The organism is Pseudomonas sp. 1912-s, from assembly GCF_029269205.1.
In the GTDB taxonomy this organism is placed as follows: domain Bacteria; phylum Pseudomonadota; class Gammaproteobacteria; order Pseudomonadales; family Pseudomonadaceae; genus Aquipseudomonas.
The window spans coordinates 284216-338750 of sequence record NZ_JARIXR010000003.1 but is presented as its reverse complement, the minus strand read 5'-3'; the positions used below and the strand labels follow the sequence as shown (position 1 = coordinate 338750).

Genomic DNA, 54535 nt, shown 5'->3' with positions numbered 1-54535 from the left:
GTGCGACATCAGCGACCTGCTCGAACATGCCCGCGCCCGCTTCGCCGAGCAGGCGAATGCGCAAAACATCGAATTGCTGGTTGAGGAACAGTCCCCGCTGCCGAGGTTGCATGCCGATCGGGCGCAGTTGGAGCGGGTGCTCGACAACTTGCTGGGCAATGCCCTGCGACACACGGCCGACGGTGGTCAGATCCGCCTGCAGGCGCGTCGCCATGGCGAACGAGTGATTGTCAGCGTCGAAGACAACGGTGAAGGCATTGCCTACGGCCAGCAAGGACGGATCTTCGAACCGTTTGTGCAGGTAGGCCGCAAGAAAGGCGGCGCCGGCCTGGGCCTGGCGCTGTGCAAGGAAATTGTGCAGTTGCACGGTGGGCGCATGGGGGTTTATTCACGGCCCGGGCAGGGGACGCAGTTCTACATGGCGCTGCCTTTGTAGAAGCCCGGCTTGCCGGCAATGGCGATGCTGAGGAGACCATCGCCGGCAACAGTTACTGGTGATTCAACGCCCGCAGGATCGCAGCACTTTCGGCATCCGGCGTCCCGTCAAACAGCGACGCCCGGAAGTGCATCTGGAACGCGGCCATCACATGCCGCGTCGCCACATCCAGCTCGCCGGTCTGCGGCGTCGGATAGCCCAACTTCGCCAACTCTTCCTGGAACCAGGTAATGCTCGGCAAATCGCTGGCGTACTGCACCTGGTAACGGGCAACCGCCTTGGCGTCCGGCCACATGCCCAGCCCTTCATCCGCCAGGCGCTTCCAGGGGAACAGCGGGCCCGGGTCCAGCTTGCGCAGCGGGGCAATGTCGCTGTGGCCGATGATGTTTCGCGGGTCGATGCCGTTGCGCTTGCTGATGTCCTTGAGCAGCACCACCAGCGACTGCACCTGCGCCGCGGTGTACGGGTACCAGACGCGGCCCGTCGGCAAATCGCGGTACCCCGGGTTCACGATCTCGATCCCGATGGAGCTGGAGTTGAGCCACGTGCGGCCCATCCACTCACTTTCTCCGGCATGCCAGGCGCGCTGGCTTTCATCCACCAGCTTGTAGATGGTGCCTGAAGCATCGTCGCCGATCAGGTAATGGCTGCTGACCTGGCCGTGGGTCAACAGCGCGAGGGAACGCTCAAGGGACGCCGAGGTGTAGTGCACGATGACGAACTGCACACGGTTGTCGTGGTTCGACGACGGGTGGCTGGTGTCCAGGCGAGGGCCGCTCGCGCAACCGGCGAGCAGGAGAAGCAGAAAGGCAGAAAACAGAAATTTCATGGCAGCAGACAATACGCTTAAGACGATAATGCAACAGTGTAACGTACCGTTTGCTGCCCAGCGGCCAAATGCGACGTTTTAAACAAAATGGAACATTTTCAGGCCGCCTGCACCTGATTGCGCCCCGCAGCCTTGGCGCGATACAACGCCTCGTCGGCACGCTTGAGGGCCAGGTCACTGCGTTCTCCCGGCTGAAACTGCGCCATGCCCATGGACACGGTAATCGTCACCGGCTCGCCCTTGAAGTGAAACGGGCAGGCTTCGATGGCGGCCCGCAAGGTTTCACCCACGGCCAAGGCATCGGACAACGATGAGTTGGGCATCAGCAGCACAAACTCTTCACCGCCAAAGCGCGCAATGAAGTCGTTGGGGCGCAGGCGTTTTCGAAGCACCGTGGCGATGATTTTCAGCACCTTGTCGCCCGCCAAGTGACCATAACCGTCGTTGATGCGTTTGAAATGGTCGAGGTCCAGCATCGCCAGCGACAGGCTATTGCCACGCTGGTGCCAGGCGTTGACCTCGTGCTCCAGGCGCTCGCTCCAGGCGGCGCGGTTGGGCAAGCCGGTGAGCGGGTCGATCAAGGCTTTCTGGCGCTGAACCTCCAGGTGCTCACGGTAGCCTTGAGCCTCTTGCTCCATATTGGCCACTCGTTCGGCGAGGCCTTTCAGGCGCGCGGCGACTTCCTGTTCGCGCTGGTCACGCTGGTGCTGGTGTTCGTCCATGGTGCCCAGCAAACCCTCGAGATGGCTCTCCAGTACGTGCTTGAGGCTGTCGAGGTCGGCGGCGTCCTGGACGCTGGTTTGCAAACCATCCACCTGTTCACGGATCTGGGTATCCAGTTCTCTGGCGGCCGAGCGACTGTCCGCGTGACCATCACTGGCCACCTGCAAGTGCCCCTGGAATGCTTCGAGGCGCTCGTTAAGCTGCTTGAGGTAGGCCTCAAACTCGTGCTGGCCACTGTCGGTGATTGCCAGCATCAACACCGCCAGGTCATCGAGGATCGGCAGCAGTTCGTACCAGTTCAACCCATGGGCCAGACGTTCACGCATGGCTTCGGCCTGGGGCCGATGGCGCTCTGGCAGCGACAGGTCTTCCAGCAAGCCGATCAGGGTGTCTTCAATGTGTTTGGCCACCGAGCTGTAAGACGGCTCGGGGGTGTCGGGCAAGGCGTAGGCCTGATCCGCTTGCAGCTCGTCGGGGTTCAGCTCTGCGGGCTCGGGCGATTCTTGCGGCTCGTCAGCCATGACCGGTGGCAAGGAGAGACTGCCGATCTCCGTCTGCTCCGGCTCCCGGACCTGCACCTCTGGCGCTTCGACCATGGCGGCGAGCGCGCTCTCAACGGCAGGTTCAACGTCCGTTTCGACCGGTTGTTCGGGCTCCAGCGGTTCGATCATCTCTGGAGGCACTTCGATGACGGGCGCGACGGCCACGACGACCGGAGCCACCGGCGGCGCTTCGCTGACAACCTCGGCAGCTTTTACTTGCGGTACACGCTCAGGCGGTGGTTCAACGGAAGCCGGGGCTTTCGGCTGCGGCGCAAAAGCCCGCAGCGCTTGAGTCAACTCCGCCGATTGCGCTGGCACTTCAACCTCATCCGCAGGCTTAGGCGCAGCAGGCGCGTGAACCACAGGACGGGATGGCGCGGGGGCCTCCACCTCCGGAGCTTCGGCCGCGGCGTCCCTGGCGCCAAACAGACGCTGTAACAGCCCCGGGCTCGAACGGCTGGTTTCGCCCTCTGGCTCCAGGTTACTCAATGCCTGGCCCTGAAGGCCGCTCAACTCACTCAGTAATAGCGGGATCTCCCGCGCCTGACCGACCCGACCGTCCAGCTGTTTGGCAAACGCCTTCAGCGGGCGACTCACCTCACGCGGCAAGGGCAGTTTCTGCAACTGGGTGACCAGGGCCGTCAACGCCGTGCCGATCTGGTCGACCCGGGTTTCACGGCGCTGTTCCGAATCCAGTACGGCCTTTTCCAGGCGCGGCAGCAATGCGGCGAGGGCGGCGTCCATGTCGTCCGTGCGGACAACATCGCGCATTTCCTTCATGCATTGATCAACCGCACGGTCGGTGCCTTCAGCTGCCAGGGTGCTGCGCACCAGCCCGCGGCGCAGCAGGTCGAGGCGGGCGGCCCAGCGGCGTTCGAGCTTTTCTTGTTGCTCGATGCTTTTAAGGTATTTTTCTTTCCAGCGCTGGGCGTCGTCGCTCATGCAAGGGGTCCGCGAGGGCCGGGGCTCAACGCGGGCAATGCATCAGCCGTGAGCGAACCCGGCAGACGAATCTCTACCGCGACCGGCAGGTGATCGGAGATGGGCTGCGCCAGTACCTGCACACTTTCGAGTGTCAGGGTCGGGCTGAGCAGGATGTGATCAAGACAACGTTGCGGGCGCCAGCTGGGAAAGGTGGCTTCGACTTGCGGCGCCAGCAAACCAAGGTCACGCAACGGGGAATTCTGTAGCAGGTCTGTGGCATGGGTGTTCATGTCACCCATCAGCACCTGGTGTTTGTAGTTGCCAATCAGCTCACGGATGTAGGCCAACTGCAGGGTGCGGGTTCGAGCCCCCAGCGCGAGGTGCATCATGACCACCACCAACGCTTCCGGCCCTTCGCCGAACCGCACGAGAATCGCCCCGCGGCCTTTCGGGCCGGGTAACGGGTGATCCTCGATCGCCCACGGCTTGAGACGGCTGAGCACACCATTGCTGTGCTGGCCGAGCTTGCCGAGGTTGCGATTGAGTTGTTGATACCAGTAGGGAAAGGCGCCGAGCTGGGCCAGGTGCTCGACCTGGTTGATGTAGCCGGAGCGCAGGCTGCCACCGTCGGCCTCCTGCAGGGCAACCAGGTCGAAGTCGCCCAGCAGGTCACCGATCTTTTGCAGATTGCCGGCACGCCCGTTGTGGGGGAGCAGGTGCTGCCAGCCACGGGTCAGGTAGTGCCGGTATTTCTCGGTACTGATTCCCACCTGGATGTTGAAACTGAGCAGGCGCAACCGGCTGTCTGCCGGCAGGCCCGTGGATTCCAGGTGGTGTTCGTTGACCTTCGGGTCATGCAGGCCAACGACACGTTCAGTACCCCAGCGACGCATGACGGGCCCCTTACTTGGCTGCGCGCTCTTTGGCGATCAACTGGTCAGCCACGTTCAGCGCTTGCTCTTCGCCACCGGCGCTGCCGATGTCAAAACGGTATTTGCCGTTGACGATCAGGGTCGGTACGCCTTGCACGCCGTACTTCTGGGCGAGTGCCTTGTATTGGGCCATCTTGCCCTTCACGGCGAACGAGTTGAATGTTTCAACAAACTTGGCTTTATCGACGCCCTGAGTGGCGACGAAATCAGCCATGTCCTCAGGCTTGAGCAGGCGCTTGCCTTCTTTCTGGATGGCGTTGAACACGGCGGCGTGAACCTTGTGCTCTACACCCATGGTGTCCAGGGTGATGAAGAGTTGGCCATGGGCATCCCATGGGCCACCGAACAGGGCCGGGATACGCACGAAATTGACATCCGCAGGCAGTTTCTCGATCCACGGATTAATCACCGGCTCAAACGCGTAGCAATGCGGGCAACCGTACCAGAACAGCTCCACCACTTCGATCTTGCCCGGCACGGAAACCGGTACAGGCGTCTCCAACTGAACATAGGTTTTACCGGCTTCAAGCGGCACGTCGGCAGCTTGTGCGGTCATGCCGAAAAGGCTGGCAGTGACGAGAGCGGCGCTGAGGATCAGATTACGCATGCTTTACTCCTGGACAAATAAAGTCGCCTCACGCGACCTTTGTTGTGACAGGTCTACGCGGACATGAGTTCGTTAGTGTAACGGCACCGGCCACAAAAAAGGGCGGCCTAGGCCACCCTTTTTATGCTTGCATCGACGGATTAATCGAGCGTTAACGTAGCCGGGGCGCTTAGTGCAGGCCCTGGATGTATTGGGACACGGCTTCGATGTCCTTGTTGCTGAGTTTCCCGGCGATGCTCTGCATGATTTTGGTATCGCCGTCGTTGGTACGATTACCTTCGCGGAAGTCGGTCAGCTGTTTGCCGATGTACTGGGCATGCTGGCCGCTCAAGTGCGGGAAGCCAGCAGCCGCGAGGCCTGCGCCGTTAGGCGAGTGGCAACCGATGCACGAAGGCATGCCTTTTTCCAGGTTGCCGCCACGGAACAGTTCTTCACCGTGGGCCACCAGTTTCGGATCAGCAGCCCCCACGCTGCCCTTTTGGCTGGCAAAATACGCCGCGATGTCTGCCAGGTCCTGATCGCTGAGGTTGGTCAACAAGCCGGTCATTTCCAGGACCGTACGCTTGCCGTCCTTGATGTCGTGCATCTGCTTGGTCAGGTAACGCTCACCCTGGCCGGCCAGTTTTGGAAAGTTTGGCGCCGGGCTATTACCGTCCGGTCCATGGCAAGCACCACATACGGCGGCTTTCGCCTGGCCGGCAGTGGCGTCGCCTGCGGCATGGGCAACACCGGTGATGCCCAAGGTCAACAGCAGACTCACGATCAGTTTGTTCATCAGCTAATCCAACTACGGCTAAGGGTTAAAGAGTTATGGACCGGGTTTACTCACCATCAACTGAATGACGGCCTGGTAATCCTCGGTACTGCAGTCCATGCACAAACCACGCGGCGGCATCGCCTTGAAACCCTGGGTCACGTGTTGCACCAGCGTGTCCATACCTTGAGCCAATCTTGGCTTCCAGGCTGCCTGGTCACCCCGTTTCGGGGCGTTGGGCAACTGTCCGGCATGGCAGGCCCCGCAAACGCGGTTGTACACAGCCTCCGGATCCTGTGTAGCCTGCGCACTGTAAAGTGGCATCAAGACACCGAAAGCCAGCAGCCACTTGGTCATACATCGACCTTTTCAGGGTTTGAGAGCGTTTTGCGTTCTAATGCGCAATAAAGGTCTATCGCTCCCGTGAACTTCATCCTTCGCTGGGACAAAGCACACACAAAATCTGCGGCATTATATACTGGCGCTACTGAAACGGAAACGACACCGCTTGCCGCACCCATTCCCGGCACCGCCCACATCGGAAAACTCATGCAACTCAAGAATCCCATCCTCGGCCTGTGCCAACAGTCCACCTTCATGCTCAGCGCCGCCAAAGTCGACCAATGCCCCGATGACGAAGGCTTCGAAGTCGCATTCGCCGGCCGTTCCAACGCTGGTAAATCCAGCGCGCTGAACACCCTGACCCACGCCAGCCTGGCTCGCACCTCGAAAACCCCGGGGCGCACACAACTCCTCAACTTCTTCAAGCTAGACGATGATCGGCGTCTGGTCGACCTTCCGGGCTACGGTTACGCAAAAGTACCTATCCCGCTGAAGCTGCACTGGCAGCGTCACCTGGAAGCCTATCTGGGTGGCCGGGAGAGTTTGAAGGGTTTGATTCTGATGATGGACATCCGTCATCCAATGACCGACTTCGACCTGTTGATGCTCGACTGGGCCGTCGCCAGCGGCATGCCGATGCACATCCTGCTGACCAAGGCCGACAAACTCACCTACGGCGCAGCGAAAAACACCCTGCTCAAAGTGCAGGCCGAAATCCGTAAAGGTTGGGGCGATGCGGTGACCATCCAGCTGTTTTCGGCGCCAAAACGCCTGGGTCTGGAAGACGCCTACACTGTTCTGGCAGGCTGGATGGAACTGGCTGACAAGGGTTCGGAGGTCGCCGAGTAAAAACTCGGGGCAAAAAAAACCCCGGACTTCGTATGGGGAGGGGAAGTTCGGGGTCCAAGTTCCGGACCGCTAGGGCGGGGTCCAGATATCTGCCAACACTTAACACAACATAGGAGCATTGAAGGGCTTCACCACCCATTCAGTAACTCTGAGTAGCAATTCACGGGTTAAGTTCCGGCACGCTCCAAAAACTATTGGAAATAACTCGCCGCGCTTTCCGATCTAAAGCGCGGCCGCGGCATGATGCCGCGGCCCAAGCCCTGCGCTTAGTGCGCCTCGTCCCAGTTGTTGCCCACGCCGACGTCCACCACCAGCGGCACATCCAGCTTCGCCGCCTCGCTCATGTGCTCACGAATCTTCGCGCTGACTTCAGCCACCAGGTCCTCACGCACCTCCAGCACCAATTCATCGTGCACCTGAAGGATAACCTTGGCGTCCAGGCCAGAGTCCGTCAGCCAGTTGTCGACCTTCACCATCGCCTTCTTGATGATATCGGCTGCGGTGCCCTGCATCGGCGCGTTGATCGCCGTACGCTCGGCGCCAGCGCGCTCCTGAGGCTTGTTGGAGTTGATATCCGGCAAGTACAGGCGGCGTCCGAAGAGGGTTTCCACGTAACCCTGGTCAGCTGCCTGGGCACGGGTGCGGTCCATGTACTCGCGAACCCCCGGGTAACGGGCGAAGTAGACGTCGATGTAAGCCTTGGCGGTCTTGGTGTCGACGCCGATGTCCTTGCCCAGCTTCTGGGCCCCCATGCCGTAGATCAGGCCAAAGTTGATCGCCTTGGCGCTGCGACGCTGATTGGACGTGACCTCAGCCAGTTCAACCTTGAACACCTCGGCCGCCGTCGCGGTGTGCACGTCGAGGTCGTCGCGGAATGCGTTCAGCAAGCCTTCGTCCTTGGACAAATGCGCCATGATGCGCAGTTCGATCTGCGAATAGTCCGCCGCCAGCAGCTTGTAGCCCTTGGGCGCGACAAATGCCTGGCGAATCCGACGGCCTTCAGCGGTACGCACCGGAATGTTCTGCAGGTTCGGATCGCTGGAAGACAGACGCCCGGTCGCCGCGACGGCCTGGTGATAGGACGTGTGAACGCGCCCGGTACGCGGGTTGATCTGTTCCGGCAGGCGGTCGGTGTACGTACTTTTCAACTTGCTCATGCTGCGGTACTGCATCAGCACTTTCGGCAACGGATAGTCGTCTTCGGCCAACTTGGCCAAGACTTCCTCGGCCGTCGAAGCCTGGCCCTTGCCGGTCTTCTTCAGCACGGGCAGCCCGAGCTTCTCGTAGAGGATCGCCCCCAACTGCTTGGGCGAACCCAGGTTGAACTCCTCGCCTGCGATTTCGTACGCCTGGCGCTCGAGGTCCACCATCTTGTTGCCCAGCTCGATACTCTGGATGCCCAGTAAGGCCGCATCCACCAGGGCACCCTGGCGCTCAATGCGCGCCAGGACCGGCACCAACGGCATTTCGATGTCAGACACTACGCTGGCGAGGCTAGGGATAGCCGCAAGCTGTTTATGCAGTTCCTGATGCAGGCGCAGGGTTACATCGGCATCTTCCGCCGCGTAAGGCCCGGCCTGCTCCAGGGCAATCTGATCAAAGGTCAGCTGCTTGGCGCCCTTGCCGGCAATGTCCTGGAAGCTGACGGTGTCGTAATCCAGGTACTTCTTCGCCAGGCTGTCCATGTCGTGGCGGGTCGCCACGGAGTTCAGCACGTAGGACTCAAGCATGGTGTCGAAGGCGATGCCGCGCACGGTGATGCCATGTGCCGGGTCGCCACCGATGGCGCAGTTGGCCAGGATGTTCATGTCGAACTTGGCGTGCTGGCCGACCTTGAGTTTTTCCGGGTCTTCGAGCAACGGCTTCAGGGCCAGCAGCACGGTGTCCCGATCCAGCTGTTCCGGCGCTCCGATGTAGGAATGGGTCAGCGGAATGTAGGCTGCTTCGTGGGCTTTTACGGCAAAGGACACACCCACCAACTGGGCTTGCTGGGCATCGACACCGGTGGTTTCGGTATCAAAGGCGAACAGCTGGGCGTCGTTGAGCCTCTTCAGCCAGGCATCGAATTGAGCCTGGGTAAGGATGGTTTCGTACACCGGCTCCACAGAAACCGGGGCGACCGTCTCAACAGCCTCCTCAGTGACAGCGGCCGAGGGCGCCGCACTCAACTCGACTCGCTTGGCGTCACGCTGAATCTCGTCAATCCAACTCTTGAACTCCAGCAGCGTGTACAGCTCCAGAAGCTTCTCGCGATCCGGCTCGATCAGGTGCAAATCGTCCAGGCCCACATCCAGCGGCACGTCGATCTTGATCGTCGCCAACTGGTAGGAAAGGAATGCACTTTCCTTGTGCTCTTCGAGCTTGGCGACCAGGGTCTTGGCGCCACGAATCGGCAGGGTCGGCACGATATCGAGCTGCTCGTAGAGCTCCTTCAAACCGCCGTTGACGCCTACCAGCAAGCCGGAAGCCGTTTTTGGACCAATGCCCGGCACCCCCGGGATGTTGTCGGACGAATCGCCCATCAGCGCCAGATAATCGATGATCTGCTCGGGAGCGACACCGAATTTCTCCTTCACGCCCTCAACGTCCATGGCGCTACCGGTCATGGTGTTGACCAAGGTAATGTGCCCGTCCACCAACTGCGCCATGTCCTTGTCACCGGTGGAAATCACCACCGGCCGGTCGGCGGCCGCGCTGCTGCGGGCCAGGGTGCCGATCACGTCGTCCGCTTCAACGCCTTCGACGCACAGCAGCGGGAAACCCAGGGCGATCACGCTTTGGTGCAGCGGCTCGATCTGCACGCGCATGTCATCCGGCATGCTCGCGCGGTTGGCCTTGTATTCGGCGTACAACTCATCGCGAAATGTCCCGCCCTTGGCGTCGAACACCACCGCGAACGGGCTGTTCGGGTACTGCTTGCGCAGGCTTTTGAGCATGTTCAGCACGCCCTTGACCGCGCCGGTGGGCAGGCCTTTGGAGGTGGTGAGCGGGGGCAGCGCGTGAAAGGCGCGGTACAGGTAAGAAGAACCGTCCACCAGGACGAGGGGGGCTTGGCTCATGAGCAGGATCAACCTTTTCGGCGGGTCAGGCGCTAGAATAGCCGGACCAATGACGACAAAGGGACAAGGTTATCATGCGTACAGTAAATCGCCTGTTGTTGACCGGCTTGATTGCACTTACTCCGATGGCAGCCATGGCGGCAGATACTGCCCCTTCGGGCGACCCGGAAGTCACCATTCGCACGGAGGGCGACAAGACCATTCAGGAATACCGCCAAAATGGTTTCCTGTACGCGATCAAGGTGACCCAGAAAGGCTTTCCGCCGTATTTCCTGGTGCGCGCGGACGGAACCGATGCGAACTTCATCCGCTCTGACCAGCCGGATATGCTGATCCCGTCATGGAAGATCTTCGAATGGAAATGATTTCTTAACTTTAATCGGCGCTGCTCCCCGCAGCGCCCGTAACGGCAGTTTTAACCATGTCTGTGTTCACCCCCCTGGCTCGGCCCGAGCTGGAAACCTTTCTTGCCCCTTACGGGCTCGGCCGCCTGCTTGATTTCCAGGGGATTGCCGCTGGTAGTGAAAACACCAATTTTTTCATCAGCCTGGAACAGGGCGAATTCGTCCTGACCCTGGTTGAACGCGGCCCCGTGCAGGAAATGCCGTTCTTCATCGAGCTGCTGGACGTACTCCACGACGCCGACCTGCCGGTGCCTTACGCTCTGCGCACCACCGATGGCGTGGCCTTGCGCGAGTTGGCCGGCAAACCGGCGCTCCTGCAGCCGCGCCTGGCGGGCAAGCACATCAAGGACGCCAACGCCCAGCATTGCGTGCAAGTGGGCGAATTGCTCGGCCACCTGCACCTGGCCACCCAAGGCGAGAAGGTGCTGGAACGCAAGACCGATCGCGGGCTGGACTGGATGCTCAGCGAAGGCGCGCAACTGATTTCGCACCTCGACGCCGAACAACAAGGCCTGCTGCAAGCCGCGCTGGACGAGATCGAGGCGCATAAGGCAGAGATCCTCGCGCTGCCCCGGGCGAATATCCACGCCGACCTGTTTCGCGACAACGCGATGTTCGAAGGCACGCACCTGACCGGGCTGATCGATTTCTACAACGCCTGCTCGGGGCCGATGCTGTACGACGTGGCGATTGCCCTGAATGACTGGTGCTCGGACGCCGACGGCGTGATCGACGGCCAGCGGGCACGGGCATTGTTGGGAGCGTATGCGGGCTTGCGACCGTTTACCGCCAAGGAAGCGGAGCTGTGGCCGGCCATGTTGCGCGTGGCGTGCGTGCGGTTCTGGCTGTCACGCCTGATTGCCGCGGAATCGTTTGCCGGGCAGGACGTGCTGATTCACGACCCGCGAGAGTTTCAAGTGCGCCTGGCGCAACGCCAGCAGGTCAAGACGCCGCTGCCGTTCGCGTTGTAGCACACGGTCAGTGTGGGAGCTGGCTTGCCTGCTCCCACATTTGATCTTCGTTGTGGCTTATAAAGACTCCAGGCACCCTGCCAGGTCATTCCCCAGCTTCTCCAGCACCTGCTCATAACCCTGAGCCGTGGCCGGCGTATAGCCGCCCAACGCATCCAGTTCCGCCAGCTCCACCGGCAGACCGGCTACCAGCGTTTCCGCCAGACGCGGGCGCAGCGGTGGCTCGCTGAACACGCAGGTCTTGCCCACTTCCTGCAAACGCGTGCGCATCGCCGCCACATGCTGGGCGCCCGGCTGTACTTCTGCGGCCACGCTGAATACGCCGGTGTGCTTGAGGCCATAGGCATCTTCGAAGTAATCGAACGCCTCATGGAACACGAAGTACGGCTTGCCGGCGACATCCGCCATGCGCGCCTTCAAACGCGCATCCAGCGCGTCCATGCGGCCATCAAACGCCTTCACGTTGCTTTGATAACGCTCGGCATTCGCCGGGTCGGCAGTGCTGAGGTCTGCCGCCATGCGGTTGGCGATCACCCGGGCGTTGACCGTCGACAACCACAAATGCGCATCCAGGCTGCCAGGGCGATGATCGTGATCGTGTTCGTCAGCCTCTTCGGCGTGGGAGTGGCTATCTTCGGCGAACCGGCGCAGTTTCATCCCCGGAAGGTCCTGCACCGCCACCGTCGGCAAGCTGCGGCCTTTCAACACTCGTGGCAGAAAGCTCTCCATGTCCGGGCCAATCCAATACAGCAGGTCCACCGACTGCACGCGCCGTACGTCGGAAGGCCGCAGAGCATAGTTATGCGGCGACGCGCCCGGCGGCAGCAATACCTCGGGAATCGCCACGCCGTCCTGCACGGCGGCGGCAATCAGCTGTAACGGTTTGATGCTGGTCAGCACCCGAACCTCCGCCTGAGCGGCACCGGCAAGGAACAAACTGGTGACGAATACGACAAAAACGGGAAAAAGTCTGGACACGATGACCACTCAAGGAGGCAGGAACAGGTAACATAATAACGTCTCTCACAAATATCTGTCGCCGCTCATGCCTAAAACACCGCTTGCCAGCCGTCCCCATGACCACTCTCACTGCGTGCACAGCGCACTGTCAGAGGCCGACGCCTTGTGCGCGCGCCAAGGCCTGCGCCTGACCGCCCTGCGTCGCCGGGTGCTGGAGCTGGTGTGGCAAAGCCACAAGCCGCTGGGTGCCTACGACATCCTCGGCGTGCTCAGCGAGCAAGATGGCCGCCGCGCCGCCCCACCCACGGTGTACCGCGCGCTGGACTTCCTGCTGGACAACGGCCTGGTGCACCGCATCTCCTCGCTCAACGCCTTTGTCGGCTGCAACCACCCGGAACACGCGCACCAGGGCCAGTTCCTGATTTGCCGCGAATGCCATGCCGCCATCGAGCTTGAGCAAAAAAGCATCAGCGACAGCATCATCAAGAGCGCCGGCGACGTCGGCTTCAAGGTCGAAGGGCAAACCGTCGAAGTCGTCGGTGTGTGCTCGGGCTGCCAGGGGGCTTGATGAGCACTGCGTTAATCCGCCTGGAGCAGGTCGGGGTCACGTTCGCCGGGCAAAACGTGCTGGACAACATCGCCCTGAGCGTCGAGCCGGGGCAGATCGTCACGCTGATCGGCCCCAACGGCGCCGGCAAGACCACCCTGGTGCGCGCCGTACTCGGCCTGCTCAAGCCCGACAGCGGCAGCGTGTGGCGCAAGCCCAAGCTGCGTGTCGGGTATATGCCGCAAAAGCTGCACGTGGACCCAACGTTGCCCCTGTCGGTGCTGCGCTTCCTGCGCCTGGTGCCCGGTGTAGACCGTGCCCGCGCACAGTCAGCCCTGAAGGAAGTCGGCGCCGAACAGGTGATCGACAGCCCGGTGCAAAGCATCTCCGGCGGCGAAATGCAGCGCGTGCTGCTGGCCCGCGCCTTGTTGCGCGAGCCGGAATTGCTGGTGCTGGATGAACCCGTGCAAGGCGTCGACGTAGCAGGACAAGCCGAGCTGTACAGCCTGATCACCCGCCTGCGGGACCGCCACGGCTGCGGCGTGCTGATGGTCTCCCACGACTTGCACCTGGTGATGAGCACCACCGACCAGGTAGTGTGCCTCAATCGCCACGTGTGCTGCTCCGGCCACCCGGAACAGGTCAGCGGCGACCCGGCTTTCGTCGAGCTGTTCGGCAAGAACGCCCAGAGCCTGGCGATTTATCACCACCATCACGACCACGCCCATGACTTGCATGGCGCCGTCGTGGACGACCCCGCCACACCTCACACCCACGTTCACGGAGATAGCTGCAAGCATGGCTGATTTTCTGCTCTACGCCCTGCTGGCAGGCTTGGCTTTGGCGCTGGTGGCGGGCCCACTGGGCTCGTTCGTGGTCTGGCGGCGCATGGCCTATTTTGGCGACACCTTGTCCCACGCCGCGCTGCTGGGCGTGGCCATGGGCTTTCTGCTGGACGTCAGCCCGACCATCGCCGTAACCGTCGGCTGCCTGCTGCTGGCGGTGCTGCTGGTGACCCTGCAACAGCGCCAGCCGCTGGCCTCCGATACATTGCTCGGCATCCTGGCGCCGAGCACGTTGTCGCTGGGCCTGGTCGTGCTGAGCTTCATGCACGAAGTGCGCATCGACCTGATGGCCTATCTGTTCGGCGACCTGCTGGCGATCAGCCCCACCGACCTGGCCTGGATCCTAGGCGGCAGCGCGGCGGTGCTGGTGTTGCTGGTAACGCTGTGGCGCCCGCTGCTGGCAATCACCGTCCACGAAGAACTGGCCACCGTCGAAGGTTTGCCCGTGGCCGCGTTGCGCATGACCCTGATGTTGCTGATCGCCGTGGTGATTGCTGTCGCGATGAAGATTGTCGGCGTATTGTTGATCACATCGCTGCTGATCATCCCGGCCGCTGCGGCCCAGCGCCACGCCCGATCACCGGAGCAAATGGCGGTCGGCGCCAGCCTGTTGGGGATGCTTGCGGTGTGTGGTGGCCTGGCGCTGTCCTGGTTCAAGGACACCCCGGCCGGGCCGTCGATTGTGGTCACGGCGGCCGCCCTGTTTCTGCTGAGTTTTGTCCTGCCCCGTCGTGGGGTGTAGACTTGCTCGCTTTTTGCGCAATTAGAGAGTCGCAGGAATGAAGTTGTTCAACTCCCGTTATCTGCTCCTTGCCGCATTTTCCTTGCTGCTGGGCGCCTGCCAAAGCACCCCGCCCGCCGCCCCTGAGGCCCCGGACGCGCGCGCTGCGGCGATCGCACAGCTGGAGCAAAACCTCGCCAGCAGTGAACTGGCCACCGCCGAAGACGAACTGGCCGCGTTGCAGGCCCAGTCGCCCAACGACCCCGCGCTGGAGCCTTATCAGCGCCAACTGGCCGAAGCCTACCTGCAGCGCAGCCAGATCGTGCTGCAAAAAGGTGACGTCAACGCTGCCGCCACGGCCCTGAGCCGTGCACGGGCACTGATGCCCAAGGCGCCAGCGCTGACCGGTGGCGTCAACAGTGCAATCGCCCACGCCCGCAAAGCCGAGCTGGATAAAGCCGAGGCCGCCCTGAAGGCCGCCGAAGCCAAGCCTCCCGCCAGGGTCATCGACCCCGCAGCTGAAAGCACAACAGTTGCGCTGAACCTCACCGATATTGAAGCGCTGCGCCACCAACTGGATGAGATCGCCACCGATGTGGTGAATTACCAGTGTGATGTGAGCATCCAGGCGCCGCGCACGGAAGATTACCCATGGCTGGCCACGTTGCTGACCAAACGGGTAAAACGCATCGATTCGGGGTATGACCTGAAGATTCACCGGCAGATTCTGAAGAAGGTCCCGGCGCAGGTTGTGCTGATTCCGCGCAAGGCTGAATAAAGCATCGCCGGCAAGCCAGCTCCCACACTTGAATGTATTCACAATTCAAAATGTGGGAGCTGGCTTGCCGGCGATAGCGGCCTAACAAACAACCAATAGCTTAAGCCGGAACAGCTTTGGCCTTCGGCTCCCGCTCCCAGACCCGATGCTGGGCAATCGCGGCAAAGAACGCCTTCAACGCCTTCGCATCACCGCCCACAATCAACCCCGCATCCGCCTCAAGCTTCAGCACATCCAGCAACTGCTTCGCCTCACCGGCCAAGGCGATCGCCTTCAGGTGCTTGTACGCTTCAAGCAGGTAATGCAACGCCACACCATCACCGCTCAACGCCTGCACCGACTTCGCGCCGCCCGGCACAAACACCGCGTCGAACGCCACCGACGGCAAGCCTTCCATGGACGCATCCACCGGCAGGCTCTTGCCATCCGCCGTGGTCACCGGTGCCGACGTAGGCCCCAGCAGCTTCGCATGTGCTCCCGCAGCCTCAAGGGCCTTTTTCAACGCATCAATCGCAGCACCATCAACACCGTTCGCCGCCAGAATCGCTACTTTCCGAGTCTTGATATCACCCGACAGCAAGTTGGCCTGGCTCAAGGCTGGCGAACGTTCCGGAGACGTCTTGCGCTCCGGCACGGTGCCCTTCTTCGGCGCCGGCAAGCCCAGGTTCTGCGCCACGCGCTTGGCCAGCTCCAGGTCGATGTTGGCGAGGATCTCATTCACCTGGCGAGCGCGGATAAACTCACGCTCCACCTTGCCCAGCTCGAAGCTGTAGGCGGCGATGATGTGCTCCTGCTCGTGCTTGCTCATGCTGCGGAAAAACAGCCGCGCTTGGGAGAAGTGATCGCCGAACGACTCGCTGCGCTCACGGATCTTGTGGGCATCGATACGCTCTGGATAGGTCTCAAAACCACCGTCCTGCGCCGCAGGCGGGGTCTCTTTCGGCCAGCCACCATCAATCGAATTCGGCTCGTATGCCGCGCGGCCCTTGTCGATGGTGGTGCGGTGCATGGCATCCCGCTGGCCGTTGTGGAACGGCGCTACCGGACGGTTGATCGGCAGCTCGTGAAAGTTCGGCCCGCCCAGTCGGCTGATCTGCGTGTCGGTGTAGGAAAACAGCCGACCTTGCAGCAGCGGGTCATTGGAGAAGTCGATGCCCGGTACGATATGCCCTGGGCAGAACGCCACTTGCTCGGTCTCGGCGAAGTAGTTGTCCGGGTTGCGGTTGAGCACCATCTTGCCCAGCGGCGTAATCGGTACCAGCTCTTCGGGGATCAGCTTGGTCGGGTCGAGGATGTCGAAGTCGAACTTGTGCTCGTCTTCCTCGGCAATGATCTGCACACCCAATTCCCATTCCGGGTAATCGCCGCCTTCGATGGATTCCCACAGGTCGCGACGGTGGAAGTCGGTGTCTTTACCTGCAAGCTTCTGCGCCTCGTCCCACACCAGGGAACAGGTGCCGACGGTAGGCCGCCAGTGAAATTTGACGAAGTTGGATTTGCCCTCGGCATTCACCAGGCGGAAGGTATGCACGCCAAAACCCTGCATGGTCCGCAGGCTTTTTGGAATCGCGCGGTCAGACATGGCCCAAATCACCATGTGCGCCGACTCTGGCTGCAGCGAGACAAAATCCCAGAACGTATCGTGAGCCGAGCCGCCGGTAGGAATCTCGTTGTGGGGCTCAGGTTTTACCGCATGCACGAAGTCAGGAAACTTGATCGCGTCCTGAATGAAAAATACCGGCATGTTGTTGCCCACCAGGTCGAAGTTGCCTTCGTCGGTGAAGAACTTCACGGCAAAACCACGCACGTCACGCACGGTATCGCCGGAACCGCGAGGGCCCTGCACCGTGGAGAACCGCGCAAATACCGGGGTTTTATGCTCAGGGTTACGCAGGAAGCCGGCCTTGGTCAGCGCCGAATGGTTTTCATAGGTCTGGAAATAACCATGGGCGCCGGTACCGCGGGCATGGACGATGCGTTCCGGGATGCGCTCATGGTCAAAGTGCGTGATTTTCTCACGCATGATGAAGTCTTCCAGCAGCGAGGGGCCACGGGAGCCGACCTTCAAGCTGTTCTGGTTATCGGAAACCTTCACGCCCTGGTTGGTGCGCAGCGCCTGGCCGGTCGCGTCGGAGCGGAATGTTTCCAGGCTTTGCAGCTTGGCGTTGGTGTTGCCACGGTCCAGCGTGTCGGTACCCGCAAGTTCGCTCTTGGGCGGGGTGACTGGCTTTTTAGTGCTCATCAGACAAAAACTCCTCGTTTGCGTTGGCCAGAGCGATCCCCGGCTCTTCTTGAGCAAAACCCCAGGCACGGCACCCGGGAATTTCGAGTTGCTTAAGTAGTGACTGACACGGTTTTGGACCGTTCCTTTTTTATGACCTTTGATCGCGTTATTGCCAAATCGCTGGTCAGATGAGAAATAAATGCTAAGAAACACTATACGGACAGGCTAAAATGCGCGCCCGGCTAACCGCTGATCCCTTTTTAATGCGCCCCACAAGGTTCGCTACGTGATCGAGTTTCATAACGTCCATAAAACCTACCGGGTCGCCGGTAAGGATATCCCCGCGCTGCATCCCACCAACCTGCGCGTCGAAAATGGCCAGGTGTTTGGTCTGATCGGCCATTCCGGTGCGGGAAAAAGTACCCTGCTGCGTCTGATCAACCGCCTGGAGCAGCCCAGCGGCGGCCAGATCAAGGTCGATGACGAAGAAGTCACCGCCCTGGATGCCAACGGCCTGCGCCGTTTCCGGCAACAGGTCGGGATGATCTTCCAGCACTTCAACCTGCTGGCGTCCAAGACCGTCGCTGACAACGTGGCACTGCCGCTGACCCTCGCCGGCGAACTTTCCCGCAAGGAAATCGACCTGCGGGTGGCCGAACTGCTGGCCCGGGTCGGCCTGTCTGACCACGCCAGGAAATACCCGGCGCAGTTGTCCGGCGGCCAGAAGCAGCGCGTCGGCATCGCCCGCGCCCTGGCTACCAAGCCAAAGATCCTGCTGTGCGACGAAGCCACCAGCGCCCTCGACCCGCAAACCACGGCCTCGGTCCTGCAACTGCTGGCCGAGATCAACCGCGAGTTGAAGCTGACCATCGTGCTGATCACCCATGAAATGGACGTGATCCGCCGAGTCTGCGACCACGTGGCCGTGATGGACGCCGGTGTGATCGTCGAGCAAGGCACCGTCGCCGACGTGTTCCTGCACCCCAAGCACCCGACCACCAAGCGTTTCGTGCAAGAGTCCGAGCAGGTTGACGAAGGCGAGCAGCGCGATGACTTCGCCCACGTCCCGGGCCGCATCGTGCGCCTGACGTTCCAGGGCGAAGCGACCTACGCGCCGCTGCTGGGTACCGTCGCCCGCGACACGGGTGTGGACTACAGCATCCTCGCCGGTCGTATCGACCGCATCAAAGACATTCCCTACGGGCAACTGACCCTGGCCGTCACCGGTGGTGACATGGAGGCCGCGTTCGCCGCCTTCACCGCGGCAGACGTCCATATGGAGGTGCTGCGCTAATGGAAATCCTGTTGAGCTTTTTCTCGAACATCGACTGGTCGGAAATCCTGCTGGCCACCGGCGACACCATGACCATGCTGTTCGGCTCGCTGCTGTTCACCGTGCTGCTGGGCTTGCCGCTGGGCGTGTTGCTGTTCCTGTGCAGCCCGCGCCAGTTGTTTGAACAGAAGAACCTGTACGCCTTGCTGTCGCTGATCGTGAACATCCTGCGTTCGCTGCCATTCATCATTCTGTTGATCGTGATGATTCCGTTCACGGTGCTGATCACCGGCACCTCGCTGGGGGTGGCCGGTGCCATTCCGCCGCTGGTGGTAGGCGCCACGCCGTTCTTTGCGCGCCTGGTGGAAACCGCGTTGCGTGAAGTGGACCGCGGGATTATCGAAGCGACCCAGGCCATGGGCGCCACGACCCGGCAGATCATCACCAACGCCTTGTTGCCCGAAGCCCGCCCCGGCATCTTCGCGGCGATTACGGTGACGGCGATTACACTGGTGTCCTACACGGCCATGGCCGGTGTGGTCGGTGCCGGTGGCCTGGGTGACCTGGCGATCCGTTTCGGTTATCAACGCTTCCAGACCGACGTGATGGTGGTCACCGTGGTGCTGCTGTTGATCCTGGTGCAAATTCTGCAAACCGTCGGCGACAAGCTGGTGGTGCACTTTTCTCGAAAATAACGGCTATTGCCGGCGCGAAGCCGGCCAATACCCGAACAAGGAGCTTGTTGAATGAAAAAACTACTGGTTGCTTTCGCCGCCGTTGCCGCGTTTTCCGCCCACGCCGCCGAAACCCTGACCGTGGCTGCGTCCCCGGTGCCTCACGCTGAAATCCTCGAATTCGTGAAGCCGGCACTGGCCAAAGAAGGCGTGGACCTGCAAGTGAAAGTCTTCACCGACTACGTTCAGCCAAACGTACAGGTGGCCGAAAAGCGCCTGGACGCCAACTTCTTCCAGCACCAGCCGTACCTGGATGAATTCAACAAAGCCAAGGGCACTCACCTGGTGAGCGTTGGCGCTGTGCACCTTGAGCCTCTGGGCGCTTACTCCAGCAAGTACAAAAAGCTGGAAGAGCTGCCAAGCGGCGCCAACGTCGTGATCCCGAACGACGCCACCAACGGTGGCCGTGCGCTGTTGCTGCTGGCCAAGCACAACCTGATCACCCTGAAGGACCCGACCAACATCCTGTCGACCATCAAGGACATCACCGGTAACCCGAAAAACCTGAAATTCCGCGAACTGGAAGCTGCCACCCTGCCGCGCGTGCTGACCCAGGTCGACCTGGCGCTGATCAACACCAACTACGCGCTGGAAGCCAAGCTGGATCCGTCCAAGGACGCCCTGGTGATCGAAGGCAATGACTCGCCTTACGTGAACATCCTGGTGACCCGCGAAGACAACAAGGACTCGGATGCAGTGAAGAAGCTGGTTGCAGCCCTGCACACCCCGGAAGTGAAAGCGTTCATTCTCGAGAAGTACAAAGGCGCGATCCTGCCGGCGTTCTGATCCAGAGCTGAAATCCGATCTCCCAAACACTGGAGATCAAATGTGGGAGCTGGCTTGCCTGCGATGGCATCGCTGCGGTGTATCAGTAACACCGCGCCGCCTGTATCGCAGGCAAGCCAGCTCCCACACTTTTAAGCGCTACACGCCCGGCAACACCTTGGGCATATCGCGCAGCCGGATCCACGGCTCATTGCGCCACCGCAGCACACTCAAACTCACCGTCGACCAGGCCAACCAACTCAGGGCCGGGCTTTCGCTTGCCTGCTGTTTGTCGCGCAGGGCGGGCACCACTTCGTGAGTCAGCCATTGGCGCAGGGCGCGGTTTTCGGGGCAGTAGTGATAGATCAACATCGCGTAAACCCCGGATTCGCTGAGCATCAACGTCGGCGCAGCCCGGCGGTGGGTGGTCGCGGTCAGTGTTTGTTGTTGGTCAGGATCGAGCTTGCGCAGCAAGGCTTCATTGAGATGCAGGCCCATCAGATGGCCAATGTCGCGGGCGCTGAACCAGGCTTGGGCATCGATGAGGATGGCGTGCAGTTGCTGGTGATGGCGGGTGAATACTTCGGGGGTGCAGGGCGGGTCGGGGGTGAGTACTTTCATGATCTGGCTCCTAACGTATTGAGGGGCCGCCAAGCATTACTTCCACGTAATGGGTGGCGGCTGTACGCAGGTGTGGAAGACCGGGACGTTAGGCACCCGGCGCGCTCGAAAGCGCCCCGCGCACAACCACCATAAAACACAGACGATAAAAAGCGCCTGACTCTAGGTGGCGCTTTGTGCGCCTAACGATATAAGGGCTTCCACACCCTGTCACTGAATTTGCAGCGACAGGGCAAAGACTAGTCAGTCGACGCACGCCAAACAAGTTCGCGCCGACCGCTACACGTTGCGGGAAAAGTCCGACGACATAACTTTAATGCCGTGCACATAACCAATGTGGAGCGGGCTTACTGTGGTGAGCGGGCTTGCCCCGCGCTGGGCTGCGAAGCAGCCCCATCGATCTGTGGTGAATCCGACGGGGGACAAGCCCCCTCACCACAGTAAGCCAGCTCCCACAGTTGCGCCATGGTGCCAGCACGACAAGTGACAGGCTTACTTACGCTGCAACAACCCCGGGAACTGCGCCACCAGCTTCTGGTTGTTCAATGGCGCACGAATAAACCCGCGCTGCGTCCCATCCGGTCCGATCAGCGCCAGGTTGCCGCTGTGGTCGACGGTGTAGTTGGGCTTGCTGGTGTCCGCCGGAATAAACGGAATGCTCAGCGCGTTCGAAACCTTCTGCACATCGTCCACATTCGCGCCGGTCAGCCCTTCGAACTGCGGATCGAAGTAGCCCAGGTACTGTTTAAGCTGCGCCGGCGTATCACGATTCGGGTCAACGCTGACCAAAATCACCTGCAACTTATCCACAACGTCTTTAGGCAGTTCGCTCTTGATCTGGCGCAACTGGGCGAGGGTGGTCGGGCAGATGTCCGGGCAGAAGGTGTAGCCGAAGAACAACAGGCTCCATTTGCCCTTCAGCTCATTGACCACCACCGGCTGGCCGTCCTGGTTGGTCATGGTCACGGGCGGCAGCTGGCGGCTTTGCGGCAGCAGGATGATGCCCGCGTCGATCAAGGCCGTCGGGTCGCCCTGGCCTTTGCCGCTCAGTACTTTGTTGACGGTCAGGCCCATGATCAACGCGACGATGGCCACCAGAATGAAGACAGTTTTTTGAGTTCGAGTCATAGGTTCAACAATAGGTAATGGTCTACGAGCAGGGCGATAAACAGCATGAACAGGTACCCAATAGAGTACTTGAAGGTGTTGATCGCCGCGTGCGGCCGACTGCCACGGTACAGCACCCAGGCCCATTGCAGAAAGCGCCCGCCCAGAACCAGCGCACACACCAGGTACAGCACGCCGCTCATGTGGATGACATAGGGCATCAGGCTGACCGCCAGCAGGGCGAAGGTGTAGAGCAGGATATGCACCTTGGTGTAGTGCTCGCCGTGGGTCACGGGCAGCATCGGGATGTCGGCCTTGGCGTATTCCTCCTTGCGGTGAATCGCCAGGGCCCAGAAGTGCGGAGGTGTCCAGGCGAAGATGATCAGCACCAGCAGCAACGGCTCGGCACTGACGTGGCCAGTAACGGCGACCCAACCCAGCAACGGCGGCGCGGCGCCGGCAAGGCCACCGATGACGATGTTCTGCGGCGTGGCACGCTTGAGGAAGCCGGTGTAGATCACGGCGTAGCCCAACAGCGAAGCCAGGGTCAGCCACGCGGCCAGTGGGTTGGTAAACGCCAGCAGCAGAGCCAGCCCGGCCACCGCCAGCACCAGCGCGAAAACAAGCGCCGCCACAGGCGATACGCGCCCTTCCGCCAGCGGGCGTTTATGGGTGCGCGCCATCAGCGCATCGATGCGCCGGTCCACCACATGGTTGACCGCCGCCGCACCACCGGCACACAGGGCAATGCCCAGATTGCCGAAAATCAGCACCGGCCACGGCACCCCGGCGCGGGTGGCGAGGAACATGCCCACCAGCGAGGTGATAAGCATCAGCACCACTACTTTTGGCTTGGTCAGCTCCAGGTAGTCACGCCAGATCGCCTGGCTGTGACGCTCGCCGATCAAGGTCGCCATGGCATCTCTCCTTTTATTGTTATGAGGCCCGACACGTGTTTACGCGGGCTGAAGCGCCAGCCGAACGGCAACTGATGCCGCACCCGGACCAGGCTGGTACGGGCGTGGTAATTGACCAGCACCAGCGTCAGCAGCAACGCCGCACCGCCGGCGTTATGGGCGACCGCCACCGGCAGCGGCAGGTGGAAATACACGTTGCTCAGCCCCAGGCAGATTTGCGCCGCCAGGGCGATCAGCAACAGGCCAGCCAGGCGGGTCATACCGACCACCTTGAGCTGCCAGGCCAGGCCCAGCAGCACGACGGTGACCAGCAGCGCGCCAATCCGGTGGGTCAGGTGAATTGCCGTACGCGCGTCACTGTCCAGTTGGCCGCCGAGGTAATTAGGGCCTATATGCTGGGTCAAGTGGAAACCATTGGCGAAATCTGCCGCCGGCCACCATTGGCCGTGACAGGTCGGCAGGTCGATACAGGCCACCGCCGCGTAGTTGGAGCTGACCCATCCACCCAGGGCAATCTGGCCGATCACCAGCACCAGCCCGGCCGTGGCCCAGTACTGCAAACGCCTGGGCACGATCAGCGCCGGCAACACGCCGGACAGGCGCAGTGTCAGCAAGAACAGCAGGCTCAACGTCGCAAACCCGCCCAATAAATGCCCGGTGACCACCTGCGGCCAGAGCTTCAGCGTCACCGTCCACATCCCGAACGCCGCCTGGGCAAACACCACCGCCAACAGGAACAACGGCAGTTTCAACGGCTGCCCCGGATGATGACGATGGGTCCAGGCGCGGGCCGCCAGCAATACGATCAACAGCCCGAGGGTGCCGGCGAAGTAACGGTGAGTCATCTCGTTCCAGCCCTTGTCCGCCTCTACCGGCGCGTCCGGGTAATGCAGTTCGGCATGGGCCAACTGGGCTTCGCTCTTCGGCACGCTGATAAAGCCGTAGCACCCCGGCCAATCCGGGCAACCGAGGCCCGCGTGGGTCAGGCGGGTATAGGCACCCAGCAGCACTACGATCAGCGCCAGCAAGGTGGCAAACAACGCGAGGCGAAATCCAGGTTTGGCCATGACGGTGTCCTTATCCGATGTTCGACAGTTTCAGCAGCAGGCGCAGGTCGTTGAGCAGGTCCTTGCCCTTGACCCGGGCGTCGTAGCGCAGCACCAGGTTGCCGTGGGGATCGACGATCCACAGCTGGGCATCGCCGCTGCCTTGAGCGGCGGCGTCTTTGTTGAAGGTCGAGAGGTCCAGGGAGTAGCGCTGCAGTTGCGGATATTCGGCCTTGAGCCTGGCGTCGTAGGCGGTGCTCACCGGCTGCGCGCTGGCCAGGGCGTGGCTGGCGCGGGAAGCATCACGGCCCAGGCCGATTTGCAGCTGGCGCGCCAGGTACACCAGTTGCTGGCAGTCAGCTGCGCAGGCAGTGGGCGCGGTGACCAGCAGTTGCCAGCGGTCTTCGTCGGCCTGCACGCCAATGTCGGCACGGGTCTGGCCATTGCCGATCATCTCGCCGTGGTAGCTGCGGTTGTCCGGCACCCAGAACTGCAACTTGTACATGAAGGTGGCGAGCACCATTGGGCCGACCACCATCAGCAGGATCAGGATCAGTTGCCAGCGCCCCTTGCGCCGGTTGGGCGCTGCCGGCGCGTCAGACATGTTGAGTGGATTCATGGCCGCTCCCATGGCGCTTCTCCTTTTTTGTGTTGTGCCATCCGAGGTAGAGGTAAAGACCGAACAGCGCCACCGCCATGGCGAACCACTGCACGGCATAGCCCAGGTGTTTTTCCGGGCCCATGGCGACCACGGGCCAGTTGGTGTCGTAGGTGGCCGGGCCCGCTTCAGCCCGCACTTCATAGGCGAATCCGCTGCGATCCAACTCGGCCCACAACGCTTCGGGATGCAGTGCAGTCAGCAATCGCGGCCACTTTGCGCCCGCCGGATCGGCATGCAGCTGGAAGGTCTCGCCCGGGGCCACATAGACCCAGGCGTCGACATTCAGCGGTTGTTCGGGGGTAGTGAACACGGGCGGCGTGCGCCGGTCCGGCCAGGGCAGCCAGCCGCGGTTGAGCAGCAGCCACTGGCCGCTGGCCTGATCATGGAACGGTTGCAGCAACTCGACACCGACCTTGCCGTCCCGAAAGCGGTTGTCCAGCAATACGCTGTGCTCGGCGTCGAACTGCCCGCGCAAGTGCACGCGGCGGAAGGCCGGGTCTTCGGTGGCCTGCAGTTGCGTACTGCTCATGGGCTCGGCGGCGCGACGCTCGGCGTAGGTTTCCAGCAACGCCTGTTTTTCATGGCCGCGCGACAGCTGCCAAAATCCGAGGGACACCAACAGTGGCAGCAGCACAAGCACCACCAGCGTCGGCGCGATACCGGGGCGAAAGGGTTTCATGGCATTGCCGCAGAGGTCGGTGCTGCGCTGGCTATACTGAATCTCATTGCTCGCCCCCTCCAAAAAAGAGCCCCGGAGCCCACCATGCTCAAAGCAGCCATTGCCCTGATGCTGATTGCTACCGTCGTGAGCCTGTTCAGTGGCTTGTTCTTTCTGGTCAAGGACGAGGGCAACTCCAACCGCCTCGTCACTGCCTTGACCGTGCGTGTGGTGCTGGCCGTGATCACCCTGGGGTTGATCACCTGGGGGTTCTTCAGCGGCCAGCTGGTGTCTCATGCGCCTTGGTGAAACACCTCAAAGCACGTAAACGAAGAAAAACAGCCCGATCCACACCACGTCCACAAAGTGCCAATACCAACTGGCCGCCTCGAACCCGAACTGGTGTTCGTTGTTGAAATGCCCTTTCAGGATGCGCATCAGCATCACAAACAAAATGATGGTGCCGATGGTCACGTGAGCACCGTGGAAGCCGGTGAGCATGAAGAAGGTCGCGCCGTACACACCGGAGCCCAGGGTCAGGCCCAGCTCCTTATAGGCATGGATGTATTCCTCGGCCTGGAAGCCGAGAAACGCCCACCCCAGCAGCACGGTGATCGCCAGCCAGATCTTCAATGCGCCGCGATGGCCTTTGCGCAAGGCATGGTGGGCGATGGTGATGGTCACGCTGGAGCTGACCAGCAAGATCGTATTGACCAGCGGCAAGCCCCACGGGCTGATGGTGCCCTTGGGTGCGGGAAACAGTTTCGGGTCAGGATTGTTCAACAGCGGCCAGGCAAATTCGAAGTTCGGCCACAGCATGTGTGCGATGCCCTTGTGGCCTTCGCCCGCCAGCCACGGCGCTGACATATGCCGCACATAAAACAGCGCACCGAAGAACGCGACGAAAAACATCACTTCGGAAAAGATGAACCAGGTCATGCCCCAGCGAAAGGAGCGGTCCATCTGCGAACTGTACAAACCGGCGCGGCTTTCCTTGATCACGGCGCCGAACCAGCCAAACATCATGTAGGCCAACAGCAGGCCGCCGACGAAAAAGATCAGCGGGCCGTGGGACTCCGGGCGTGCGGCCTTCAGATCGTTGAACCAGGTAGCCAGCCCGAACACCGTAATCAGCATGCCCAACGTGGCAATTATTGGCCATTTGCTTTGCGCTGGTACGTAGTACGTATCATGAGTCGACATGTATTCGTTCTCCTAATCGAGCCCGCAAGCAACGCCTAGCCGCCGGTATGGACAGCCACGGGCGGTTGGCGCGCGGTGATATCGAACAGCGTGTACGCCAGTGTCAAATGCTTCACATCCTTCGGCATGTCGCGGTCGACAATGAAGCGCACCGGCATCTCTATGCGCTGACCTGGCTGTAGCACTTGCTGGGTGAAGCAAAAACACTCGGTCTTGTGGAAGTACATCGCCGCCTCGGCGGGCGAAATGCTCGGCACCGCCTGCGCCGTCATCGGCTTGTCGGTGGGGTTGTAGGCCACGAACAGCATCTCGGTGACCGCGCCAGGATTGACCACCACCTCGTCGGCCTTGGAGTGGAACTCCCAGACCATGTCGATGGCGTTGGTGGACAGGAATTGCACCCGCACCTGGCGCGTCGGGTCTACCACCTGCTCGCCTTCGTACTGTCCGGCGGTCTTGCCGTTGATGCCGAACGCCTTGCACATCACGTCGTAGATCGGCACCAGGGCAAAGCCGAAGGCGAACATCGCCACCACCAGGATCAGCAGCCGCGTGACCAGGCGCTTGATAGGCACGGACTCAAGCATGGCGGCCACCTGCGAACGAATGTTCTGTGAATGGCTTTTCTGTGGGAGCTGGCTTGCCTGCGATGCTGGCAACTCGGTCTTTCAGGTACACCGAGGTGATGCCATCGCAGGCAAACCAGCTCCCACAGGGTAGGGAGGTGTTCATTTGACCTCCGGCGGCGTGGTGAAGGTGTGGTACGGCGCAGGCGAAGGGATGCTCCACTCCAGCCCTTCGGCGCCATCCCACGGCTTGGCCGGCGCAGGCTTGCCGCCACGGATGCACTTGATGACGATGAACAGGAAGAAGATTTGCGTCGCGCCAAAGGTGAAGGCACCGATGGAGGAGACCATGTTGAAATCGGCGAACTGCAAGTTGTAGTCCGGCACCCGACGCGGCATGCCGGCCAGTCCTACAAAGTGCATCGGGAAGAACGCCATGTTCATCCCCACGAACGACAGCCAGAAGTGCAGCTTGCCCAGGGTTTCGTCGTACATGTGGCCGGTCCATTTCGGCAGCCAGTAGTAGGCCGAGGCGAAGATCCCGAAGATCGCGCCGGGCACCAGTACGTAATGGAAGTGCGCCACCACAAAGTAGGTGTCGTGGTACTGGAAATCCGCCGGGGCGATAGCCAGCATCAGGCCGGAGAACCCGCCGATGGTGAACAAAATCACGAAGGCCACGGCGAACAGCATCGGCGTCTCGAAAGTCAGCGAGCCTTGCCACATGGTGCTCACCCAGTTGAACACCTTCACCCCCGTGGGCACCGCAATCAGCAGCGTGGCGTACATGAAGAACAGCTCGCCCACCAGCGGGATACCCACCACGAACATGTGGTGCGCCCACACGATGAATGACAGGAACGCGATGCTCGCCGTGGCGTACACCATCGAGGTGTAGCCGAACAACGGCTTGCGCGAGAAGGTCGGGATGATCGAGCTGACGGCACCGAAGGCCGGCAGGATCATGATGTACACCTCGGGATGCCCGAAGAACCAGAACACATGCTGGAACAACACCGGGTCACCGCCACCGGCAGCACTGAAGAAGCTGGTGCCGAAGTGGATGTCCATCAGCATCATGGTCACGCACCCGGCCAGCACCGGCATCACCGCGATCAGCAGGAAGGCGGTGATCAGCCAGGTCCAGACGAACAGCGGCATTTTCATCAGGGTCATGCCGGGGGCGCGCAGGTTGAGGATGGTGGCGATGACGTTGATCGCGCCCATGATCGAGCTGATGCCCATCAGGTGGATGGCGAAGATGAAGAACGTCACGCTTTCCGGCGCGTAGGTGGTGGAGAGCGGGGCGTAGAAGGTCCAGCCGAAGTTCGGCCCGCCGCCAGGCATGAACAGGGTGGACACCAGCATCAGGAACGCCGCCGGCAACAGCCAGAAGCTGAAGTTGTTCATGCGCGGCAGGGCCATGTCGGGCGCACCGATCATCAACGGGATCATCCAGTTGGCCAGGCCGACAAACGCCGGCATCACCGCACCGAACACCATCACCAGGCCATGCATGGTGGTCATCTGGTTGAAGAACGCCGGCTCCACGATCTGCAGGCCCGGCTGGAACAGCTCCGCACGGATCACCATGGCGAACGACCCGCCGAGCAGGAACATGGCGAAGCTGAACCACAGGTACATGGTCCCGATGTCTTTGTGGTTGGTGGTCAGCACCCAGCGCATCAGGCCCTTGGCGGGGCCGTGAGCGTGGTCACCGGCATGACCGTGGTCATCGATCACAGCGCTCATGGCTTTTCTCCTGCGAACGAGTGGGCGGGACGGTTCAGGGAAGACGCAATGAAGGAAGTCATTTGCTTTCCGCCTGTTTCAAAGCCAGCACGTCTTTAGGGGTGACCATGTCGCCTTTGTTGTTGCCCCAGGCGTTACGTTCGTAGGTCACGACCGCCGCGATATCGACTTCCGACAGTTGCTTGCCGAACGCCGCCATGGCGGTGCCGGGCTTGCCGAAGTACACGCGGTGCAGGTGGTCTTCCTTGGGTCCCGTGGCAATCGGCGAGCCTTTGAGCGCCGGGAACATCGGCGGCAGGCCCTGGCCTTCCGCCTGGTGACAGGCGACGCAGGTGGTGTGATAAACCTTGTCGCCACGGGCCACCAGTTCATCCAGGGTCCATTCCTTGGAGGTCAGCTCCTTGAGCTTGGCCGCCTCTTCCTTGCGCTCGCCGAGCCAGGTGTCGTAGTCGGCCTTGGACTTGACCTCCACCACGATCGGCATGAACCCGTGGTCCTTGCCGCACAATTCGGCGCACTGGCCGCGGTAGATGCCGGGCTTTTCAACCCGGGTCCAGGCCTCGTTGACGAAGCCGGGAATCGCATCACGCTTGACCGCAAACGCCGGCACCCACCACGAGTGGATCACGTCGGCGGCCGTCACCAGGAAGCGCACCTTGGCGCCCACCGGCAACACCAACGGCTGGTCGACTTCCAACAGGTAATGCTCGCCTTTGACGGCCTGGTTATGGATCTGCTCGGCGGGCGTGGCCAGGTTGCTGAAGAATTCGACGTCCTGACCCAGGTATTTGTAGTGCCACTTCCACTGGTAGCCGGTGACCTGGATGTCGATGTCCGACTCAGTGCTGTCGTAGATGTTGATCAACGTCTTGGTGGCCGGAATGGCCATCGCCACCAGGATCAGCAAAGGCACCACGGTCCAGAGAATCTCCACCGTCGTACTCTCGTGGAACTTGGCCGCCACTTGGCCCGTGGAGCGCCGATGGATGATCATCGACCAGAACATCGCGCCAAACACGACGATGCCAATCGCCACACAAATCCAGAAAATGGTCATGTGCAGGTCAAACACGGCGTGACTGACTTCAGTGGCCCCTGGCGCCATATTCGTTGTCCAGGCGGCTTGCGCCTGGCCGAATACTGACCACAACAGTAGGCCCATCCAAACATGTGGATGTCGCGTCATTGCGGGTTCCCCTTATCATTCTTGTTATCCCGCCGGTTTGCACCTGCGGCCAAGGGAGCGGCTTCCATACTGCTTACAACCGCCAAGCCTTGCCTGCTCATGCAGTCGGGCGTCATCAGCTAATTGCGTACAAAACCGAGTATAGACAGCGACCGCCACCCCGCAATGTGATCGGGCAAATGAACGAAAATGGACGAACCGACCACACAACAGGACCGATGGCGCGCGTTATCCGACGAACGATGGCGATTTGATATAACAGCAGTGCATAACCATGAAATAATTATGACAAATGCGTCTTAGGCTCTCGTATAAACGAGCTACCTTATGCTCTCCCTATTTCCTACGCCTGCATCACTGGAGCTTTCATGAACACCGCCGCATTGCGCGAGCAGATTTCCCGTGCCCATCAACACGAAACCAGCACTGGCCAGCTTGCTCAGCAGCTGGAAGTCCAGTTACCGCACCTGCACCCGGCTATCTCCCTGCCGGATGTCGACGCCAAAGGCGTGATGACGCGTTTTGTCAGCGCCTACATCGACCAGGTCCCGGATCTGCTGGACGCGGCCAACGATGTCGCCCGCGAAGCCGGTATTGAGAGCCAGATCAAACCGGTGCTGAAAATCGCCGAGCATTTCTTCCTGCAGCCTCCGGCGATCCTGGCCGGGCATGAAGGCCTGGACGGCTTGCTGGACGAGGCCTACCTGGCGCATCGCCTGGTGGAAGAGGTCAACGATCTGTATATCAAGCACTTCGGCCAGCCGTTGATTCCGCTGGATACCACCGTGGCGAACGTGATTGCTCACCAATTGATCGGCGAGACCTTTGCCAATCAGCTGGATGAAGCGGTGCACCACGCCGTGGACGAGATGCTCAACGAAGAGAGTTTTGCGCTGGAGTCGGTTGAAGCGTACCGCGACAAGCTCAAGAGCCCGGACACGGAAGCCGCCTGGAAGCGCTGGCCGTGCCTGTCGCGGCAGTTGGGCGTGGGGCTTGAGCTGGATCAGCCGGCGTAAATCTCCTGACTGACATAGATCCAATGTGGGAGCGGGCAAGCCCGCTCCCACATTTTGATCCGGCTTTGTCAGCCAATGGACGGAGCCGAGCCTATTCCGGTCGTCGTCCTGACTCTGCCTTCCAACCTGCGTTTCAACCCCCGCGCCTCGATCACCAACGTCGAGCCCTTGGCCGCATTGGCGCGCCCCCATTCCTCCAGCAGCTCAAGGCAGGAATGGTCGATATAACTCAGGTTACTGAGGGGCACATGCACCGTGGTGCCGGCGGGCACCGTCGACAGCACCTGGGTCAATGCCGGCACCTTGAGAAAGGTCGCAGCGCCCGTCAAGCGCAACTCCATCTCGCCCTCCAGCGGCAGGTCGATCAGGCTTATTTTCAGGCGCGAAGCCTTGAACGCCAGCTTGACCAGCGTCAGCCCGAAGCCCACCAGCACGCCCGTCAGCAAGTCGGTAAAGATGATCGCCAGGGCCGTCGCGGCATAGGTAAACATCGGCATCCGGCCGTAACGCGCCAGGCCACGAAACGCCTTCATATCCACCAACTTGATCCCGGTGTACACCAGCACACCCGCCAGGCTCGCCACCGGAATGCTTTGCAGCACACTGGACAGCAACAGCACGAACGCCAGCAGCCATAAGCCGTGGAACATCGCCGACAACCGCGTGGTAGCGCCGGCCTGGACGTTGGCCGAACTGCGCACGATCACGCCGGTCATCGGCAGGGCGCCCACCAGGCCACACAGCATGTTGCCCACGCCTTGTGCCGACAATTCCTTGTCGAAGTCAGAACGTTGCCCGGCGTGCATACGGTCGACAGCCGCCGCCGACAGCAATGTTTCGGCGCTGGCGATAAACGCCACGGCGAACGCAGCGATCAACAGGTTGGGGTCCGCCAGGTTCAGCAAGTCGCTGGGGCGCAGCCAGTCGATGGCGTCCGCCAGGTTTTCCGGCACCTCCACACGCTTGACCTGCAGCGCCAGCACCAGGCTGGTAACCGTTGCCAAGCCCACGCCGAGCAGGGCGCCCGGCACGAAGCGCAGCGTTTGCGGGCGAAACTTATCCCACAGCCACATCACCAGAATCGTCGACAGCCCGAGCAAACCGGCCTGCCAACCCAGGCCCCCGCCGAGGGTCGGAATCGCCTGGACCAACGCCGCCGGAAAGCCGGCGAGGTTATCCAGCCCGGAAGGTTTGGGTGCACCGTCGAGCATCACGTGGACTTGCGACAGGACAATCAGCACCCCGATACCCGCCAGCATCCCGTACACCACCGCAGGCGCAGTGACGCGAAACCAGCAACCCAGACGCAAGCGCCCGGCCACCAGTTGCAGGAAGCCCGCCAGCAACAGAATGGGCCCGAGCATGGCCATGCCATGCTGGCGCACCAACTCGAACACCAACACCGCCAAACCCGCCGCAGGCCCGCTGACTTGCAGCGGCGACCCCGCCAACCAACCCACGACAAGACCACCGATGATCCCGGTGATCAGGCCTTTGGCTGGCGGCATCCCTGATGCGATCGCGATCCCCATGCACAGCGGCAGGGCAACCAGAAACACAACCACGGAGGCCAGCAGCTCCCGTGGCAGCACAGCTTTTAATTGAGCAGCACGCATGATGACTCTCCCGAGGCATTCGCCGGGCGTGGCAAGGCCTGGCTGCTCGAATGGCAGCCATCGCTTTACCCGACAGGGATTGTTTTAGAAGCGCGCTTTAGGCGTCGCGGATGGAATCGGTTGGGTACCGTTCAGGGGCAGGAACGCTGCCTGATCCGCATCGTAGGCCCTGATTTCGCTGGTCTCGATGTCGTAGACCCAGCCATGGATAAACAGATGCCCGTTGGCCATGCGCGAAGCCACCGACGGGTGAGTGCGCAGGTGCTGCAACTGGGCAATCACGTTTTCCTCGGTGAGTACGTGCATGCTTTCGTGTTCGTTGGCGCAGTCACAGTTGTCCTGGACCATGGTCTTGGCGACCTCGGCGTGGCGCAGCCAGGCCTTTACCGTGGGCATTTTTTCCAGGCTTTGGGGGTTGAGCACTGCGCGCATGGCGCCGCAGTCGGAGTGGCCGCAAATGATGATGTGCTGCACGCCTAGGGCCAGTACTGCGTACTCGATGGCCGTGGAAACGCCGCCGTTCATCTGCCCATAAGGCGGCACGACGTTGCCGACGTTACGGGTCACGAACAAATCCCCCGGGGAGCTGTGGGTGATCAGTTCGGGAACGATGCGCGAGTCGGCGCAAGTAATGAACATCGCCCGTGGGCTCTGGGCCGTGGCGAGTTTTTTGAAGAGTTCTTCCTGCTGCGGAAAGATCTCGTTATGGAAATGCAAAAAGCCTTCAACGATGTGCTGCAGCGCTGCATCGGCGGATTCCGCCTCGTGAGGGGCTGAAGCCGACGCAGCCAACGGCTGTTTATCCTTGTCACTCATGATTCATCCTCTTGGTTGGAGCAGGGGAGTTTTCCAGTGCGGTTGGCGCCCAAACCGGAGCACCGACTCATTAGTCACTCGATGAACAAGGTACCCGCCGAAACTTAACTGAAACTGAATGAACCGCTCTAGATCGGGGCTTTCAGTGATATCAAAACGCAACTATTCCGACAGGAAAAGTACGCTTGCCCAGCAGTTTACAATAATGCCATCTGCCTGCCCGGCGGACAAAACGCCGTGCAATCCAGATTAAACCCTTCCCGGCGGTTGAGCCCCAATCGTTTGATCGCCTTGGCGAACCGTTGCGCCAACAGATCGGCAAACGGCCCTTCGCCGCGCATGCGTACACCGAAGCGGCTGTCGTAGACCTCACCGCCGCGCACCTGCCGCACCAGGCTCATCACATGGGCTGCCCGCTGCGGATAATGGGCCGCCAGCCATTCCTCGAACAGCGGCGCCACTTCCAGGGGCAGGCGCAGCATCATGTACGCCGCGCTTTGTGCACCAGCGGCATGGGCTTCGGCCAGCAGGCTTTCCAGCTCGCTGTCGTTGATCATCGGGATCATCGGCGAACACAACACGCCGACCGGGATTCCCGCCTCGCGCATCACCCGAATCGCCCGCAGCCGGGCCTTGGGCGCAGCCGTGCGCGGCTCCAGGATACGCTTGAGCTCATCGTCCAGGCTGGTGAGGCTGATCATCACCGCCACCAGCCGTTGCTGCGCCAGCTCGGTCAGCAGGTCGAGGTCCCGCAGGATCAGCGAGCCCTTGGTAATGATCGTCACCGGATGGCGATAGCGCAGCAGCACTTCCAGGGTCTGCCGGGTGATCTTGTACTCGCGCTCGATAGGCTGGTACGGGTCGGTATTGGAGCCCAGGTTGATCGGCGCGCAGCTGTAGCCCGGCTTCGACAGTTGCTGCTCCAGCACGTCGGCGGCGTTGGTCTTGGCGATCAGCTTGGTTTCGAAGTCCAGCCCCGGCGACAGGTCCCAATACGCGTGACTGGGCCGCGCATAGCAGTAGATACAACCATGCTCGCAGCCGCGATACGGGTTGATCGCCCGATCAAACGGGATATCCGGCGAGCTGTTGCGGGTGATGATGGTTTTCGCGGTTTCGATACGGACTTCGGTGCCCTGGGTCTGTGGCACTTCCTGATACCAGCCGTCGTCTTCCGCCACGCTGACAGTGGGCGCGAAACGATTGTGCAGGTTGGTGGCCGTGCCGCGCCCGCGAGGCGGCAGAGGAGTGGACATGAAAGCGCCTCTATACTGTTTTTTTATACAGTATAGAGGCGCAGCGTTTCTGACCAGTGCCGTTGGGCGGTCGATGCCCAATCAGTGCTTGGAGGTCACCTGACCAAGGTCATCGCCCGAGGTCGTCTGCATGTCATTCTTGCGCAGGTTCGCCACGTCGCTGGCTTTCACCGGCGCGCCTTTATTACCCCAACTGCCCCGAACAAAACTGACGACATCCGCCACCTCCTGGTCCGACAACCGCCAGGCAAACGCCGGCATGGTGAAGGTCGAAGGCGCCGTATGGGTAGCCGGCAAGGTGCCGCCGTTCAACACAATGTTGATCAATGAAGTCGCATCCGCCGTCTGCAACACCGGGTTGCCCGCCAGCGCCGGGAATACCCGGGTGTAGCCATGGCCGTCAGTGCGGTGACAGGCTGCACAGTTGTCGATGTATACCGAAGCCCCCGGCTTGCTGTCATCGCCCTTCCACAGCGCGTCGGCGACTTGTTTGTCGTACTGATGCGGCTGGTCCTTCGGATCCACCGCCGGCAGGCTCTTGAGGTAACGGGCGATAGCCGTCAGGTCCTCTTCCGACATGTACTGCATGCTGTGTACTACAACGTCGCTCATGCCACCAAACACCGCACTGCGATCACTGCGCCCGGTCTTGAGGAATTGCACCAGTTGCTCCTCGCTCCAGCTACCCAGGCCGTCCTTGTGGTCGCCCCGCAGGCTCTTGGCAATCCAGCCTTCCAGCGGCGCACTGCCGGACAGGAAAGCGCTGCCATCCGACGCACTCAGGGACTTTTCCTGCATGGTCAGGGCCCGGGGTGTGTGGCAAGCGCCGCAGTGGCCGAGGCCTTCCACCAGATACGCGCCACGGCTGATCACCGGGTCGGCGCCCGCCTGGGCCTTGTAGTCCTCGACCTTGGGCGCAAACATCCAGCGCCATCCGGCCAACGGCCAGCGCATGCTCAACGGCCAGGGAATGTCGCTGTCCTTGTTCACCTGCGCCACTGGCTCCACGCCCTTCATGAAGTACGCATACAGCGCCTGCATGTCGCTTTCGCTGACCCGCGCATAAGACGGGTAGGGCATCGCCGGGTAAAGGGTACTACCGTTCCTGGCGACGCCATGGCGCACGGCCTGGTCGAAGTCTTCGAAGCTGTAGTCGCCCAGGCCGGTTTTGTCCGGGGTGATGTTGGTGGAGTAGATAGTGCCGATCGGGGTTTCCATCGGCAGGCCACCGGCGAACGGCTTGCCACCCTTGGCGGTGTGGCAGGCCACGCAGTCACCGGCGCGAGCCAGGTATTCACCCTGTTTGACCAGATCGGTTTCAGCCGCACTCACCGAGCAGCTGCTGAACAAGGCCAGGGACGCGATAACAAATGCTTTCATGGTCATCGCTCCTTATGCCTGAACCAGTGGGCCGGGGTTTTTCAGGTATTGCTCGCGAATCGCCCGCGCCGACCAGTAGGTCAGCGCCGCCACCAGGCCCGTTGGGTTGTAGCCCAAGCCTTGTGGGAACGCGGAAGCGCCCGGGACAAACACGTTGTGCACGTCCCAGCACTGCAAGTAGCGGTTCAAGGCACTGGTTTTCGGGTCAGTGCCCATGATCGCGCCACCGTTGAGGTGGGTGGTCTGGTAGGCCGCGGTGTTGAAGTGCTCACCGACTTTTTTGCCCAACAAGGCGATCGCCTTGGGGTTCATCGCTTCGGCAATCTTGCTCATTTTGTCGACCATGAAGCGGTTCATCTTGATGTCATTTTCCTGCCAGTCGAAGGTCATGCGCAGCAGCGGCAGGCCGTAGGCATCGCGGTAAACCGGGTCCAGATCGAGGTAGTTGCCACGGTAGGATTGATGAGCGCCGTGGGCATCCATTGACACCTGGTGAGTGTAGTAATCGGCGGTGGCGCGCTTCCAGGCACTGCCCCACGCCGGCGTGCCCGGCGGGTTGGACGTACCGGCAATCGGCCGGCTGCCCGCCTGGTTGACCCACATCGGCGAGCCGCCCACAAAGCCGTGAGGCCCGTGGTCGAAGTTGTCGGCGTTGAAGTCATCGATCGCCACACCGTTGCCGCCGGCGCCGATGAAGTTGTTGGTGTGCACGTCCTTGTCGAAGAACGCCTTGATGGTGGCCATGTTCTGGTAGGCGAAGTTCCGGCCCACCACGCCCTCGCCGGAGATCGGGTCGTAGGGCTTGCCGATGCCCGACAGCAGCATCAGGCGCACGTTGTTGAACTGGAAGGACCCGAGGATCACCAAGTCTGCCGGCTGCTCGCACTCGCGGCCTTGGGCGTCGACGTACGTCACGCCAGTGGCCTTGCGCTTGGTACTGTCGAGGTTGACCTTCAGCACGTGGGAATTGGGCCGCAGTTCGAACTTGGGCTCCTGGCGCAAGGCCGGCAGGATGTTCACGTTCGGCGAAGCCTTGGAATACATGTAGCAGACATAGCCGCTGCAGAAACCACAGAAGTTGCACGGGCCCATTTGCGCGCCGTAGGGGTTGGTGTACGGCCCCGACGTATTCGCGGAAGGCAAGTTGTAAGGCTTGTAACCCACGGCGGTGGCGGCCTTCTGGAACAACTGTGCGGAGACGGTGTTCTTCTGCGACTCCAGCGGGAAATGATTCGAGCGATCCGGCGCGTAAGGGTTGCCCCCCTTGCCTTCGCCCACCAGCTGGCCTTTCACCGTCCAGGCTTGACCGGAGGTGCCGAAGACTTTCTCGGCATAGTCGAAGAACGGCTCCAGTTCTTCATAGCTGACGCCGAAATCCTGGATGGTCATGTCCTTGGGAATGAAGTTTTTCCCGTAGCGCTCTTCGTAATGGCTGCGCATGCGCAACTCGATCGGGTCCACCCGAAAGTGCACGCCCGACCAATGCAGGCCGGCACCACCCACGCCGTTGCCGGGCAGGAAAGCGCCCAGTTGGCGGTTGGGCATCGCCACATCATTCACGCTATGGCGAATGGTCACGGTTTCCTTGGAGATGTCCTGGAAGAGTTTTTTACGCACGCTGTAGGTCAGTTCGTCGATGACCTGGGGATAGTTGCCGTCGGGGTAGGTGTCCTGCATCGGGCCGCGCTCCAGCGCTACCACGTTGAGGCCCGCTTCCGTCAGCTCCTTGGCCATGATCGCGCCGGTCCAGCCGAAGCCGACAATCACTGCATCCACTTTCTTCATGATGGTCGCCACGTTTATGCCCTCTCGCCACGGATGGAAACAGCCGGGAAGGGGTATTGCTCGTTGCGTTCAACCCAATCCATGAAATCGGCGCGGGCGCCGGGGAAGCCGATCATGGTCCAGCCGACCATGCCTTTGTTGCCACCGTGGACCGGGTCGCAGAAGAAGCCTTCCTTGGTGTTTTGCAGCAACAGGTTGAAGAAAATCTTCGGCGGAACGCTGTCGAACTGCGCGTCGCCGGCCTCCAGACGCTGGAGTAATTTTTCCTGGGTAGCGCTGTCTTGCTCGGCAAATAGCTTACCGTTCATCGCTTTCGACCAAGCATCCGTGGCAGCGATGCCGAGGCGATAGATCTCCTTGGGCACCAGTTTGCTCTGCCAACCCATTTCAGGCGGCGCGTCGGCGTTGAACGGGCCTTGCATGAACCACAGGGCACCCGCCGCGTACGGCGTGTTCATCTGGCGGTCGATGTATTCCGGCGCGCCGGCTTCCAGGGCGCCCGGGCCTTGGTCATCCGCCGGGATCAAGCGGGCCACGGCCGCGTTGATAAAGGCCCATTCCTCGGCAGTGAAATAGCTCGGCTCATACGCCTGGGTGCTGACAGGCGCCTTTTCGGGGCTGGCTTGAACCGGCTCGGGAACGGCCATCAGCATCGAACCGCCCAGGCCCGTGCTGGCGACAGTGACCACGGGGATCAAGGTCAAGGATTTGCGCAAAAACTCACGCCGGGGGTTGTCTTGATCTTGATCAGACATGGTGGCACCTCATCATGTGGTCACGGATTTATCAGCCGCTTCATGGAGCGACTTATTAGTTTTGGCAGCAAATAGGATCCAAAGGACCCAAAGGGATAGAACACAGCAGCAATCAATAGTTACAAAGGATAGCAGGCTAAGGATCGAGGAGAATCGATTCAGCCGGAAAAAACAGCATGCGTTCACGATTCTTTGACGAGAGCCTCACGCGGCATTGACCCCCCTTGGGCGAATCTGGGCCCCATCAGCCCTTTCCTATTCGGTTACATCGCCCATGTTCAACCATCAATTGCTGCCCGCACTCAGCCTGGCGTTCATGGCGCTGTTTACTACCGTCCACGCCCAGGCCGAAGAGCTCACGCCCATCCGGTCAGCGGAATGGGCCCAGCCGGTGGGCAACCAATACAACCTTTATCAAATGTCGCCCACCCTCTATCGCAGCGCACTGCCGGATAGCAGCGCCGTTCCGGTCCTGGAAAAGCTGAAGATCGGTACGGTGATCAATTTCCTGCCCGAATCCGACAGCAAGTGGCTGAAATCCACAGGCATCAAACAAGTCCAACTGACCTATCGCACCAATCATGTCGACGACAGCGACGTGCTGGCCGCGCTGCGCGCCATTCAGGACGCCGAAGGCAATGGCCCCGTGCTGATGCACTGCAAACACGGCTCCGATCGCACCGGCCTGATGGCGGCGATGTATCGGGTGGTGGTTCAGGGGTGGAGCAAGGAGGAGGCGCTGAGCGAAATGACCTTGGGGGGCTTTGGTGCAAGCAGCGGCTTTAAAGACGGCGTTCGCTACATGATGAAGGCCGATGTCGACAAGTTACGCACGGCACTGGCCAACGGTGAATGCAGCACCAGCGCGTTTGCACTGTGCTCGATGAAAAGCTGGCTGAATACCGCAGACACCGCCAAGGACGCGGCAGCCGAAAAAACAGCCTTGGTGATCACCCCCTGAGCCATCCGCTCAGGGGGCGTAGACCCGTCAGTCTTTTTTCAACTTCGGATTCGGGAAAAACTGCACCGCCTGCACCTTGGGATCCGGTGCTTTCAGTGCCGATGTATTCACCCGTGTGCCCAATTCCTTGGGCACTGACAGACCTTGCTCATTGAGCGTGTCGGAATATCCGCAAGCCACGCATTCGCGGTGCGGCACGTCGTCCTCGCTCCACATCATCAACTTGTCCGGCTCGCTGCACGCCGGGCAGACCGCCCCGGCGATAAAGCGTTTTTTGGTTTTCACAGGTGCTTCACTCATGCTGCCGCGTCCTCACTCAGGCCGCTGTGGCGCAAGAGTGCGTCAATCGACGGCGCACGTCCGCGGAAATCGACGAACAGCACCATCGGCGCCTGGGAGCCACCACGGGCCAGAATCGCCTCGCGGAACGCCCGGCCGGTCTCGGCGTTGAGCACGCCGTCTTCTTCGAACTTGGAGAAGGCATCGGCCGACAGCACTTCCGCCCACTTGTAGCTGTAGTAACCCGCCGCGTAACCGCCGGCAAAGATGTGCGCAAAGCTGTTGGGGAAGCGGTTGTAGGCCGGCGGACGCATCACCGACACCTCGTCACGCACGCCTTCAAGCACCTGCAGCACACTGCGGCCATCGCCGTGGGTGGCGTGCAGCTCAAAATCGAACAACGAGAATTCCAGCTGGCGAACCATCATCAGGCCGGACTGGAAGTTCTTTGCTGCGAGCATTTTTTCCAGCAGGTCCTGAGGCAGCGGCTCGCCGGTTTCGTAGTGACCGGAGATCAGCGCCAGGCCTTCAGGCTCCCAGCACCAGTTCTCCATGAATTGGCTCGGCAACTCCACCGCATCCCAGGCCACACCGTTGATGCCAGACACGCCAGCGTGTTCAACGCGGGTCAACAGGTGGTGCAGGCCGTGGCCGAATTCGTGGAACAGCGTGGTCACTTCATCGTGGGTCAGCAGGGCAGGTTTGCCGCTGTCCGCCGGGGTGAAGTTGCACACCAGGTTGGCCACCGGGCTTTGCAGCACGCCATTGAGGGTGCGGCGACGGTCACGGGCACCATCCATCCAGGCACCGCCACGCTTGTTGGCGCGGGCGTACAGGTCAAAGAAGAAGCGGCCGACGTGTTGGCCGTTTTCCTTGATTTCGAACAGGCGAACGTCCGGGTGCCAGGTGTCGAAGCCTTTCTGTTCGGCGATCTCGATGCCGTACAGGCGCTGCACGATGGCGAACAGGCCGCTGAGCACCTTGTCGATCGGGAAGTAGGCGCGCAGGGCTTCCTGGGCCACGCTGTAGCGTTGTTCGCGCAGCTTTTCGCCGTAGAAACCGCTGTCCCAGCTTTGCAGGTCCGGGCAGCCTTGTTCGGCGGCGTAGGCCTTGAGCTGTTGCAGGTCCTGGGTGGCAAACGGTTTGCTGCGCCTGGCCAGGTCCCGCAGGAAGCTCAACACCTGGTCGCTGGACTCGGCCATTTTGGTGGCCAGGCTCAGTTCGGAGAACGAGGCGAAGCCCAGCAGCTGTGCCAGCTCCTGACGCAGGTCGAGGATCTGTTCCATGACCGGGCCGTTATCGTTCTGACCGGCATTCGGGCCCTGGTCCGACGCACGGGTGCAGTAGGCCGCGTAGATTTCTTCACGCAGGGCGCGGTCGTGGGCGTAGGTCATCACCGCGTAGTAGCTCGGGAATTCCAGGGTGATCAGCCAGCCGTCGAGGCCCTTGGCCTGGGCGGCGGCGGCCATTTGTGCCTTGGCCGAATCGGTCAGGCCGGCGAGGGTCGCTTCATCAGTGACGTGTTTGGTCCAGACCTGGGTGGCGTCGAGCAATTGGTTGGAGAACTTGCTGCCCAGCTCGGAGAGTTTGCTCTGCACTTCGGCATAACGTTTTTGCTGCTCAGGCGGCAAATCGATACCCGACAGGCGGAAGTCCCGCAGCGAGTGTTCCAGAATGGTTTTTTGCGCCACGTCGAAGCCGGCGGCTTCCGGGCTGTTGGCCAAAGCTTCGAAGGCCTGGAACAGCTCGCGGTTCTGACCCATCTCGGTGGAGTAGGCGCTCAGTGCCGGCAGGCACGCCTCGTAGGCTTCGCGCAGTTCGGCGCTGTTGCACACGGCGTTCAGGTGGCTGACCGGGCTCCAGGCGGCACCCAGGCGGTCATTGAGTTCGTCCATGGCCAGGACCAGCCCGGCCCAGGTCGGATTTTTACCCTGGCTTTGCAGGATGCCTTCGATTGCGACGCGGTTGTCGGCGAGGATCTGTTCAATGGCCGGCTGTACGTGCTCGGCACGGATCGCCGAGAACGGCGGCAGGTCGTAGGACTGCAGAAGAGGGTTGTTCGCGCTCACGGTTGGCACCTTGGCTGAAGAAACATGTAAGAACAAAGATGGGGCCATCTTAATTACAATCAACGCCCACCGCAGCTATCAGCAGAAGAGAGAGAGCCTATCGTGACCCTTCGCACCTACCAGAATCACACGCCGGCCTTGGCCGCCGGGGCTTTCGTCGATGCATCGGCGGTGGTGATCGGCGACGTCGAAATCGGCGCCGACAGCTCGGTATGGCCGCTGACGGTGATCCGCGGCGACATGCACCGCATCCGCATCGGTGCGCGCACCAGCGTGCAGGACGGCTGCGTGCTGCACATTACTCACGCAGGGCCCTTCAATCCTGATGGCTTCCCGCTGCTGATCGGTGACGACGTGACCATCGCCCACAAGGTCATGTTGCATGGCTGCACGGTGGGCAGCCGGATCCTGATCGGCATGGGCAGCATTGTGATGGACGGCGCCGTGGTGGAAGACGACGTCATCATCGGTGCCGGCAGCCTGGTGCCGCCGGGCAAGAAACTCGAAAGCGGTTTTTTGTATGTGGGCAGCCCGGTTAAACAAATCCGCCCGCTGACTGACAAGGAGCGGGCGTTCTTCACCTACAGCGCTGCGAACTACGTGAAGCTCAAAGACCTGCACCTGGCCGAAGGCTTCAACCAATGACAAGGACCCCCATGCATTACCAAACCGTTTTGTTCGACCTGGACGGCACCCTCACCGACCCGCGCGAAGGCATCACCCGTTCGATCCAGTACGCCCTCGCCAAACTGGGCATTGATGAGCCGGACCTGACCAAACTCGAACACTTCATCGGCCCGCCGCTGCTGCAAGCCTTCATGCAGTTCTACGGCTTCGACGAGGCCAAGGCCTGGGAAGCGGTGAATTTTTACCGCGAGCGCTTCAAAGTCACCGGCCTGTACGAAAACCGCGTGTTTGACGGTGTGATACCGCTGCTGGAGGCGCTGAACGGCCAGGGTCGCCAGCTGTACGTGGCCACGTCCAAGCCTTGGGTGTTTGCCCGTGAAATCGCCCGGCACTTTGATTTTGCCCGGCATTTCAAGGTGATCTACGGCAGCGAGCTGGACGGCACCCGCACCAACAAGGTTGAGCTGATCGCCCACCTGATGGCTGAAGAAGGCCTGGACGCGGCCAGCACCTTGATGATTGGCGACCGCAAGCACGACCTGATCGGCGCCCGCAGCAATGGGCTGGATTCGGCGGCGGTAGGTTATGGGTTTGGCAGCCATGAAGAGCTGAGTGCCGAGGCGCCGACCTGGCATTTCGAAACATTGGCTGAGATGCATCAGGCGTTTTTGCAACGCTGATGCCTAGGGCTTCTGCGCGGCCTCCAGCCGCGCAAGGGCCGCCTTGCGCTGATCTACCGGCAACCCGCCCAGCTTCTCCACCGCGACAAAAAACTTCGCCCAATCCCCGCCTTCCTGCCGGAACAATGCGGCGAACGCCGGCACCCACTGGTCATACAGGCCAAACGGCAACAACCTTGCGTTGTTCATCGGCAAGTTCATCCAGGCGTCGTAGCGCTTGTCACCCCCCCACTGGCTATCACGCATTTGCCGGTAGTCACTGCGCAGGCGCTCGAATTCGGCCGCCTTGGCCTGGCGCATCGCATCGGCCGCCAGCGGCTGCGCATACAGCTGCTCCAGGCGCTTGCGGGTGTCGAGCACCAGCCGGGTGAACTGGTCGCGCTGTTTCAACGCCGACTCGCTGGCCGGCGGCAAACCCCGTGCTGCACGCCATTGGCGAGTGCCTTCCTGCTCCACAAAGGTGGCATACGACTCGTTGAACTCGGTGTCGTCCTTCACATAAAACCGCTGGTGCGCCAGCTCATGGAAAATCAGCGTGGCCAGGCGCTCATCGCCCCAGTTCATCATCGAATTCATGATCGGATCATTGAACCAGCCGAGGGTGGAATAGGCCTCGACGCCGCCAATCGACACGTCCATGCCTTGCTGCTTCAGCAACGCCGCCTGGCCGCGCGCGGCGCCCTGGTTGTAATAACCGCGATAGGCCACGCAGCCGGCAATCGGGAAGCAGTGGGTCTGGGGCGAGAGGGAAAATTCAGGCGTCGCGAAGACGTTCCAGACCACGTACTGGCGGCCGATATCGGCATACAAGCGGTAACTCTGGTTATCCGGCAGGTGCAGGTGCTCGCTCGCGAACGTGCGGGCTTTCTGCGACTGCGCCAGATGCTCACGCAGCACCTGCGGGCGGGACGGGTCGGCGATGACCGTGGAGACCGGCTCCCGGGCCCGCAGCAATTGCCATTGGCCGTCCGCCAGTTGGCTGTAATAGCTGACGCTGGAACAGCCGCTGAGCCACAACAGCATCAACCCGGGAAGTAAACGCCTGACCATTCAAACCTCTCACCGGTAATCATCCCGCCAGACTATCTCGCCTGTGGGGAATTTTTCCATGGCGTGGCGTGTTTATACTCATAGGGAGTCTGCTGCCGAATGCAGCCGCTCGAAAAATCATTCCTACAGTTGAGTGCTTAACATGCGTCAGCTACTGCTTCCCGTCGCCGCGATTTTTCTCAGTGCCTGCGCGTCGACGCCGCTCCCTGCGGTTGACCCGCAACAAGCCTGGGTCGACTTCGCCACCCCGACACCCGGTGCCAAGCTGGTGATGGCGCAACGCCTGGACGGGAAGAACCTGAACGACGGGCGCTTCTTCCAGGTGCCGCCAGGCAGCCATGAATTGATGGTGCGCTTTGATTTCGAGGTGCCTACCGGCGGCAGCTTCGGCGGGTTTGGCCAAACCACTGACCGCACCTGCTTCATGACCCTGCAATACGAGCGTTTCGAGGCAGGCCAGCGTTATCGCCTGGAAGGGCGGTCACTGGGCTACAACCCGAATATCCGGCTGTACAACAAAGCGGGTCAGTTGCTGGCGGAAGAACGTAGCGTCAACTGCATCTGATCAGTCGTTGTTCTTCTGGTAGAGAATGCGCTTGGTTCCGTTCTCACAAGAGCCGACGATCATGGCGCTGTCATGATTTTTGGCCTCTTCGGCGGTAATGATTTCCAGGGTGTAGGACGGAATGGCTTTGGCCTGGATGTTTACCTCGATCTCTTTCCTCAGCTCTTCACAGTCTTTCGGCGCGGCCAGGGCTGATGTGGCCAGCGCACCGCAGATAACCGCCAAGGCAATACGTTTCATGTGTGAAGCTCCCTGAATGCACGCGCACGGGTGTGCGCTAAGTCTGCAATCGGCTATTCGACCACACTTGCACCTGCAGGGGCGAGCAAGCTCACCCCTGCAAGGGGGCTGGATCAACTAACGAGGGTGCCATCCAGGGTGATGGTTGCATTCAACACCTTGGACACCGGGCATCCTTCCTTGGCCTTTTTGCTCAGTTCATCGAACTGCGCCTGGCTGGCGCCCGGGATCTTCGCCTTGAGGATCAAGTGCACCGCAGTGATCGCAAAGCCGCCGTCCACCTGGTCCAGGGTCACTTCGGCCTGGGTGTCGATGCTGTCGGCCTTGAGCCCGGCGTCGCCCAGAATCATGGAAAAGGCCATGGAGAAACAGCCGGCATGGGCCGCGCCGATCAGTTCTTCAGGGTTGGTACCCTTGCCGCCTTCGAAACGAGCCTTGAAGCCGTAGGGCGCTTCGCGCAGCACGCCGGTCTCCGTGGAGATGGAACCCAGGCCAGTCTTCAGGTCGCCTTCCCAATGCGCGGATGCTTTTTTAACGATACTCATAGCGGTCTCCTCGAACGGTGGTTTTGCGTCAGTAAGGGTTCTGAGGATAGACGCCCCGGCAAAGTTCATCTTGTCGGAGAAACCTAGCGATTAAGTAGGAAATTTCACAGTCGCTATTGAATCTCGGGTATATGCCCTCATTGCATAGAACATGCACATGAAGCGGCAGGTTTTGGTTCGTCTAAGAAGCCTGCGCCCCCATTGGAGAAGCAGGCTTATGAAACCGCTGTCCGACGTTAAATTCTCGACCCTCGACCTCGTGCCCGTACGCGCCAACGGCAGTCCGGCACAGTCGCTGCGCAATTCCCTGGACTTGGCCCAGCACGTGGAAAAATTTGGCTACAACCGTTTCTGGGTGGCCGAACACCACAATATGGACGGCATCGCCAGTTCGGCGACCTCGGTGTTGCTGGGTTACCTGGCCGGCGGCACCTCGACGATCCGCGTTGGTTCCGGCGGCGTGATGCTGCCCAACCATGCGCCGCTGGTGATCGCCGAGCAGTTCGGCACCCTCGAAAGCCTGTACCCGGGCCGCATCGACCTGGGCCTTGGCCGCGCACCAGGCTCCGACCAGATGACCGCCCGCGCGCTGCGCCGTGAACGCTCCGGCAGCGCTGATGATTTCCCGGAAGACGTGGCAGAACTGATGGCCTACCTCGGCCCGCGCACCCCGGACCAGCGTGTGATCGCCGTACCCGGCACCGGCACCAATGTGCCTGTGTGGCTGCTGGGCTCGAGCCTGTTCAGTGCGCAACTGGCGGGCGAGCGCGGTTTGCCTTACGCCTTTGCCTCACATTTCGCACCGCGCCTGATGCATGAGGCGATTCGCGTCTATCGCAACCACTTCAAGCCTTCAGCCGTGCTGGACAAGCCCTACGTGATGCTCGGCATCCCGCTGGTGGCCGCCGACACCGATGAGCAAGCCGATTACCTGGCCACCTCGGTGTACCAGCGAATCCTCGCGCTGATGCGTGGGCAAAGCCTGGTGCAGCGTCCGCCGGTTAAAACCATGGACGGCCTGTGGCTGCCGCACGAGAAAGACGCCGTAGGCAGTTTCCTTGGCCTGGCGATGGTGGGCAGCCCGCAGAAAATCCGCGCCAAACTGGAAGTACTGGTGGAGCAGACCGGCGCTGATGAGCTGATCTTTACCTGCGACCTGTACGAGCACGCCGACCGGATTCATTCCTACGAGCTGCTGGCGCAGGTCATGAAGGGCTAAACCGCAGGCATAAAAAAACCGACGCACTTGCGTCGGTTTTTTACGTCTGCAACACGGGATCACCCGCGCTTGTAGGCGATTTCCTTGGTACCGGCTTCACAGCTGCCGACAACCGTGTGGTCACTAGGTGCAGCACCTTTGTCCACGATTTCCAGGGAGTAGCCCGAAGCGCCTTTAGCGTCGATTTTCGCCGCAATCTCGCTTTTCAGCTCTTCACAAGGCTTGCCCGCCGCCAGGGCTGTGCCCGCAATACTCAACAAACCTACCGCCAACAAAAAGTTCTTCATCCGTCACTTTCCTTGGGTTGATCGAAAGGAAGCATGCCGACGCTCGTCACGTCGGCATGCCTAAAGGTTGTAGCGGAGTTTATGGCAATCGGCCAGCGCGCAAGTTCAACCGGCGGGATCAACTACTGGCAATTCGGAACCCCACCTTGAGGGTGACCTGGAAGTGCGCGGCCTTGCCGTCCTTGATGTGGCCACGGGTTTCGGTCACTTCAAACCACTCCAAGTGCTTGATGCTCTTGTTGGCTTCAGCCAGGGCGTTATTGATGGCGTCCTCGATGCTGGTCGTGGAAGAGCCCACCAGTTCGACTTTCTTGTAGGTGTGATGATCACTCATAAGGTTTTTCTCCTGGATGGTTTATGAAGCCTAGCAGTGAATTCTCGTACTGCTTCTGGCGACCATTCCCACGCGAAAGTTCAGATTTACTGCACTTTCTGAAACCGCCGCAGTCGGAAACAACACACGCCACTCAATCACTCCAGGAGAGCCCACATGGCCAACACCTCTTTACGCAAAGCGTCATTGGAAAGCATGGAAGCCGAGATTTCGAGCCTGCTCAAATCTCTGGAAAGCCTCAAGGACGATGCGTCTGACGAGTCGCGCAAAACCCTGAAGGCCCTGAAAAGCAATGCCGAGAATGCCCTCAAGCATTCCCGTCACCTGATCAGCGATGCTTATGAAGAAAGCAAAGTCAAAATCCGCGAAACCGGTGTTGCAACACGGGACTACGCGCAAGAGCACCCATGGACTACCGCTGGCGTCGCCGTCGGTGCGCTGGGCCTGCTGGCTGCTTACTTGCTGTGCAAACGCGGTGACTAAACGTCCTGGCGCTCAAGCTCAGCCTTGAGCCACTGCGCCAGTTGCCGGGCGCGCCCATCCGCGGCGCGCTTGGGTAGCCACAACGCCAGTTGCGCCGGGGTTTCACTGAAACCCCACGGCGCAACCAGGCGGCCCGCTTGCAGGTCTTCTGCCACCAGCGGCTGCGGCGCAATCGCCACTCCCAGCCCTGCCACTGCCGCTTCCAGCAAATAATACAAATGTTCAAAACCCTGGCCGTACTTCAACGCGCCGGCGTCGATCCCATGGTGCTGCGCCCAGCTGGGCCAGGCTTGAGGGCGTGAGGTGGTGTGCAACAAGGCTTCATTCTGCAGCGCCTCGGCAGGCGCGTGGCGCAACCGTTCGTAGTGGGCAAAACGCGGGCTCATGACCGGGCCGATGCGCTCGCTGGCCAATTCGTACACCTGCATGTCCGCCGGCCACGGCGGCTCGGCGAACACCAACAGCGCATCCAGCCCCGGGCGGCGCGGGTCGAGGTCGCCTTCGCCCGCCGACAGGTGCAGGCGCAAATCCGGCAACTCGGCATTCAGGCGGCCCAAGCGGGGAATAAACCAGCGCGCCAGCAGGCTCCCGGAGCAGCCGAGCACAAACGGCGCGTCGGCGCTGCTTTGCGTGAGCTCTGCGCAGGTATCCCGCAAACGTTCGAAGGCCTCGAAGCTGGCGTCCCGCAGGCGGACACCGGCATCTGTGAGTTTGAGGCCGCGCCCGTCCTTGACGAACAGGCTGACGCCCAGGTGCTCTTCCAGCACCTTGAGCTGCCGGCTGACCGCGCCATGGGTGACGTGCAGTTGCTCGGCAGCCTGGCTGACGCTGTTCAAGCGTGCCGTCGCCTCGAAAGCGCGCAAGGCATTCAGTGGGGGAAGGTCTCGACTCATCTGTGAGTTTTCCTGACAGGTTGTGGCGATCTTATCGGTTTTCACCTTGAAGCGTCAGGGGTAGAGTGACCGTCATTGCCTCTTACACATTTTCTACCTGGAGCGTCCCATGACTCAGACCCAGACCGATTTACGCAACGGCCCAGATGCCAATGGCCTGTTTGGTTCGTTCGGCGGCCGCTACGTGGCGGAAACCCTGATGCCGTTGATCCTGGATCTGGCCCGCGAATACGAAGCGGCCAAGATCGATCCGGCCTTCAACGAAGAACTGGCCTACTTCCAGCGCGACTACGTCGGACGTCCAAGCCCGCTGTATTTTGCCGAACGCCTGACCGAGTACTGCGGCGGCGCCAAGATCTACCTCAAGCGCGAAGAGCTGAACCACACCGGCGCGCACAAGATTAATAACTGCATCGGCCAGATCCTGCTGGCACGGCGCATGGGCAAAAAACGCATCATCGCCGAGACCGGCGCCGGCATGCACGGTGTGGCCACGGCCACCGTCGCCGCGCGGTTTGGCCTGCAATGCGTGATCTACATGGGCACCACCGACATCGAGCGCCAGCAGGCCAACGTGTTCCGCATGAAGCTGCTGGGCGCCGAAGTGATTCCGGTCGTTGCCGGCACCGGCACCCTGAAAGACGCGATGAACGAAGCCCTGCGTGACTGGGTCACCAACGTCGACAGCACCTTCTACCTGATCGGCACCGTGGCCGGCCCGCACCCGTACCCGGCGATGGTCCGCGACTTCCAGGCCGTGATCGGCAAGGAAACCCGTACCCAGCTGCAAGCCCAGGAAGGTCGTCTGCCCGACAGCCTGGTGGCGTGCATCGGCGGCGGCTCCAACGCCATGGGCCTGTTCCACCCGTTCCTGGATGACACCAGCGTCGAAATCATCGGCGTTGAAGCGGCCGGCTACGGCATCGAAACCGGCAAGCACGCGGCCAGCCTCAACGGCGGCGTACCGGGTGTACTGCACGGCAACCGCACGTTCCTGCTGCAGGACGACGACGGCCAGATCATCGACGCCCACTCGATTTCCGCCGGCCTCGACTACCCGGGCATCGGCCCTGAACACGCCTGGTTGCATGACATCGGCCGCGTTCAGTACACCTCGGTGACCGACGACGAAGCCCTCGACGCGTTCCACAAATGCTGCCGCCTGGAAGGGATTATTCCTGCACTGGAAAGCGCCCACGCCCTGGCCGAAGTGTTCAAACGCGCACCGACCCTGCCGAAAGATCACCTGATGGTGGTGAACCTGTCCGGCCGTGGCGACAAAGACATGCAGACCGTGATGCACCATATGGAACAGTCTCAGCAGGAGAAACACTAAATGAGCCGCCTGCAAACACGTTTTGCGCAACTGAAAGAACAAAACCGCGCCGCCCTGGTGACTTTCGTCACCGCCGGCGACCCGGGTTATGACACTTCGCTGGCGATCCTCAAGGGCTTGCCGGCGGCCGGCGCCGATGTGATCGAGTTGGGCATGCCCTTCACCGACCCGATGGCCGACGGCCCGGCCATTCAACTGGCCAACATCCGCGCACTGACCGCCAAGCAGAACCTCACCAAAACCTTGCAAATGGTGCGTGAGTTCCGCAAGGACAACAGCGACACGCCGCTGGTGTTGATGGGTTACTTCAACCCGATCCACATGTACGGCGTGCCACGCTTTATCAGTGATGCGAAAGAAGCCGGCGTCGACGGCCTGATCGTGGTCGACATGCCGCCCGAGCATAACGGCGAACTGTGCGACCCGGCCCAGGCTGCCGGTATCGACTTCATCCGCCTGACCACGCCGACCACCGACGACGTACGCCTGCCGACCGTGCTCAACGGCAGCTCCGGGTTTGTGTACTACGTGTCGGTGGCCGGTGTGACCGGTGCCGGTGCCGCGACCCTGGAACACGTCGAAGAAGCCGTGACCCGTCTGCGTCGCCATACCGACCTGCCGATCAGCATCGGTTTTGGTATCCGTACCCCGGAGCAGGCCGCTGCAATCGCCCGCCTGGCAGACGGTGTGGTGGTGGGTTCGGCGCTGATCGATCACATCGCCAACGCCAGCAACGATCAGCAGGCCATCGACGGTGTATTGACCCTGTGTTCGGCGCTGTCGGAAGGTGTGCGCAACGCCCGTAAGTAAGCGGCTCGTAAGCGATAGGTAAAGTTCCTGATACAGAGGAATCATGCTGGCAAATCAGTACCTAAGCTAACAAGACCAAGGGATTTCGAACGTGGTTCGAAATCCCTTTTTTGTTCGTGCAGTACTGAGGAAGCAGCCCCATGAAAATCCCCAAACGCTTGATCGCAGGTGTAGGCGTGCTGGTGCTCGGCGCCAGTGCCCTGGTGCAAGCGGCACCGTATGACCAAGGTGGCGGTCCTGACCGTGGCGGCCCCCAGGGCCAACAAAACGATCACCGTGGCGATGACCGTCGCGGGCCGCAGGACAACCACCGTGGCGGGCCTCCTCAGGACTTCGGCCCGGTACGGCAAGTGATCCGCGATAACCACGGCGACTTCCGCCGTGGCGCGCCGCCGCCTCCGGGTATCCATCTGGTGCGCGGCCAGCGCCTGCCGCCGAACTACTATGGTGAGCGTCTGGACCCAAGGGCGCTGGGCCATCTGCCGCAATACCCGGGCTACGAATGGCGCCGTTCGGGCGGGGACATCGTGTTGATCGCGGTGGGCACCAGCATCGTCTATCAGATTCTGGATGGCGCGCTGTACTAGAGCCGGACTGCTTTTGTGGCGAGGGAGCTTGCTCCCGCTGGGCTGCGCAGCGGCCCCAAAATCATGGGAGCGCTGCGCACTCCAGCGGGAGCAAGCTCCCTCGCCACAGCAAGCTCCCTCGCCACAGATACTTATCAGTCGTCTAAAGTTCGATACGCTCGACCTTGCCCACCAGCAAGATGTACGAAAGCGCCCCCAGCAACGCCAGCACCGCGATATACGTGATCGCCGGCGCAAACGAATCCCCGGTGGCCAGAAAGCCAATCACAATCGGTGTGGTAATCGCCGACAGATTGCCGATGAAATTGAACACCCCGCCCGTCAGCCCCAGCAGCCTTGCCGGCGCCAGGGTCGACACCAGCGACCAGGTGATCGACGCCAGCCCATTGCCGAAAAACGCCACCGCCAGAAAGGCAATGACCCACGCCGTGGAGTCAACAAAGTTGGCGCCAATGATCGCCGTGGAAATCAACAACCCGCCAATGATCGGCAACTTGCGCGCGAAGCCCACCGATGTTCCCCGGCGAATCAGCCAGTCAGAAAACAACCCCGAACACAGCACGCCGACAAACGCCGCGAGAAACGGCAGCGACGCCAGCAGGCCGGACTTGATGAAGTCCATGCCGCGATATTTCACCAGGTAGGTCGGGAACCACGTCAGGAAAAACCACAGCGTGGAGTTCAGGCAGAACTGCCCCAGGTAGATCCCCCACAGCTTGCGCTTGCTCAGCACGATGCCGAGGTCGACCCAACTGAACGGGGCCTTGGCCGCCTGCGCTTGAATGTCCACCAACCCGCCGCCTGCGCGAATCAGCTCGATTTCCGCCGCATTGGCGCCCTTGAAATCCCGTGGCTCGCGGTACACCGCGTACCAGATCAACGCCCACACAATGCCCACGCCGCCGGTGGCGACAAACACCATGTGCCAGCCAAAGGTGTGTTGCAGCCAGGCCAGCACCGGCGTGAGAAACGCCAGCCCGACAAACTGCCCGGAGGTGTAGACCCCAATCGCCGTGGCCCGCTCACGCTCGGGAAACCAGGTGGTGACCACGCGGCTGTTGATCGGGTAAGCCGGGGCTTCGAGGGCGCCCACCGCCATGCGCAATACGAACAGCGCGATAAAGCTGGCGGCAAAGCCGAGCATCACCGTGGCGATTGACCACAGCAGCAGGGCAACGCTGTAGAGAATACGCGGCGGCACCCGGTCCACCAGCCAGCCACCGGGGATTTGCATGGCAGCGTAGGTCCAGCCGAACGCGGAGAAAATCAGCCCGACATGCACCGGGTCAATCCCCAGCTCGCTGGTCAGGGCCGGGGCGGCAATCGACAGGTTGCTGCGGTCCAGGTAGTTGATCACTACCGTGATGAACAGTAGCACCATGATGAAGAAACGCTTTCGGCTGGGCGTGACTAAAGAAGCCTGCCCGGTGAAGGACTCGGATTGCATGGGGGTTGCCTCTTCTTATGGTTATTGAGGACAGGTCTTACTGAAGAAACATCGGTTCATGTGGGAGCTGGCTTGCCTGCTCCTACAGAGACCGTGTTCCGTCAGGAATAAAGACTTACCACTCCGCAAAACTGCCATCGGCATGGCGCCAGATCGGGTTGCGCCAGCGGTGCCCGATGGCCGCGCGCTCAATCACGTATTCCTCGTTGATCTCGATGCCCAGGCCCGGCCCGTTGGGGATCTTCACAAAGCCCTGGTCATAGTCGAAAACGCCCGGGTCGCGCACGTAATCCAGCAGGTCGTTGCTCTCGTTGTAGTGAATGCCCAGGCTCTGCTCCTGGATGAACGCGTTGTAGCAAACCGCGTCCAGCTGCAGGCACGCCGCCAGGGCAATCGGGCCGAGCGGGCAGTGCAGGGCGAGGGCCACGTCGTAGGCTTCGGCCATGTTGGCGATCTTGCGGGTTTCGGTGATACCGCCGGCGTGGGACGCATCCGGCTGGATGATGTCGACGTAGCCTTCGCTGAGCACGCGCTTGAAATCCCAGCGCGAGAACAATCGCTCGCCGAGGGCAATCGGGGTGCTGGTGAGCGGCGCCAGCTCTTTCAGCGCTTCGTAGTTTTCGCTGAGCACCGGCTCTTCGATAAACATCAGTTTGTAGGGGTCGAGTTCCTTCATCAGCACCTTGGCCATGGGCTTGTGCACCCGGCCATGGAAGTCGACGCCGATGCCCACGTTCGGGCCTACCGCATCACGCACGGCGGCCACGTTGGCCAGGGCCTGGTCGACTTTTTCGAAGCTGTCGAGAAATTGCAGTTCTTCGGTGCCGTTCATTTTGACGGCGGTAAAACCACGGGCCACGGCTTCCTTGGCGGCGCGGGCGGTGTCTGCCGGGCGGTCGCCACCGATCCACGAGTACACGCGGATCTTGTCGCGCACCTGGCCACCCAGCAGGTCGCTGACCGAGACACCGAGGGCCTTGCCCTTGATGTCCCACAGCGCCTGGTCGATACCGGCGAGGGCGCTCATATGGATCGCGCCGCCACGGTAAAAACCGCCGCGGTAGAGCACGGTCCAGATGTCTTCGATATTGCGTGGGTCTTTGCCGATCAAGTAGTCGGAAAGCTCTTCGACGGCGGCCGCCACGGTGTGGGCGCGGCCCTCGACCACAGGCTCGCCCCAACCGGTCACGCCCTGGTCGGTTTCAACCTTGAGGAAGCACCAGCGCGGCGGGACGATGAAGGTGGTCAGTTTGGTGATTTTCATCTTCTTATCTCTCTTGTAGATGGAGAACGCTGGTCAGCCCAGGGCATTCCAGGCTGCGACGTAGGCCTGGGCGTTGCTGGCAACCTGGTCGACGCTCATGCCCGGCTTGAATAACCCGGAGCCCAGGCCGAAGCCTTTGACGCCCGCGTCGAAAAATACCTGCATGTTGTCCGGGGTGATGCCGCCCACCGGCAGCAGCACCGTGCCCGCGGGCAGTACCGCGAGCCAGGCCTTGACCACCGCCGGGCCCATTTGCTCGGCCGGGAACAGCTTCAGCACGTCGGCGCCTTCAGCCAGCG

At 61.2% G+C, this 54535-nt stretch carries 58 protein-coding genes (2 of these 58 cut by a window edge); 22 read left to right on the top strand and 36 right to left on the bottom strand.

Features of this window, described 5'->3' with window-relative positions:
- Positions 1-436, top strand: partial view of a KinB sensor domain-containing domain gene (locus P3C29_RS06255; RefSeq protein ID WP_010168657.1) — the final stretch only. It extends 1352 nt beyond the left edge of the window; only the last 436 of its 1788 coding nucleotides appear in the window; its start codon lies off the left edge, out of view; its stop codon occupies positions 434-436.
- Between the two features lie 52 nt (positions 437-488).
- On the opposite strand, the gene P3C29_RS06250 is transcribed toward P3C29_RS06255, so the two are convergent.
- The 6 genes from P3C29_RS06250 to P3C29_RS06225 form a co-directional block, all read right to left on the bottom strand.
- Positions 489-1265: an N-acetylmuramoyl-L-alanine amidase gene (locus P3C29_RS06250; protein WP_275964103.1), complete on the bottom strand. Its 777-nt coding sequence runs from the start codon at positions 1263-1265 to the stop codon at positions 489-491.
- A 98-nt stretch (positions 1266-1363) separates the two neighbouring features.
- Positions 1364-3472, bottom strand: a complete 2109-nt coding sequence (locus P3C29_RS06245; RefSeq protein WP_201125809.1) for a GGDEF domain-containing protein — start codon at positions 3470-3472, stop codon at positions 1364-1366.
- Positions 3469-4347 carry an endonuclease/exonuclease/phosphatase family protein gene (locus tag P3C29_RS06240; protein WP_010168652.1) on the bottom strand — a complete coding sequence of 293 codons (879 nt, stop codon included), beginning with the start codon at positions 4345-4347 and terminating at the stop codon, positions 3469-3471. The genes P3C29_RS06245 and P3C29_RS06240 overlap by 4 nt, the downstream gene beginning before the upstream one ends.
- A gap of 10 nt (positions 4348-4357) precedes the next feature.
- Positions 4358-4993 carry a thiol:disulfide interchange protein DsbA/DsbL gene (locus tag P3C29_RS06235; protein WP_010168650.1) on the bottom strand — a complete coding sequence of 212 codons (636 nt, stop codon included), beginning with the start codon at positions 4991-4993 and terminating at the stop codon, positions 4358-4360.
- 169 nt (positions 4994-5162) lie between these two features.
- The gene (locus P3C29_RS06230) at positions 5163-5768 is read right to left on the bottom strand and encodes a cytochrome c4 (RefSeq protein WP_010168648.1); all 606 of its coding nucleotides are present in this window, start codon (positions 5766-5768) and stop codon (positions 5163-5165) included.
- A 33-nt stretch (positions 5769-5801) separates the two neighbouring features.
- Positions 5802-6104 carry a c-type cytochrome gene (locus P3C29_RS06225; protein WP_010168645.1) on the bottom strand — a complete coding sequence of 101 codons (303 nt, stop codon included), beginning with the start codon at positions 6102-6104 and terminating at the stop codon, positions 5802-5804.
- Positions 6105-6296: 192 nt separating this feature from the next.
- Here P3C29_RS06225 and yihA point away from each other — a divergent pair, with 192 nt between their 5' ends.
- Positions 6297-6938, top strand: coding sequence for a ribosome biogenesis GTP-binding protein YihA/YsxC (yihA, locus tag P3C29_RS06220; protein ID WP_010168644.1), 642 nt, complete (start codon positions 6297-6299; stop codon positions 6936-6938).
- 266 nt (positions 6939-7204) lie between these two features.
- Here yihA and polA read toward each other — a convergent pair whose 3' ends face one another.
- A complete protein-coding gene (polA, locus tag P3C29_RS06215; RefSeq protein ID WP_275964101.1) occupies positions 7205-9997 on the bottom strand; it encodes a DNA polymerase I in 2793 nt (930 codons plus the stop codon).
- 74 nt (positions 9998-10071) lie between these two features.
- Here polA and P3C29_RS06210 point away from each other — a divergent pair, with 74 nt between their 5' ends.
- Together P3C29_RS06210 and P3C29_RS06205 are read left to right on the top strand one after the other, a co-directional pair.
- A complete protein-coding gene (locus P3C29_RS06210; protein WP_010168640.1) occupies positions 10072-10362 on the top strand; it encodes a DUF2782 domain-containing protein in 291 nt (96 codons plus the stop codon).
- 56 nt (positions 10363-10418) lie between these two features.
- Positions 10419-11372 carry a homoserine kinase gene (locus P3C29_RS06205; RefSeq protein ID WP_201125807.1) on the top strand — a complete coding sequence of 318 codons (954 nt, stop codon included), beginning with the start codon at positions 10419-10421 and terminating at the stop codon, positions 11370-11372.
- A 57-nt stretch (positions 11373-11429) separates the two neighbouring features.
- Here the strand turns inward: P3C29_RS06205 and P3C29_RS06200 are convergent, their stop codons facing one another.
- On the bottom strand, positions 11430-12359 hold the full coding sequence (locus tag P3C29_RS06200) for a zinc ABC transporter substrate-binding protein (RefSeq protein ID WP_275964100.1): 930 nt from the start codon (positions 12357-12359) through the stop codon (positions 11430-11432).
- Positions 12360-12405: 46 nt separating this feature from the next.
- Between P3C29_RS06200 and P3C29_RS06195 the strand changes: the two genes are divergently transcribed.
- The 4 genes from P3C29_RS06195 to P3C29_RS06180 are packed head-to-tail and all read left to right on the top strand — an operon-like array spanning position 12406 to position 15223.
- On the top strand, positions 12406-12900 hold the full coding sequence (locus tag P3C29_RS06195; RefSeq protein ID WP_173406108.1) for a Fur family transcriptional regulator: 495 nt from the start codon (positions 12406-12408) through the stop codon (positions 12898-12900).
- On the top strand, positions 12900-13685 hold the full coding sequence (znuC, locus tag P3C29_RS06190) for a zinc ABC transporter ATP-binding protein ZnuC (RefSeq protein ID WP_010168633.1): 786 nt from the start codon (positions 12900-12902) through the stop codon (positions 13683-13685). The genes P3C29_RS06195 and znuC overlap by 1 nt, the downstream gene beginning before the upstream one ends.
- Positions 13678-14466 (top strand): zinc ABC transporter permease subunit ZnuB, encoded by a 789-nt coding sequence (znuB, locus tag P3C29_RS06185; RefSeq protein ID WP_010168631.1) that lies wholly within the window; start codon positions 13678-13680, stop codon positions 14464-14466. The genes znuC and znuB overlap by 8 nt, the downstream gene beginning before the upstream one ends.
- A 37-nt stretch (positions 14467-14503) precedes the next feature.
- Complete coding sequence (locus tag P3C29_RS06180) at positions 14504-15223, top strand: PA5502 family lipoprotein (RefSeq protein WP_169386720.1); 720 nt, start codon at positions 14504-14506, stop codon at positions 15221-15223.
- A gap of 100 nt (positions 15224-15323) precedes the next feature.
- On the opposite strand, the gene katE is transcribed toward P3C29_RS06180, so the two are convergent.
- Positions 15324-17465 (bottom strand): catalase HPII, encoded by a 2142-nt coding sequence (gene katE / locus P3C29_RS06175; RefSeq protein WP_275964098.1) that lies wholly within the window; start codon positions 17463-17465, stop codon positions 15324-15326.
- A gap of 268 nt (positions 17466-17733) precedes the next feature.
- Between katE and P3C29_RS06170 the strand changes: the two genes are divergently transcribed.
- The 3 genes from P3C29_RS06170 to P3C29_RS06160 are packed head-to-tail and all read left to right on the top strand — an operon-like array spanning position 17734 to position 20240.
- A complete protein-coding gene (locus P3C29_RS06170) occupies positions 17734-18741 on the top strand; it encodes a methionine ABC transporter ATP-binding protein (RefSeq protein WP_010168624.1) in 1008 nt (335 codons plus the stop codon).
- On the top strand, positions 18741-19415 hold the full coding sequence (locus tag P3C29_RS06165; RefSeq protein WP_010168623.1) for a methionine ABC transporter permease: 675 nt from the start codon (positions 18741-18743) through the stop codon (positions 19413-19415). Before P3C29_RS06170 ends, P3C29_RS06165 begins: the two co-directional genes overlap by 1 nt.
- Positions 19416-19466: 51 nt before the next feature.
- Positions 19467-20240 (top strand): MetQ/NlpA family ABC transporter substrate-binding protein, encoded by a 774-nt coding sequence (locus tag P3C29_RS06160; protein WP_177043559.1) that lies wholly within the window; start codon positions 19467-19469, stop codon positions 20238-20240.
- Between the two features lie 138 nt (positions 20241-20378).
- Here the strand turns inward: P3C29_RS06160 and P3C29_RS06155 are convergent, their stop codons facing one another.
- From P3C29_RS06155 to P3C29_RS06130, 6 genes are all read right to left on the bottom strand, one after another.
- Entirely contained in the window at positions 20379-20840 is a 462-nt protein-coding gene (locus P3C29_RS06155) for a Bro-N domain-containing protein (protein ID WP_275964096.1), read from the bottom strand.
- Positions 20841-21332: 492 nt separating this feature from the next.
- A complete protein-coding gene (locus P3C29_RS06150) occupies positions 21333-21968 on the bottom strand; it encodes an SCO family protein (RefSeq protein ID WP_275964095.1) in 636 nt (211 codons plus the stop codon).
- Positions 21965-22864: a heme o synthase gene (cyoE, locus tag P3C29_RS06145; protein ID WP_169386723.1), complete on the bottom strand. Its 900-nt coding sequence runs from the start codon at positions 22862-22864 to the stop codon at positions 21965-21967. The genes P3C29_RS06150 and cyoE overlap by 4 nt, the downstream gene beginning before the upstream one ends.
- The gene (locus tag P3C29_RS06140; protein WP_088426066.1) at positions 22852-23931 is read right to left on the bottom strand and encodes a COX15/CtaA family protein; all 1080 of its coding nucleotides are present in this window, start codon (positions 23929-23931) and stop codon (positions 22852-22854) included. The genes cyoE and P3C29_RS06140 overlap by 13 nt, the downstream gene beginning before the upstream one ends.
- Positions 23932-23941: 10 nt before the next feature.
- Positions 23942-24541, bottom strand: coding sequence for a hypothetical protein (locus P3C29_RS06135; protein ID WP_275964094.1), 600 nt, complete (start codon positions 24539-24541; stop codon positions 23942-23944).
- A complete protein-coding gene (locus tag P3C29_RS06130) occupies positions 24507-25250 on the bottom strand; it encodes an SURF1 family protein (protein ID WP_275964093.1) in 744 nt (247 codons plus the stop codon). The genes P3C29_RS06135 and P3C29_RS06130 overlap by 35 nt, the downstream gene beginning before the upstream one ends.
- Before the next feature lie 84 nt (positions 25251-25334).
- On the opposite strand from P3C29_RS06130, the gene P3C29_RS06125 reads away from it, so the two are divergent.
- Entirely contained in the window at positions 25335-25538 is a 204-nt protein-coding gene (locus tag P3C29_RS06125; protein ID WP_010168612.1) for a twin transmembrane helix small protein, read from the top strand.
- A gap of 6 nt (positions 25539-25544) precedes the next feature.
- Here P3C29_RS06125 and P3C29_RS06120 read toward each other — a convergent pair whose 3' ends face one another.
- The 4 genes from P3C29_RS06120 to coxB all read right to left on the bottom strand — a co-directional run bounded on the left by P3C29_RS06120 (position 25545) and on the right by coxB (position 29936).
- Positions 25545-26432, bottom strand: coding sequence for a cytochrome c oxidase subunit 3 (locus tag P3C29_RS06120; protein ID WP_010168610.1), 888 nt, complete (start codon positions 26430-26432; stop codon positions 25545-25547).
- 35 nt (positions 26433-26467) lie between these two features.
- On the bottom strand, positions 26468-27019 hold the full coding sequence (locus P3C29_RS06115) for a cytochrome c oxidase assembly protein (protein WP_008439615.1): 552 nt from the start codon (positions 27017-27019) through the stop codon (positions 26468-26470).
- Positions 27020-27160: 141 nt separating this feature from the next.
- Positions 27161-28750 carry a cytochrome c oxidase subunit I gene (ctaD, locus tag P3C29_RS06110; RefSeq protein WP_063033712.1) on the bottom strand — a complete coding sequence of 530 codons (1590 nt, stop codon included), beginning with the start codon at positions 28748-28750 and terminating at the stop codon, positions 27161-27163.
- A gap of 58 nt (positions 28751-28808) precedes the next feature.
- Positions 28809-29936 carry a cytochrome c oxidase subunit II gene (gene coxB / locus P3C29_RS06105; protein ID WP_010168606.1) on the bottom strand — a complete coding sequence of 376 codons (1128 nt, stop codon included), beginning with the start codon at positions 29934-29936 and terminating at the stop codon, positions 28809-28811.
- A 368-nt stretch (positions 29937-30304) separates the two neighbouring features.
- Here coxB and P3C29_RS06100 point away from each other — a divergent pair, with 368 nt between their 5' ends.
- Positions 30305-30952, top strand: coding sequence for a hypothetical protein (locus tag P3C29_RS06100; protein WP_010168604.1), 648 nt, complete (start codon positions 30305-30307; stop codon positions 30950-30952).
- 68 nt (positions 30953-31020) lie between these two features.
- Here the strand turns inward: P3C29_RS06100 and P3C29_RS06095 are convergent, their stop codons facing one another.
- The 6 genes from P3C29_RS06095 to P3C29_RS06070 form a co-directional block, all read right to left on the bottom strand.
- On the bottom strand, positions 31021-32568 hold the full coding sequence (locus P3C29_RS06095) for a SulP family inorganic anion transporter (protein WP_275964092.1): 1548 nt from the start codon (positions 32566-32568) through the stop codon (positions 31021-31023).
- An 84-nt stretch (positions 32569-32652) separates the two neighbouring features.
- Positions 32653-33384, bottom strand: coding sequence for a carbonic anhydrase (locus P3C29_RS06090; protein ID WP_003214859.1), 732 nt, complete (start codon positions 33382-33384; stop codon positions 32653-32655).
- A 197-nt stretch (positions 33385-33581) separates the two neighbouring features.
- Positions 33582-34640, bottom strand: a complete 1059-nt coding sequence (locus tag P3C29_RS06085) for a PA0069 family radical SAM protein (protein ID WP_169386729.1) — start codon at positions 34638-34640, stop codon at positions 33582-33584.
- An 81-nt stretch (positions 34641-34721) separates the two neighbouring features.
- A complete protein-coding gene (locus P3C29_RS06080) occupies positions 34722-36020 on the bottom strand; it encodes a cytochrome c (RefSeq protein WP_275964091.1) in 1299 nt (432 codons plus the stop codon).
- Positions 36021-36032: 12 nt separating this feature from the next.
- Positions 36033-37817, bottom strand: coding sequence for a GMC family oxidoreductase (locus P3C29_RS06075; RefSeq protein WP_201125796.1), 1785 nt, complete (start codon positions 37815-37817; stop codon positions 36033-36035).
- A gap of 2 nt (positions 37818-37819) precedes the next feature.
- A complete protein-coding gene (locus P3C29_RS06070) occupies positions 37820-38560 on the bottom strand; it encodes a gluconate 2-dehydrogenase subunit 3 family protein (protein WP_275964090.1) in 741 nt (246 codons plus the stop codon).
- A gap of 274 nt (positions 38561-38834) precedes the next feature.
- Between P3C29_RS06070 and P3C29_RS06065 the strand changes: the two genes are divergently transcribed.
- Positions 38835-39521: a dual specificity protein phosphatase family protein gene (locus P3C29_RS06065; protein WP_201126251.1), complete on the top strand. Its 687-nt coding sequence runs from the start codon at positions 38835-38837 to the stop codon at positions 39519-39521.
- Between the two features lie 27 nt (positions 39522-39548).
- Here P3C29_RS06065 and P3C29_RS06060 read toward each other — a convergent pair whose 3' ends face one another.
- Positions 39549-39821: a YheV family putative zinc ribbon protein gene (locus P3C29_RS06060; RefSeq protein ID WP_003214872.1), complete on the bottom strand. Its 273-nt coding sequence runs from the start codon at positions 39819-39821 to the stop codon at positions 39549-39551.
- The gene (prlC, locus tag P3C29_RS06055; protein WP_275964089.1) at positions 39818-41917 is read right to left on the bottom strand and encodes an oligopeptidase A; all 2100 of its coding nucleotides are present in this window, start codon (positions 41915-41917) and stop codon (positions 39818-39820) included. Before prlC ends, P3C29_RS06060 begins: the two co-directional genes overlap by 4 nt.
- Positions 41918-41971: 54 nt before the next feature.
- On the opposite strand from prlC, the gene P3C29_RS06050 reads away from it, so the two are divergent.
- Both P3C29_RS06050 and P3C29_RS06045 read left to right on the top strand, forming a co-directional pair.
- Positions 41972-42514, top strand: coding sequence for a gamma carbonic anhydrase family protein (locus tag P3C29_RS06050; RefSeq protein ID WP_275964088.1), 543 nt, complete (start codon positions 41972-41974; stop codon positions 42512-42514).
- Positions 42515-42525: 11 nt separating this feature from the next.
- Complete coding sequence (locus P3C29_RS06045) at positions 42526-43176, top strand: HAD family hydrolase (protein WP_275964087.1); 651 nt, start codon at positions 42526-42528, stop codon at positions 43174-43176.
- A gap of 3 nt (positions 43177-43179) precedes the next feature.
- Here P3C29_RS06045 and P3C29_RS06040 read toward each other — a convergent pair whose 3' ends face one another.
- Positions 43180-44226, bottom strand: coding sequence for an aminopeptidase (locus P3C29_RS06040; protein WP_275964086.1), 1047 nt, complete (start codon positions 44224-44226; stop codon positions 43180-43182).
- A 142-nt stretch (positions 44227-44368) separates the two neighbouring features.
- On the opposite strand from P3C29_RS06040, the gene P3C29_RS06035 reads away from it, so the two are divergent.
- Positions 44369-44791, top strand: a complete 423-nt coding sequence (locus tag P3C29_RS06035; protein ID WP_010168582.1) for a hypothetical protein — start codon at positions 44369-44371, stop codon at positions 44789-44791.
- Here P3C29_RS06035 and P3C29_RS06030 read toward each other — a convergent pair whose 3' ends face one another.
- Both P3C29_RS06030 and P3C29_RS06025 read right to left on the bottom strand, forming a co-directional pair.
- Positions 44792-45031, bottom strand: a complete 240-nt coding sequence (locus P3C29_RS06030) for a DUF1161 domain-containing protein (protein WP_010168581.1) — start codon at positions 45029-45031, stop codon at positions 44792-44794.
- A 113-nt stretch (positions 45032-45144) separates the two neighbouring features.
- Complete coding sequence (locus P3C29_RS06025; RefSeq protein ID WP_010168580.1) at positions 45145-45576, bottom strand: OsmC family protein; 432 nt, start codon at positions 45574-45576, stop codon at positions 45145-45147.
- Between the two features lie 217 nt (positions 45577-45793).
- Between P3C29_RS06025 and P3C29_RS06020 the strand changes: the two genes are divergently transcribed.
- On the top strand, positions 45794-46795 hold the full coding sequence (locus P3C29_RS06020; protein WP_010168579.1) for an LLM class flavin-dependent oxidoreductase: 1002 nt from the start codon (positions 45794-45796) through the stop codon (positions 46793-46795).
- Positions 46796-46854: 59 nt separating this feature from the next.
- On the opposite strand, the gene P3C29_RS06015 is transcribed toward P3C29_RS06020, so the two are convergent.
- Positions 46855-47082: a DUF1161 domain-containing protein gene (locus P3C29_RS06015; RefSeq protein ID WP_003214893.1), complete on the bottom strand. Its 228-nt coding sequence runs from the start codon at positions 47080-47082 to the stop codon at positions 46855-46857.
- Between the two features lie 118 nt (positions 47083-47200).
- Positions 47201-47416, bottom strand: a complete 216-nt coding sequence (locus tag P3C29_RS06010) for a dodecin (RefSeq protein ID WP_005783406.1) — start codon at positions 47414-47416, stop codon at positions 47201-47203.
- 156 nt (positions 47417-47572) lie between these two features.
- On the opposite strand from P3C29_RS06010, the gene P3C29_RS06005 reads away from it, so the two are divergent.
- Entirely contained in the window at positions 47573-47899 is a 327-nt protein-coding gene (locus P3C29_RS06005; protein ID WP_003170746.1) for a DUF883 family protein, read from the top strand.
- Here the strand turns inward: P3C29_RS06005 and P3C29_RS06000 are convergent.
- Positions 47896-48792: a LysR family transcriptional regulator gene (locus P3C29_RS06000; protein WP_275964085.1), complete on the bottom strand. Its 897-nt coding sequence runs from the start codon at positions 48790-48792 to the stop codon at positions 47896-47898. The two genes, P3C29_RS06005 and P3C29_RS06000, sit on opposite strands and share 4 nt — an antisense overlap.
- Before the next feature lie 109 nt (positions 48793-48901).
- Between P3C29_RS06000 and trpB the strand changes: the two genes are divergently transcribed.
- The 3 genes from trpB (at position 48902) to P3C29_RS05985 (ending at position 51525) form a co-directional block, all read left to right on the top strand.
- Positions 48902-50128 carry a tryptophan synthase subunit beta gene (gene trpB / locus P3C29_RS05995; RefSeq protein ID WP_275964084.1) on the top strand — a complete coding sequence of 409 codons (1227 nt, stop codon included), beginning with the start codon at positions 48902-48904 and terminating at the stop codon, positions 50126-50128.
- Positions 50129-50938 carry a tryptophan synthase subunit alpha gene (gene trpA / locus P3C29_RS05990; protein ID WP_010168557.1) on the top strand — a complete coding sequence of 270 codons (810 nt, stop codon included), beginning with the start codon at positions 50129-50131 and terminating at the stop codon, positions 50936-50938.
- 140 nt (positions 50939-51078) lie between these two features.
- A complete protein-coding gene (locus P3C29_RS05985; RefSeq protein ID WP_010168555.1) occupies positions 51079-51525 on the top strand; it encodes an anti-virulence regulator CigR family protein in 447 nt (148 codons plus the stop codon).
- A 142-nt stretch (positions 51526-51667) separates the two neighbouring features.
- Here P3C29_RS05985 and P3C29_RS05980 read toward each other — a convergent pair whose 3' ends face one another.
- From P3C29_RS05980 to P3C29_RS05970, 3 genes are all read right to left on the bottom strand, one after another.
- Positions 51668-52972: an MFS transporter gene (locus tag P3C29_RS05980; RefSeq protein WP_169386736.1), complete on the bottom strand. Its 1305-nt coding sequence runs from the start codon at positions 52970-52972 to the stop codon at positions 51668-51670.
- Between the two features lie 115 nt (positions 52973-53087).
- On the bottom strand, positions 53088-54236 hold the full coding sequence (gene dgoD / locus P3C29_RS05975; protein WP_003213645.1) for a galactonate dehydratase: 1149 nt from the start codon (positions 54234-54236) through the stop codon (positions 53088-53090).
- Positions 54237-54269: 33 nt separating this feature from the next.
- Positions 54270-54535: the 3' end of a 2-dehydro-3-deoxy-6-phosphogalactonate aldolase gene (locus P3C29_RS05970; protein WP_201125790.1), read on the bottom strand. It continues 355 nt past the right edge of the window; 266 of the gene's 621 nt are visible here — the last part of the coding sequence; its start codon lies beyond the right edge, outside the window — the gene reads right to left on this strand; it ends in the stop codon at positions 54270-54272.

What these genes read in the sequence shown, in the direction of transcription:
- P3C29_RS06135 (WP_275964094.1), bottom strand. Translation starts at nt 24,541, where the DNA reads ATGGGAGCGGCCATGAATCCACTCAACATGTCTGACGCGCCGGCAGCG.
- P3C29_RS06030 (WP_010168581.1), bottom strand. Translation starts at nt 45,031, where the DNA reads ATGAAACGTATTGCCTTGGCGGTTATCTGCGGTGCGCTGGCCACATCA.
- P3C29_RS06205 (WP_201125807.1), top strand. Translation starts at nt 10,419, where the DNA reads ATGTCTGTGTTCACCCCCCTGGCTCGGCCCGAGCTGGAAACCTTTCTT.
- P3C29_RS06130 (WP_275964093.1), bottom strand. Translation starts at nt 25,250, where the DNA reads ATGAAACCCTTTCGCCCCGGTATCGCGCCGACGCTGGTGGTGCTTGTG.
- P3C29_RS05985 (WP_010168555.1), top strand. Translation starts at nt 51,079, where the DNA reads ATGAAAATCCCCAAACGCTTGATCGCAGGTGTAGGCGTGCTGGTGCTC.
- polA (WP_275964101.1), bottom strand. Translation starts at nt 9,997, where the DNA reads ATGAGCCAAGCCCCCCTCGTCCTGGTGGACGGTTCTTCTTACCTGTAC.
- P3C29_RS06180 (WP_169386720.1), top strand. Translation starts at nt 14,504, where the DNA reads ATGAAGTTGTTCAACTCCCGTTATCTGCTCCTTGCCGCATTTTCCTTG.
- P3C29_RS06015 (WP_003214893.1), bottom strand. Translation starts at nt 47,082, where the DNA reads ATGAAGAACTTTTTGTTGGCGGTAGGTTTGTTGAGTATTGCGGGCACA.
- prlC (WP_275964089.1), bottom strand. Translation starts at nt 41,917, where the DNA reads ATGGCCCCATCTTTGTTCTTACATGTTTCTTCAGCCAAGGTGCCAACC.
- coxB (WP_010168606.1), bottom strand. Translation starts at nt 29,936, where the DNA reads ATGACGCGACATCCACATGTTTGGATGGGCCTACTGTTGTGGTCAGTA.
- P3C29_RS06095 (WP_275964092.1), bottom strand. Translation starts at nt 32,568, where the DNA reads ATGCGTGCTGCTCAATTAAAAGCTGTGCTGCCACGGGAGCTGCTGGCC.
- P3C29_RS06230 (WP_010168648.1), bottom strand. Translation starts at nt 5,768, where the DNA reads ATGAACAAACTGATCGTGAGTCTGCTGTTGACCTTGGGCATCACCGGT.
- P3C29_RS06065 (WP_201126251.1), top strand. Translation starts at nt 38,835, where the DNA reads ATGTTCAACCATCAATTGCTGCCCGCACTCAGCCTGGCGTTCATGGCG.
- trpB (WP_275964084.1), top strand. Translation starts at nt 48,902, where the DNA reads ATGACTCAGACCCAGACCGATTTACGCAACGGCCCAGATGCCAATGGC.
- P3C29_RS06235 (WP_010168650.1), bottom strand. Translation starts at nt 4,993, where the DNA reads ATGCGTAATCTGATCCTCAGCGCCGCTCTCGTCACTGCCAGCCTTTTC.
- P3C29_RS06165 (WP_010168623.1), top strand. Translation starts at nt 18,741, where the DNA reads ATGGAAATCCTGTTGAGCTTTTTCTCGAACATCGACTGGTCGGAAATC.
- znuC (WP_010168633.1), top strand. Translation starts at nt 12,900, where the DNA reads ATGAGCACTGCGTTAATCCGCCTGGAGCAGGTCGGGGTCACGTTCGCC.
- P3C29_RS06060 (WP_003214872.1), bottom strand. Translation starts at nt 39,821, where the DNA reads ATGAGTGAAGCACCTGTGAAAACCAAAAAACGCTTTATCGCCGGGGCG.
- P3C29_RS06140 (WP_088426066.1), bottom strand. Translation starts at nt 23,931, where the DNA reads ATGGCCAAACCTGGATTTCGCCTCGCGTTGTTTGCCACCTTGCTGGCG.
- P3C29_RS06225 (WP_010168645.1), bottom strand. Translation starts at nt 6,104, where the DNA reads ATGACCAAGTGGCTGCTGGCTTTCGGTGTCTTGATGCCACTTTACAGT.
- P3C29_RS06025 (WP_010168580.1), bottom strand. Translation starts at nt 45,576, where the DNA reads ATGAGTATCGTTAAAAAAGCATCCGCGCATTGGGAAGGCGACCTGAAG.
- P3C29_RS06080 (WP_275964091.1), bottom strand. Translation starts at nt 36,020, where the DNA reads ATGAAAGCATTTGTTATCGCGTCCCTGGCCTTGTTCAGCAGCTGCTCG.
- cyoE (WP_169386723.1), bottom strand. Translation starts at nt 22,864, where the DNA reads ATGGCGACCTTGATCGGCGAGCGTCACAGCCAGGCGATCTGGCGTGAC.
- P3C29_RS06125 (WP_010168612.1), top strand. Translation starts at nt 25,335, where the DNA reads ATGCTCAAAGCAGCCATTGCCCTGATGCTGATTGCTACCGTCGTGAGC.
- P3C29_RS06115 (WP_008439615.1), bottom strand. Translation starts at nt 27,019, where the DNA reads ATGCTTGAGTCCGTGCCTATCAAGCGCCTGGTCACGCGGCTGCTGATC.
- P3C29_RS06010 (WP_005783406.1), bottom strand. Translation starts at nt 47,416, where the DNA reads ATGAGTGATCATCACACCTACAAGAAAGTCGAACTGGTGGGCTCTTCC.
- P3C29_RS06085 (WP_169386729.1), bottom strand. Translation starts at nt 34,640, where the DNA reads ATGTCCACTCCTCTGCCGCCTCGCGGGCGCGGCACGGCCACCAACCTG.
- P3C29_RS06155 (WP_275964096.1), bottom strand. Translation starts at nt 20,840, where the DNA reads ATGAAAGTACTCACCCCCGACCCGCCCTGCACCCCCGAAGTATTCACC.
- P3C29_RS06210 (WP_010168640.1), top strand. Translation starts at nt 10,072, where the DNA reads ATGCGTACAGTAAATCGCCTGTTGTTGACCGGCTTGATTGCACTTACT.
- P3C29_RS06100 (WP_010168604.1), top strand. Translation starts at nt 30,305, where the DNA reads ATGAACACCGCCGCATTGCGCGAGCAGATTTCCCGTGCCCATCAACAC.
- P3C29_RS06120 (WP_010168610.1), bottom strand. Translation starts at nt 26,432, where the DNA reads ATGTCGACTCATGATACGTACTACGTACCAGCGCAAAGCAAATGGCCA.
- P3C29_RS06000 (WP_275964085.1), bottom strand. Translation starts at nt 48,792, where the DNA reads ATGAGTCGAGACCTTCCCCCACTGAATGCCTTGCGCGCTTTCGAGGCG.
- znuB (WP_010168631.1), top strand. Translation starts at nt 13,678, where the DNA reads ATGGCTGATTTTCTGCTCTACGCCCTGCTGGCAGGCTTGGCTTTGGCG.
- P3C29_RS06250 (WP_275964103.1), bottom strand. Translation starts at nt 1,265, where the DNA reads ATGAAATTTCTGTTTTCTGCCTTTCTGCTTCTCCTGCTCGCCGGTTGC.
- P3C29_RS06070 (WP_275964090.1), bottom strand. Translation starts at nt 38,560, where the DNA reads ATGTCTGATCAAGATCAAGACAACCCCCGGCGTGAGTTTTTGCGCAAA.
- P3C29_RS06020 (WP_010168579.1), top strand. Translation starts at nt 45,794, where the DNA reads ATGAAACCGCTGTCCGACGTTAAATTCTCGACCCTCGACCTCGTGCCC.
- P3C29_RS06035 (WP_010168582.1), top strand. Translation starts at nt 44,369, where the DNA reads ATGCGTCAGCTACTGCTTCCCGTCGCCGCGATTTTTCTCAGTGCCTGC.
- ctaD (WP_063033712.1), bottom strand. Translation starts at nt 28,750, where the DNA reads ATGAGCGCTGTGATCGATGACCACGGTCATGCCGGTGACCACGCTCAC.
- P3C29_RS06150 (WP_275964095.1), bottom strand. Translation starts at nt 21,968, where the DNA reads ATGACTCGAACTCAAAAAACTGTCTTCATTCTGGTGGCCATCGTCGCG.
- yihA (WP_010168644.1), top strand. Translation starts at nt 6,297, where the DNA reads ATGCAACTCAAGAATCCCATCCTCGGCCTGTGCCAACAGTCCACCTTC.
- P3C29_RS05980 (WP_169386736.1), bottom strand. Translation starts at nt 52,972, where the DNA reads ATGCAATCCGAGTCCTTCACCGGGCAGGCTTCTTTAGTCACGCCCAGC.
- trpA (WP_010168557.1), top strand. Translation starts at nt 50,129, where the DNA reads ATGAGCCGCCTGCAAACACGTTTTGCGCAACTGAAAGAACAAAACCGC.
- katE (WP_275964098.1), bottom strand. Translation starts at nt 17,465, where the DNA reads ATGAGCACTAAAAAGCCAGTCACCCCGCCCAAGAGCGAACTTGCGGGT.
- dgoD (WP_003213645.1), bottom strand. Translation starts at nt 54,236, where the DNA reads ATGAAAATCACCAAACTGACCACCTTCATCGTCCCGCCGCGCTGGTGC.
- P3C29_RS06160 (WP_177043559.1), top strand. Translation starts at nt 19,467, where the DNA reads ATGAAAAAACTACTGGTTGCTTTCGCCGCCGTTGCCGCGTTTTCCGCC.
- P3C29_RS06045 (WP_275964087.1), top strand. Translation starts at nt 42,526, where the DNA reads ATGCATTACCAAACCGTTTTGTTCGACCTGGACGGCACCCTCACCGAC.
- P3C29_RS06005 (WP_003170746.1), top strand. Translation starts at nt 47,573, where the DNA reads ATGGCCAACACCTCTTTACGCAAAGCGTCATTGGAAAGCATGGAAGCC.
- P3C29_RS06240 (WP_010168652.1), bottom strand. Translation starts at nt 4,347, where the DNA reads ATGCGTCGCTGGGGTACTGAACGTGTCGTTGGCCTGCATGACCCGAAG.
- P3C29_RS06090 (WP_003214859.1), bottom strand. Translation starts at nt 33,384, where the DNA reads ATGAGTGACAAGGATAAACAGCCGTTGGCTGCGTCGGCTTCAGCCCCT.
- P3C29_RS06245 (WP_201125809.1), bottom strand. Translation starts at nt 3,472, where the DNA reads ATGAGCGACGACGCCCAGCGCTGGAAAGAAAAATACCTTAAAAGCATC.
- P3C29_RS06040 (WP_275964086.1), bottom strand. Translation starts at nt 44,226, where the DNA reads ATGGTCAGGCGTTTACTTCCCGGGTTGATGCTGTTGTGGCTCAGCGGC.